We start from the raw sequence: 57,671 nt of genomic DNA, 5'->3' as shown, positions 1-57,671 counted from the left end.
ATCTTCTTTGTCCCATCGTTTTCACACGAATGGATTTACCTTTTGCTGTTTTAAAAATTTCCTCTTCATATAACTCTTCGAATTGAGCAATTTTCCCTTGTTTCCCAAGCTGAATTGCGTACGCAACATCTCTTTCCGAAATTGATACACCTTTACGGATAACAACAAGTAGCTGTTGTAAGATTTTTTCTACGAGCACTACAGCTTCATCTGCCCCAGATACACGAACAGACTCTCCTCTAGTTATAATCGATACACTAAGTTCTCGTTCAATTACTTTTAAATGAGCATCATTTACCCCAAATAGAGCGATTGCCTCGTTAGGATTTTCCAATTGTTGGTTCATTTCTACTAATTGTTCTGCCATCACTCAGTCTCCTTGAATATCGGATTCAGATATTGGTTGCGGCTCAGCAATATTTTCAATCACTGTGTAATGTAACGTGACCTTTAAGTGATCCGCCTCAATCTCTTTACTCAAAATCTTATCACTTACAATCATAGCATGTTCATCCAATTTTTTCTTTAGTTCTTTTTCTGCCATCTCTTTTGCCACTTTCATCGCTTGTTTTTCAGTATATTCTCGGTTTGCTTCTTCTTCTTCTCGTACAATATCTTTTTCGTACGCAATCGGTAATGTGAAGCCAAATAATTTCACATCATGTTTTACACTTTCAGTACGAGAGCGCTTATACTTATCATGTTGAAATCCCCATATTTTTATTTTAACACTACCAAATTCAAGAAAATATTCATTATAAGAATTACCAGTATACACTTGAAATTGTGTTTTTAACGGAACATCAACTTCAGATTTGTACCAAGTTTCCCCGTATACAATACCTTTAGCCGAAACAACTGTCGGATTCTCCTCATTACCATACATCCCCGATACGAGAAGCTGTCCCTTTTCTACATGGTCATTTTTCATAACGACCGGTTTTCCTACCTCCACAAACGTTTTCGTAATAGTTGCTTCTTTTTCGCAATTAAATTTTGCGGCCTTTGTTCCTTTCTTTTTCGGCTCGTTTTTTTCAACAATTTTAAAATGATATGTTGTCCCTCTTATTTCCAATCCTGCCCAAGTAATTGCATTAATATTGTCCGTTAAATGCCGCTGAACATTTTCTACACTAGGCATTTGAAACTGTAATTTCCCTTTTTTAATACCCATTTTATCCAATTCTTTCATCAATATATATTCCGTTTCAGGTTTTGCTCCTGTAATTTCAATTTTCCAAACCATATTTGATAATGCAATCATTCCGAAAAAAAATATTAAAAACCCAATTAAAAATCCACTATTTTTAATTAAACGCTTATTCCAAAATGGAAAACCGTAACGTCCAATAAAATATAATTTACATTCATTCTTTCTATAAATTGGTTTTATCTTTTTCACATCTCGTAATAACATGCAAAAAACTAACGTTTCATCCGCTATCTTCTTTACATCCCAAACTAATAAATTCTTACGTACACATTCGTTAACGAAGCGTTCTGCTCCTCTACCTTCAATTCGCACTTTTACATACCCAAGCCATTTTATAAACCATTTATTTTTCATCGACTACCTTCACTACCTTTCTAAAAGTAGATACAACACTTTTCACTTTAAGCATCAAATAGCTCGTACTAATCGAAGCTTTAATCGGTGAGGTTTTTCTCCTCACTAATCGGGCATATGCATAGGATGAAAGTTTAATAAGTGGAGGTTTTGTCCATACCCACTGATTATTAGCGCACACCCATCGAGCTTTTACGGGCAGTAAATGCGGGATAAAGTGAATATTAAGGTCAGATCACTAAAATAAAGAAGAAAAACTTCACAAACGGAAGTTTCCCTCACTCCTCTTTCTTTTCATTTTCTAAAAACATCACTTGTTCGATAATCCCTTCAAGCAAAAGTTCTTCCGGGAGGATTGTTTTAATAACAAAGGATTGCCCCTTAATTAATAGTTGACCTTGTTTTAATAACAACCTTACTTCTTTATCTGAAAACACTAATAAACCTCGATGATTTTCTATATAGATATGCACTTGCCCAACAAGCGTAATCCGAGGTAGATCCATTAGCACATCCACTGGCAGGTCTATTTGCTTCGTTAACCAATTCTTCATTTGTTCTAATTTTTTCATCTCAAAAGACCCCCTCTCATCCCATATGTATGAAAAAAGAGCTTGTAATATCACGTCCAAACTGAAAAAAGCATAAAAAAACGTCTCATACGAAATGAGACGCTTTTTTATGCTAATAGCTGTATAACCAGCTTATTCACAAGTGATCCGTCTGTTTTACCTTTTACTTTCGGCATAACAGCAGTCATCACTTTACCCATATCTGCTTTAGATGTAGCACCAACTTCAGAAATAACTTGCTTAATTATATCCGCTAGTTCTTCTTCTGTTAATTGCTCCGGCAAATATGCGCTTAAAATCTGAATTTCACTTTGCAGTTTATCAACAAGGTCTTCACGACCAGCTTTTTTAAATTCAAGGAGGGAGTCCTTATACTGTTTTACTTCACGAGCTAAAACTGTTAATTCCTCTTCTTCAGTAAGAGTATGTTGCAGTTTAATACCTTCATTTTGTAAAGCAGCCTTAACCATACGAATAACGGTTAATTTTTCTTTTTGTTTATTCTTCATCGCTTGTTTCATATCATCGTTTAAACGACCGAGAAGACTCATCACTTACACCCTCTCTTAGAACTTACGCTTTCTTGCCGCTTCAGATTTCTTCTTACGTTTTACACTTGGCTTTTCATAAAACTCGCGCTTTCTTGCTTCAGCAAGTGTACCAGTTTTAGAAACCGATCTTTTAAAACGGCGAAGTGCATCCTCCAAAGACTCGTTTTTACGAACGACTGTTTTTGACATTCTCTTTCCCTCCCTCCGAAACATCACACTTACATACTAACTTCAGCATGCAAAAAGAAACACTTCTTCAGCATGTCTTTTACGATTATAATACATTTTATCACTTCAGGTCAACTATTTGACAGAATAAAAGAAGACTAGATGCTCTTCCTTTTTCAAAAATCTATGTAAACAGCCATTATCGCTTCCACCTCAAAACAAATATATTTTTATCACGCAAACTTTTTCATACAAAATCTGCTAAATAACCACTTATTTTATGGGCACTCCATTACATCCATTTCAATACTTAACTTCTCCCCGAAAGAAAAAAGCATGCAAACCATTTTCGGTTGCATGCTTTTTATTATGCGCTTGCTGATTCTTTTTTCACATCATCTTCAAGAACACGAACAAATTGCGCTTCGTTATATGGATAACCAGCTTTCGTAATTTTTACTTTCACTAGCTTACCAATTAATTCTTCTGACCCTTCAAATACAATTTTCAAATAGTTATCTGTATAACCTACATATAACCCTTCACGGTCGCCATCTTTAAATTGCTCTTCCGGGATAATTTCAAGCACTTCGCCTTCGAACTGTGAAGCATACTCTTTCGCTAATTGATTAGATAGTTCAATTAAACGGTGAACACGATCGTTCTTCACATCTTCAGGAACTTGATCTTCCATACGCGCTGCAGGTGTTCCTGTACGTTTCGAGTAAGGGAATACGTGTAACTCAGAGAAGCGATTCTCTTTAATGAAATTGTACGTTTCCATAAACTCTTCTTCTGTTTCACCTGGGAAACCAACAATTACGTCAGATGTAATTGCCAGACCTGGTAACGCTTTTTTCAAACGATCTAAACGCTCTTGGAAAAATTCCATCGTATATTTACGACGCATACGTTTTAATACTGTATTAGATCCTGATTGCAACGGAATATGCAAATGACGTACAACTACTTCAGATTTATCTAACACTTCAATTACTTCATCTGAAATTTGACTCGCTTCAATAGAAGAAATACGAAGTCGTTTTAATCCGCCTACTTCTGCTTCCATATCACGAAGTAATCCAGCTAAGTTATAATCTTTAATATCTTCACCGTATCCACCGGTATGAATACCTGTTAATACAATTTCTTTATAGCCTGCGTCTACTAATTGCTGCGCTTGTTTAATAACTTCTTTTCCATCACGAGAACGCATTAAACCACGCGCCCAAGGAATGATACAGAACGTACAGAAGTTATTGCAACCTTCTTGTATTTTTAATGAAGCGCGTGTACGATCCGTGAAATATGGCACATCAAGTTCTTCGTACACACGTGTTTTCATAATGTTACGGACAGCATTAATTGGTTGACGCTCTTTACGGAATTCTTCAATGTATCCTAACATCTTTTCACGATCCTGTGTACCAACTACAATATCTACACCTGGAATCGCCATAATTTCAGCTGGAGATGTTTGTGCATAACATCCAGTTACACATATTACTGCATCTGGATTTTGACGTACAGCACGTCTAATAACTTGACGGCTCTTTTTATCTCCCGTATTCGTTACTGTACATGTGTTAATAACATATACATCAGATTTCTTTTCATATTCAGTTCTTTCATAACCACCTTGTTTAAACAATTGCCAAATCGCTTCTGTTTCATAGTGGTTTACTTTACAACCTAACGTGTGGAACGCAACAGTTGACATTGATCATCACCCCATCAATTCAAAATGATAAGAAGCAGCACTTAACGCATAAAGCGGTGCCGTTTCCGTTCTTAAAATCCTTGGTCCTAAACTACATGGTACAAATTTATGTTCTCGAAGCACTGTAATCTCTTCCTCAGCTAAGCCACCTTCTGGGCCAAATACAATCAATAGCTTTTGACCTGGTTTCATTGTCGTTAAAGCTTTCGCAAAATTAGATTTCTCGCCTTGTTTCGCTTCCTCTTCGTACGCAACAAGACAAACATCATATTCACCACTCATTGAAAGCAATTGCTTAAACGATGCTGGAGCATATACTTCTGGAACTTCACTTCTATGCGATTGTTCCGCAGCTTCTTTCACAATTTTTCTTAAACGCTCAACTTTTTTATCAGCTTTTTTCGCATCCCATTTTACGATAGAGCGAGATGCTTGAAATGGTAAAAATGCGGCTGCCCCAAGCTCAGTTCCTTTTTGGAAAATTAACTCTAGCTTGTCTCCTTTTGGCAGTCCACTTGCAATCGTCACGAACACAGGAAGTTCACTCGATGCCTCTACCCATTCTACAATAGCTGTCTCAACAAATTCACTGGTAATTTCATCAATTGAACATACCGCTGTTTTTCCGTTTACACAGCAATAAATATGATCACCAGCTGACATACGCATCACTCTCACGATATGATGTACGTCATCACCTACAATACGAATACTTGTCTCATTTACATATTTCTCTTCTACAAAATAACGTTGCATATAATCACCTTAGTAGAGTTTCGTTCCTTTCGTAAGTCAGCACTTACGAAAAGAACGAAACGTTATCATTTTTCATATAACAAACGGCAAGTCCCTCACCTTATAGTGAGAGACTCCCCTTTTCATTATAAACTAAAATCTATATTACGCATTTCGTGCAATAATTGCTACCCAATCATCCATTCGTAACACTTCTTCAATTGTAAATCCAGCTTTTTCTAACGCCTCAGAAATTACTTTTTCTTTCGCAGCAATAATACCAGATGTAATGAATAGTCCACCTGATTTTACAACTCTTGCTGCATCTTCAGGGAACAGAAGAATAATTTCAGCTAATAAATTCGCTACGATTAAATCAACAGGTCCTTCAATACCTTCTAAAAGACTATTTTGTCCAACAGACACGATATCATCTGTTTTATTTAAACGTACATTCATTTCTGCACTTTCCACTGCAACTGGATCTAAATCATATGCTTGAACAGAAGACGCACCTAATTTTGCCGCTGCAATACTAAGTACACCAGAACCTGTTCCTACATCAATGACAGTATCACCTGATTGAACTGTTTTTTCTAAAGCACGAATACACATCGTTGTTGTTGGATGAGTTCCTGTACCAAACGCCATACCCGGGTCTAATTCAATGATTTTTTCATCCGGAGAAGATGGTGTATATTCTTCCCACGTCGGCACAATTGTGAATGTATCAGAAATTTGAACTGGATGATAATACTTCTTCCAAGCAGTAGCCCAATCTTCCTCATCGACTTCATTAATTGTAATATTACCGGTACCAATTTCGATGTCGAAAGATGGTAGTGCATCAATAGATGATTTTACACCCGCAACCGTTTCGTGTAAAGAATCCGTTTGTGGGAAATATGCTTTCACTAAAACACCTTCACTTGGGTATTCATCAGGGTTAAGTGCATAAATCTCACCGTATTGTTGCTCACGCTCTTTCGTTAACTCCGCCGGGTCCTCAATTGCAACCCCGCTAGCGCCTGCTTCATGCAAAATATGAGAGACAGCTTCTACTGCTTCTTCTGTTGTATGAATACTAATTTCTGACCATTTCACAATTTACCAACTCCATTTTTTATTTCCATTATTCCCCTTTGAAAGCACGTTTAAGCTTTCCGAATAAGCTATCATCTTGATTTTCTTGACCAGCGAACTCACGCAATAATTCTTTTTGATGCGAAGTTAATTTCGTCGGCACAACAACGCGAACTACTACGTATTGATCTCCTTGACCATATCCACGTACGTTCGGAGCACCTTTTCCTTTTAAACGGAATTCTGTTCCTGTTTGTGTTCCTGCCGGAATTTTCAACTTCACTTTTCCGTGAACTGTAGGCACTTCTACTTCAGCACCAAGCGCTACTTGTGCGAATGTCAATGGCATTTCACAAATAATATGATCACCATCACGTTCGAAGAATTCATGATTTCTCACATGAACAACTACATATAAATCACCTGCTGGTCCACCATTCACACCTGCTTCACCTTTACCAGAGACGCGAATTTGTTGGCCATTATCGATACCCGCTGGAATTTTAACGTTAATTTTTTTACGTTTACGTACTTTACCTGAACCGTGACATGTCGTACATTTTTCTTTAATCATTTGACCAGTTCCTGAACAATGACCACAAGCTTGACGGTTTACAATACGACCAAACGGTGTATTTTGTTCTACACTTACCTGACCTGATCCTGAACAATGTTTACATGTTTCTTTTGAAGTTCCTGGTTTCGCTCCGCTACCTTTACAAGTATCACATGGATCTTCTACTGGAATTTCAACGTTTAACTCTTTACCAAAAATAGCTTCTTCAAAATCTAAAGTGACTTGATATTGTAAGTCAGCACCTTGGCGCGGAGCATTTGGATCACGACGTCTGCCGCCACCGCCGCCAAAGAACGAACTAAAAATATCTTCAAAACCGAAGCCACCGCCGAAGTCTCCCCCGCCGCCAAAGCCTTGATTTGCACCAGCATGACCAAACTGATCGTACTGCGCACGCTTTTGATCATCACTTAATACTTCATATGCTTCTTGTACTTCTTTAAACTTTTCAATTGCATTTTCTTCTTTACTTACGTCTGGATGGTATTTTTTAGCCAAACGACGATACGCTTTTTTAATTTCATCTTTTGAAGCGCCCTTGCTAAGTCCAAGGACCTCATAATAGTCTCGTTTATTCATAAATTTGTAACCCCCGAATCTTTCACATAAACGTAATTTTAACACCGAAAGAAAGTGCTTTGCAACAATGTTTCCTCACTTACAATATGCAAAGCCTAAAACTTAAGATCTTCTCAAGAATGCCTTAACACAAATAACCACTTTTTTTCTTATTCGTGAAAAAAGCCAAAGCCAAGGCACGCTTGACTTTGACTTTTTGTCATCTTACTTATTTATATTACTTGTCTTCTTTTACTTCTTCAAACTCAGCGTCAACTACATTGTCTTTTTTCGCGCCAGCGTCTTGTGCTCCTTGTGCACCTTCTGCTTGCCCTGCAGCCGCTTGAGCTTGCTCATATAATTTAACAGTTAATTGTTGTACGATTTCTTGAAGAGCATCTTTTTTCGCACGGATTTCATCAAGTTCGTTTTTCTCGATTGCCGCTTGTAATGCTTCTTTCGCTTCTGTTGCTTTTGCTACTTCAGCTGCATCTACTTTACCCTCTAAATCTTTTACAACTTTATCTGTTTGGAATACAAGTTGGTCAGCTTCGTTACGAAGTTCAACTTCTTCCTTACGTTTTTGGTCAGCATCAGCATTTGCTTCTGCTTCTTGTACCATACGATTTACTTCATCATCAGAAAGACCTGAAGAAGATTGGATTGTAATAGCTTGTTCTTTGCTTGTTCCTAAGTCTTTCGCACGTACGTTAACAATACCGTTCGCATCAATATCGAATGTTACTTCGATTTGTGGGATACCACGTGGTGCTGGCGGAAGGTCTGTTAATTGGAAACGACCTAGTGTTTTGTTATCAGCTGACATTGGACGCTCACCTTGCAGCACATGAATGTCTACCGCTGGTTGGTTATCAGCAGCTGTTGAGAATACTTGTGACTTACTTGTTGGAATTGTAGTGTTACGCTCGATTAATTTCGTGAACACACCACCCATAGTTTCAATACCTAAAGAAAGTGGAGTTACATCTAATAATAGTACGCCTTCTACATCACCAGTAAGTACGCCACCTTGAACTGCAGCACCTAATGCTACAACTTCATCAGGGTTTACACCTTTATATGGCTCTTTACCAGTTTCACGTTTAATTGCTTCTTGTACAGCTGGGATACGAGTAGATCCACCAACAAGGATAACTTTATCTAATTCGCTTGGAGCAAAACCAGCGTCTTTTAATGCACGGCGAGTTGGCTCTAATGTTCTTTCAACAAGACCAGCTGAAAGCTCTTCGAATTTCGCTCTTGTTAACGTTAATTCTAAGTGTAATGGACCAGCAGCTCCAGCACTAATGAATGGTAATGAAATTTGTGTTTGTGTTACACCTGAAAGATCTTTTTTCGCTTTTTCAGCTGCATCTTTCAAACGTTGAAGTGCCATTTTATCTTGGCTTAAGTCAATGTTGTTTTCTTTTTTGAATTCAGCTACTAAGTGATCGATAACAACTTGGTCAAAGTCATCTCCACCAAGACGGTTGTCACCAGCAGTTGAAATAACTTCGAATGTGCCGTCTGCTAACTCAAGGATAGATACGTCAAATGTACCGCCACCTAAGTCATATACTAAGATTTTTTGTTCTTCATCTTGTTTTTCTAAACCGTAAGCAAGTGCTGCTGCTGTTGGCTCGTTAATGATACGCTCAACTTCTAAACCAGCGATACGACCAGCATCTTTCGTTGCTTGGCGCTCTGCATCGTTGAAGTATGCAGGTACTGTAATAACAGCTTTCGTTACTGTTTCACCTAGGTATGCTTCAGCAGAAGCTTTTAGGTTTTGTAAAATGATTGCAGAAATTTCTTGAGGTGTATAATCTTTACCTTCAACTTCTACTTTATAGTCTGTACCCATATGACGTTTAACAGACATAATTGTATTTGGGTTTGTAATTGCTTGACGTTTCGCAACTTCCCCAACTTGACGCTCTTCATTTTTGAAAGCTACAACAGAAGGTGTTGTACGGTTTCCTTCTGGATTTGGGATAACCTTTGGTTCTCCACCTTCCATAACAGCTACACAAGAGTTTGTTGTACCTAAGTCAATACCGATAATTTTACTCATGGCGATTCCTCCTACTTTTATGTAAATTATTGATTTACTTTTACCATTGATGGGCGAATGACACGGTCTTTTAGTTTATAACCTTTTTGGAATTCCTCCACAACCGCGTTTGATTCAAATTCACTGTCTTCCACTTGCATAATAGCTTGGTGCTCATTAGGATCAAACTGTTTACCAACAGATTCAATCACTTCAACACCTTCTTTAGTCAACGCTTCTAGCAATTGACGATGCACCATTTCCATACCTTGTAACAAGGATTTCGTTTGCTCATCAGTTGCTTCCACTTGCATCGCTCTTTCAAAATTATCAAGAGCTGGCAAAATATCTGAAACTAAACTTTGTGCTCTATATTTTTCAGCAGCCTGTTTATCCATTTGGACACGGCGCTTATGATTTTCAAAATCAGCTTGTAGACGTAATGTGCGACCTTCCGTTTCCGTTAGTTTCGCTTGTAACTCATCTACTTTTTCTTGTAAAAGAGCAGCCTCACTTTTTTCTTCTACAGTTTTTTCACTGTTTTCTGGCGTGACAGCTTCTTCAACTTGCGCTTCTTTCACTTCTTCTACCACTTGTTCGTTACGCTCTTCCACAATTTTCACCTCCTTAAAAGGTATTAGGTATCATGTATAGCATGATTACCTAAGCATTATATATTACACACAGCAATGAAAGTTTCATCACTTGAGCGAATGTATTACTCTCATTTATTTTTTAAGTCCGTCAGTAAATTGTCTTGTAAATAACTGCAACAAACTAATTACACGAGAATATTGCATTCTCGTCGGACCTAAAATCGCAATTGTTCCTAGTTGCTCTTCTCCAATCGAATACGTTGCAGAAATTAAACTACAATCTTCCATAGCTATTGAAGAATTTTCCCTGCCAATTTTCACTTGAATACCAACTTGTTTATGACGCAAAATATCATAAAATTCAGCTTCGTTATCAATCATCGTCAGCAAGGACCTTACTTTTTGAATGTCATGGAACTCTGGTTGCGAAAGCATATTTGCTTTTCCTCCAAAGTATATCTTTTCCGATAAAGGAACTTGAAATGTACCATCTAACATTTTTATTGCACTATCGTAATTATGAACATACCCACGCAAGACTGTAACAATCTCTTTAAAGATCTTATTATGAAGTTCCGACATAGGTACACCCGATAGCTTTTCATTTAAAATATTAACCATTTTTTCTAAATCTGATAAATCAACAGATTCCGGAACGGTAATCGTTTTACTTTGTACATGCCCTGTATCCGTTACAATAATAGCGACTGCAGTTTGACGATCAAGCGGTACGATTTGTACGTTTTTAAGTTTATTTGTACTTAACTTAGGCCCAAGAACAATAGCCGTATAGTTCGTAAGCTCTGATAAAATTTGAGCAGATTGCTGTGCAACTTTTTCTGCTTCAAAAATTCTTTCAGCAAATAAATCTTTAATTTGTACAATCTCATCGTTCGGTAAGTTTTGTGGTGCTAAAAGATGGTCTACATAAAATCGGTATCCTTTCTCAGAAGGAACACGTCCAGAAGAACTATGCGTTTTTTCAATAAAACCTAATTCTTCTAAATCAGCCATTTCATTTCGAATAGTAGCTGAACTAAATGTAATTTCCTCTTTTTTAGCCAACGTTCTAGACCCGACGGGCTGCGCTGATCCAATAAAGTCATCAATAATTGTTTGTAAAATTAAGAGCTGACGTTCCGTAAGCATCTCATCATCACCTCTGTTAGCACTCTTTGTCTTCGAGTGCTAAATCTATTAATAACTTACCAAAATTGACATTCAATTGTCAACGGAAACGTCACGAAATAATGAAACTTTTTCACGTTTATGGAACATTTAATTAGTCAATCAAAAATGACTGGAACACTTCATTCCCCAATAATTTTCCTTTTCGTGTTAAACGCACATATCCATCTCTCTCTTCAAGCAATCCTTGTTCTTGATTACTTTGTAACTGCTTCGCGAAAACTTGATCCATCTCCATATTGAATTTCTTTTGGAACTCTATCTTGGAAACACCTTTTGTTTTTCGAAGCCCTAAGAACAACTCTTCTTCCATTTTTTCTTTCTCCGTCACTTCATGAACATCTAAATAAGGAAAGCCTGTTTCATCAATTTTCGTGAAATATTGCTTGAGCGGCCCTACATTTTGGATACGTTCTCCATTTACATAACTATGCGCGCCAGCTCCAAATCCATAATACTCTTCATTATTCCAGTATGTGAGATTATGTCTACTTTCATTATCACCTTTCGAGAAATTACTAATTTCATACTGTTTATAACCGTGTTTTTCCATTTCATCCATTACCATTTCGTACATTTTCGCTTCATGGTCTTCACCCGGAAGTCTCAACTTCCCTTTATTCATTAAGTTATAAAAAACAGTTTTCGGTTCTACAATTAATGAATATGCCGAGAAATGTTGTACACCAAGCGTAAAGGCAATGTCTAATGTTTCTTTTACGTCTTCTATCGTCTGTCCTGGCAAAGCATAAATTATATCTACATTAATATTTGTAAAGCCCACTTCCTGCGCTTCTCTAATTGCTAAAAATGCATCTTCCCTCGTATGCTTACGCCCAATCTTCTCAAGTAGCTCATCACGAAACGTTTGCACACCAAAACTAATTCGGTTTACTCCACCTTCTAACAATAAGTTTAACTTCTCTTTCGGTAAGTCGCCTGGATTCGCTTCAAACGTTAATTCACAATTCGGCGCAAATGGACGCAAACGACGGTTAATGATATCGAGTAGTTTTTTTTGTCTGTTCCATATTTAATGCTGTCGGCGTTCCTCCACCAACAAAAATCGTTTTCATACTATCAAACGGTACTTTTTGAACCGTGTTTATTATTTCTTTCTCTAAATACTCTAAATATTGATCTACCGGTTGGCGTTCAATAAACACTTTATTAAAATCACAATAGTGACAAATATGCTGACAAAATGGAATATGAATATATGCAGCTTGTACCAAATATAACTCCTACCTTTCTAAAAAGAAAACCTCCGCGCTCCGGAGGATTCTCTACTTCTCTAATGTATTACGAATTTGTTCCATTCGCATTTTTCCCCAATCATACATCATTTCAACGATTGGTAAAAGTGACATACCTAGTTCTGTCATATAGTACTCAACACGCGGAGGAATTTCCGGATATACTGTTCGATCAACAATCCCGTCCTCCATTAACTCTTTTAATTGGTTCGACAATACTTTATGAGAAATACTCGGGAATAGTCGTTGCAATTCACTAAAACGATGCGGACCTTCCACACCTAAGTGCCACAATATCACAACTTTCCACTTCCCACTAATAATAGAAAGCGTCAATTCCTTTTCACAATTAAAATTCCCTTTTTCTATTTTATCTTGAATATCTTTTCGAATATTTTCGGACATTAATAGTCTCCTAACTCTAGATCAATCACTAAAAAGCTCTCTCATCATTGTAAATGAGAGAGGCTAAGATGTCTAAAAAGTAATTATACAGAAAAAAAGAAGCCGCATAAACGACTCCTTTTTTATTTTAATTATTAGTTGTCATCCATTTTCAGTACAGCCATGAATGCTTCTTGCGGTACTTCTACAGAACCAACAGACTTCATACGTTTTTTACCTTCTTTTTGCTTATCAAGAAGTTTACGTTTACGAGAAATGTCACCACCGTAACATTTTGCAAGTACGTTTTTACGCATCGCCTTAATTGTAGAACGCGCTACAACTTTGTTTCCGATAGTCGCCTGAATTGGCACTTCAAACTGTTGTCTTGGAATTAATTCTTTTAATTTCTCTACAATTACTTTACCACGGTCATACGCTGAATCACGGTGCACGATGAATGATAAAGCATCCACTTGTTCATTATTTAAAAGAATATCCATTTTCACAAGTTTAGATGGTTTATAACCAATTAACTCGTAGTCAAATGATGCATATCCTTTCGTATTTGATTTCAATTGATCGAAGAAATCATATACGATTTCTGATAACGGGATGTCATATGTCAATGTAACACGTGTTTCATCTAAATATTGCATATCAATAAACGTTCCACGTTTACCTTGGCAAATTTCCATTACAGCTCCAACATAGTCATTCGGAACCATAATTGCAGCCTTCACAAACGGCTCTTCTACACGATCGATAGACTGTGGATCTGGCATATTAGATGGATTATCAACAATAACATCTTCACCGTTTGTTAAATAAACTTTATAAATAACGCTTGGCGCTGTTGTAATTAAGTCAATCTTAAATTCACGTTCAATACGTTCTTGAATAATTTCCATGTGAAGAAGTCCTAAGAAACCACAACGGAAACCAAAACCTAGAGCTTGAGATGTTTCAGGCTCAAACTCAAGAGCAGAATCATTCAATTCTAGTTTTTCTAATGCATCACGTAAGTCGTTATAACGAGCAGAATCAATCGGATATAAACCACAGAATACCATTGGGTTTAACTTACGATATCCTGCTAACGCCTCTGTAGCTGGACGTTTCGCATGTGTAATCGTATCACCAACGCGTGTATCACCAACATTTTTAATAGATGCTGCTAAGAAACCTACATCACCTACTGTTAACTCGTCACGTTGCGTTGTTTTCGGTGTAAACACACCTACTTCTGTTACTTCAAATTCTTTTCCAGTTGCCATCATACGTACTTTATCGCCAACTTTTACCGTTCCATTTACAACACGGATATATGCAATTACACCACGATACGGATCATATAAAGAGTCGAAAATCATACATTGTAACGGCTCTTCTGAATCACCTGTTGGAGCTGGTACTTTTTCAACGATTTGTTCTAAAATGTCCTCAATACCAATGCCAGCTTTCGCCGAAGCAAGTACAGCTTCCGATGCATCTAAACCAATTACATCTTCTACCTCTTGACGTACGCGTTCTGGGTCCGCACTTGGTAAATCGATTTTATTAATAACTGGTAAAATTTCTAAATTGTTATCAAGCGCTAAATATACGTTTGCTAACGTTTGCGCTTCAATGCCTTGCGCTGCATCCACAACAAGAATCGCACCTTCACAAGCCGCTAAACTACGAGATACTTCGTACGTAAAATCGACATGTCCTGGTGTATCGATCAAGTGAAGAATATACTCTTCACCGTCTTTCGCTTTATACGTTAATTGTACTGCATTTAATTTAATTGTAATACCGCGCTCACGCTCTAACTCCATAGAGTCAAGTAATTGCGCCTTCATTTCGCGCTGTGTTAACGCGTTTGTTTTCTCCAAAATACGGTCTGCCAACGTTGATTTCCCGTGGTCAATGTGAGCAATGATGGAGAAGTTACGAATTTTCGACTGTCTTTTTGCTCTTTCTTCTTTATTCATCTATGTTCTCAACTCCTAATAGTCTCGCCAATATACACTAGCACTGATTATATCAATAGAGCAGCAAAGATTCAATGAAAACTCGTGCTGCTTACAAGACAAATCATTCTATCTATATCTTATGCGAACAAACCATAAGAGACAAACTTTTTTCAAATTTAAAAACGGTTGTCTTTCAAATCTATCAGACAACCGTCCTTCCCACTCTCCTTAACTAAAAATCCCTTTTAGCTTCCCAACAACTATATCCGTTCCAAACTTAGTTATATCGTAAGTAACACTCGCTATCGCCATACCAATACCTTCTACGACGTTGAAACTCCTTAAGTTTTCTAGCTGTTTTTGTTTTTCAACAGCTGAAAATGCCTCGCCCAAAATTTCCGATTCAGCTCCTGCACCTTCTGTTCCTGTCATATGAGCAATTTGTTCATATGACAGCTGACGGTATCCCTTCATACTTTTCAAACCATGATTAGCGAGTCCTACTCCAGCTATCATCATAAGTAAACATACGACTGTACCGCACATACACAAGAGCGCAAATCGACTCCAACTATTGTCATCTCTATCCATCAATGTGTATATGCCCCTGTATTATCCTGATCAATTTGATGATGCAGCGCTGCATTTAAACCACTTGCTATTACATTTGCCATATCCTCGATAAACGTATCTACTTCTTTTGGGGTCACCATTAAATTATGACCAAGAGGAGATAACACTTCATAAATTAATTTTCTCTTTTCTTCTTCTTCTAACGTACCAATAGCACCTAAAAACATATTCCGGCTCTTTTCGTCAGGCATATCTTCTTCTGTTAATTTTTTCTTTTCTCCAAATGTAAAACCTGCTGGCAATAAAGAGCGTGATGGTTTGTTTCCTTCTTTCATTTCCCGTCCAAAATGTTTCAAAATGAAATCAATTGTATCGCTTGTAATCGATACAGCATCGACCACCGTCGGAACACCTATTGCGATAACAGGGATACCTAACGTTCCTTTACTTAGTTCCTTACGTTTATTTCCAACACCAGACCCAGGATGAATTCCTGTATCAGAAATTTGTATCGTGCTATTTACTCGTTCAATAGAGCGCGCAGCTAATGCATCAATTGCGATGACAAAGTCTGGTTTCGTTTTCTCAATAATCCCATAAATAACATCACTCGTTTCGATTCCTGTAATCCCCATTACTCCTGGACGGATTGCACTAACAGGTCTAAATCCCTCTTCTACACTTTCAGGCTGTAATTGAAATAAATGTCTCGTTACCAGTACGTTTTCTACGACTATTGGTCCGAGCGCATCTGGCGTTACATTCCAATTCCCAAGACCAACAATTAAACAACTCGCTTCTTTTGAAACTCCAACATCCTCTAGAAAATAAGAAAATTCCTTCGCAAAAATACGCTCTACTTTTTGTTGAAGTTCTGTATCTTGTTGACGTATACCTTGCACTTCAAGAGTTAAATAATTTCCAGGTTTTTTCCCCATCGATTCAGATGCAATTTCATCAATAGTTACTTTTGTAATTGTAACTCCCTCTTCTTCCCTCTCTTTTACAATAACTCCTTGTACCTCATTTTGTTCTTCTTGGCGCTCTTGCAGCATTTGGTGCGCCTCTACAGCAAGGTCAGTTCTAACATTATATTTACTTAAATCTAATGGTTCTTTCATCGTATCTCCTCCGTAATTCATAGTAAATATCGTTAGATTTCCCAAAGTTATATAAGGTCATTCTTTCCTTTACGTGAAATTTCATTGATATACTATTGCAATTCTCTTCACCGTTTGATAGAATATCACTTGTTCTATGTAAGAATCGAGTCATTCGATTGCACCAGGGAGGTGAAAAGTATGGCAAACATCAAATCTGCTATCAAACGCGCTAAACTTAGCGAAGAGCGTCGTGCACATAACGCTTCTATCAAGTCTGACATGCGTTCTGCTGTTAAAACTGTAGAAGCTTTAGTTACTAATAACGATCTTGAAAATGCTAAAGAAGCTTTCAAAACTGCTTCTAAAAAACTTGACAAAGCAGCTCGTAAAGGTCTTATCCACCAAAACGCTGCAGCTCGTCAAAAATCTCGCTTAGCGAAACAAGTAAACGCGTAAGGCGTTTAAAAAACGATCCATTCGGATCGTTTTTTTATATACAAAAAAGCTCATGTAACAAGTACATGAACTTTTTTGTATCATTACAGATGATTTAACCGCATTAAGAAAAACTCGAGCACAAGTTTCTTATCCATTTTTCCAGTCTTCATACTGTAATCAGCTTCCGCTAATTCTAAAATAACTCTTTTTAATTCTTCAAAAGAGAAAAATTTCGTTTGATTCATCGCCAACTTTACACGATACGGATGCACACCAATATGGGAAGCAATTTGATTTTGTCCATAACCGCGCTGTTGTAACTCTTTTACTTGATTCAGCAAACGGAATTGACTTACTAACAATGCGAGTAACTTAATTGGTTCTTCCTGTTGTGTGAATAATCCATCCAAAATTTGCATCGCACCTGCGATATCTTTTTTCACCACTTTTTCTGTCAAAGCAAACACATTTTGCTCAACGGATTTTGGTACAAGTTCCGCCACAAGTTTCGATGTAATTTCCCCGCCCATACCGACGTATAACGTTAGCTTGTCCATTTCCTTCGCTAACATTGTGACATTACTTCCCACAAGCTCTAATAACAAACTAACAGCCGTGTTATCAATATATACATGTGCCTCTTCCGCACGAGAAACAACCCACTTCTGGACATCTTGCACTTGCATCGCATTCGCTTCTACTACATCCGCTGTTTTCTTTAATAGTTTCGTAATTTTTTTTCGTTCATCTAATTTTTCATAAGGCGCAACGAAAACAAGAATAGAAAAAGGAGAAGGTTCTCCGATATATTCTTCTAAAATTTTTATATTTTGTTCTAATTTTTCTTTTTGTGCCGTTAAAAATAATGGTGATTTTATTAATATAACTTTACGATCTCCAAAGAATGGAAGGGTACGTGCATCCTCAACCACGTCTTCTAAATACGCTTCTTCCAAATCATATGTCACAACATTAAACTCTCGATCTTCCTCTTCGAGTGCTTCCGTTGTAATCAGTTTTATCGTTTCATTTATAAAATACGCTTCCGTTCCATACAGTAAATACAACGGAGCAAACTGTTTCTTTTTAATTTTCTTATGTATATCACTCATACTTTTTCCTACTCCCTAACTTGGCAATATATATTTATACTAATGCCCTAGCTTTTGTTTTACAAGTACAAAGGAACAGGCTTTATAACCCGTCCCTTTATTTATATAAAACGCCACACAATAAGCCCCGGGTTTCTTATTGGTGTGCGGTAATCACCTTCCCTTTATTATTTACAATAGTAATCCAAGTATAAGTGCCAACTGTTAACATGCTTGGAAACGAAAAACTCTTGTTACTTAGCTAACAAAAAAGAGTATATATGCTCTTTTTCTCTCCATTTATAAATTGTAGATTTTTTTCTGACAATATTTTATACTAAAGTGGAATGTTGGGGAGGGATTCTAAATGAATAATTTTGAACAAAACGTTCAAAGCAAACGCAATGACGCTATTGATTCAGGGGTAGGATTTATCGTCTCATTTGGTTTTTTCGCAACACTTTTCATTATTGCAACTGTTATTAAATTTATCGGTTCTTAAAGGCTGCTGCTTAATGGCAGTCTTCTTTTTTATCTATTATGTGTTTCATCATATGTGATTTTACTGCGAAAGGTTCCTTTTTCCCCTTTAAAAACATAAGAAATAGCACCTTGCTTATCCGTACGCCATATTTCAATACCATTCTTCTTAAAACTCTCTATAACTTCCTTATGTGGGTGCCCATACCTATTACGCTCTCCAGCAGAAATAATCGCTATACTAGGCTGTACAAGGCTCAAAAAAGGGTCGGTAGATGACGTTTTACTCCCATGATGCGCAACCTTCAAAATGTTAGCCCTCAACTCCGGATATGTTGATACTACAAGCCGTTCACCTTCTTCTTCTAAGTCACCCGTGAATAACCATGTTAACCCTCCTAATTTCGCCCATATTACAACCGAGGAATCATTTTCTCCTTTTTCTTTTCCTTTTGGAGCTAATACAAAAAATTCCGCTTCATTTACTCTCCATCCCTCACCCTCTCCTACTACACTTACCTTCACTCTCTTTGCTAACGCTGTTTTCTTTAACGCTTTTTCTAATACAGCATCTTGGTCCTTTCTCCCAAATACAACTTCTTTTATAGTAATAAATGATAATAAATCCTGCGCAGCGCCTATATGATCCGCATCTCCATGCGTTACAATTAATTTATCAATTGTTTTAATACCTTCCTTTTGTAAAAAAGGAATAAGAATATCATGTCCAACAGAAAATTCATGCTTTTTTTCTTGCCACGCTTCCTTCTTGATATGAAGCGCTCCACCTGTATCAATAAGATAGACCCCTTTATCGTACGGGAGACGAATTAATATCGCATCTCCCTGTCCAACATCAAGAAATGTAATACTCCCACTTTCGCGAAAATATGGTGATACATAATGACACGTACAAATAAAAAGAAATACGCCTACAACCATGAAAAAAATCCTTTGGGATATTCTCTTTTCCCAAAACACCAATATGCTAATAATGCTAAAACAATATATAATCACAAGAATTAAGGGTGTTTGACCGAAAGTAAGGCGGATAAACGGGAAATTTTCACAGTAGCTTAAAAAATTATTAGAAACGGTTAAACATATCGATAATACATATGCAATTCCTTTCGCAAGAAATGGAATGATCGGCATACATAGAAGGATAACAATGCTACAGGGTAATACAAAAATAGATAGAAACGGAACATACAAAAGATTGAGGAAAATACTATAAGGAGAAAAATAACCAAAATGATATAGCAAAATTGGGGTGCTAACGAGCTGTGAAACAACAGAAATATAAATCCCATTTCGGATTGCTCTGTTACTACGCGCTAGTAATATCGGAGCAGATAACAGTAAGGCAAAGCTACCTACAAATGAAAACTGGAATCCAATATTGAAGATAAGATACGGATCGTATATAAGCATACATATAGCCGTTATACTTAATGCATCTAAGCTAGATAAGCGAACAGAACATATGAAAGCTACTAGCAACAATACTCCTGTTATAGAAGCCCTTACGACAGACGGTGATGCACCTGCTATGATCATATACAAAGGAATACAAACTATAAGACATACTGTTGCTCTCTCCTTCGTTACACCACTTCTTAGTAAAACAAAATACATTATAACTATCAGCAATACGATATGCGAACCTGAAATTGCCAACAAATGTATAAGACCGAATTGTTGATATTGTTCTTCTACTTCAAACGACATTTGTTGTCGATCTCCAAATAATAATGCGTTCATAAAAGCACCTGACTGTTCCGGAAATATTTCTGTAACTTTCGAGATTGCTTGTTGCCTAAAAAAGAAAATCCACTGCACGAGAGACAACGATGTTTTATGACATTCAGAAATATCTATCACATTGAATATAAAATGTATTTTTTGCTGGTATAAATAATCACGATAATCAAAAGCATGAAAATTCCTGGCAGTTTGCGGTTCTTGCTTCTCCCCTTTAAATGTACATGCTATTCCTGCAAATAATTGACGCAATTGCTCCTTTTCTGATGCAGATTGAATTTTATAGTTCAACTGCACTATATCCTCATTTTGATCTTTTATTTGAAAAGAAAGGCGATCCCCATTAATAAAAGGCGTATTTTGTATAACACCTCGTGTAACTTCGTAGGACCCTCCTAGAGGCTTATTTTGACTTTGAACATACGCGGTATACATAGCGCCGCTAAAACACGCTAACATACAAATAATGAAGGTTATATGAGAGGTACGATACAAATAAAATAAAACATAACCAACGAAACAACAAGCAGTCAACAAATACGACGAGGAAAAGGCAATTGCAATCCCCATTATAAACGAGATTGCAACATAGCCCGATTGTCCCTGCAACTCATATCCACTCCTTATAGCATCATTTTTGCTTTAGTGAATACATGCTGTAATTCTTCCATTGACAAACTATCTTTTTCGAAAGATGAGAATAGTTCTTTTAACTGCAAATGACGCTCTTGCTCCTCTAGCGAGGCAATATCGTATTCTAGCGGAACGTGTTTCACTGTCACATTCGCTTGTTCAAACAACTCTATGGCATACGGATGGTTTTTATAATCCTGTGCATAATAAACTGCTGTAATACCACTTTGAATAATCGCCTTGCAACATTGCAAACAAGGGAAATGCGTAACGTATATTTCCGATTCCTCTGTTTTCACACCAAACTTCGCACATTGCAATAAAGCATTCATTTCAGCATGAATTGTACGAACACAATGATTATCAATGACGTAGCAACCATCGTCTATACAATGCACACCACCTTTAATTGAACCATTATATCCGCCAGCAATAATTCGTTTATCACGAACGATTGTCGCTCCTACCGCAAGCCTTGTACATGTACTACGCAAAGATAATAAATGGCTTTGCGTCATAAAATATTGATCCCATGAAATTCGTTCCATATCTTCACCTACTTTTTTGTCTACTTGTAGTGTAGCGAAAAAAGAAAAACTTCGTCAATCTTTTACGGAATAATTATTTGATCTTTTATTTTCTCAAGTGACTTCGTTCCAATCCCGTCAATCTCCAATAAATCTTCTATTTTCTGAAACGGTCCGTGTTCTTCTCGATATTTCAAAATACTTTCCGCTTTCCGGGAACCAATACCTGTTATTTTTTCAAGTTGTTCTTTAGAAGCTGTATTTATTTGTACTTTCCCCTCTTTTTTTGAAGAAGCAGCCCCCTCTTGCACTGGTTCATTTTTGTTAGGAATATAAAGAAGCATTTGATCTTGTACAACTTGTGCCAAATTCACTTTCTTTATCTCTGCATCCGGTAAAAAACCACCTGCTTTTTCAACCGCATCCTTCACCCGCTCCCCTTCCTTCATTTCATACACTCCCTCTTTAAAAACAGCTCCTTTTACATCAATTACAATGTTTTTTTTCTGCTCCTTTGTGCCCAACTCTTTCGGTTTCCCTTTCTTCTCGACCTCTTTCATTTGGACATCTGTTGTCATAATTGTTTGCTCTGCATGCTGGTTCGTTTTCCAGAAAAGAAGAAAAATTGCAGTTCCAATAATAACCACTAACCCCAACCATTTCTTTGGAAAATCCCACATCATTTTACACCTCTAATCATAAATTCATAACATCATTCATATTGTTTAGGAGAAAGCCGTTACGAAGGAGGGATGAAACATTGAACATAGGAATTATAGGGACAGGGAACATGGGGAATATACTAATCGATGCTTTTTTAGAAACCCGTGCTGTCAAACCTTCGTGCCTTACTATTATTAATCGGACGCCTGCCAAAGCATATCATATAAAGGAAAAATACCCTTCTGTTCATATAGCCAAAACAATCCAAGAGGTAATCGAACACTCCCAGCTTATTTTCATTTGCGTAAAACCGATAGATATATACCCTATCCTACAAAAATACGCTGAACATTTTTCAGATGAAAAGTGCTTAGTTTCTATTACAAGCCCAATATCTCCATCACAATTAGAAACGCTTATACCTTGCCATATCGCACGAATCATTCCAAGTATTACAAACCGCGCTTTATCTGGCGCATCACTATTTACATTTGGAAATAACTGCTCTGAAGAATGGAAACAAGAACTACTTCATCTATTCAAAAACATTTCTACTCCCCTTGTTATAGAAGAAGATATAACGCGCGTTTCATCTGATATAGCAAGCTGTGGCCCTGCTTTTTTTAGTTATTTATTACAATGTTTTATTAACGCTGCTGTAGATAAAACAAACATTACACATGAAGAAGCGACTACTTTAGTAAGTGAAATGGTCATTGGAATGGGGAAATTACTTGAAAAAGAAATTTTCACATTACCCACTTTACAAGAAAAGGTATGTGTCAAGGGCGGTGTTACAGGAGAAGGTATTCGCATTTTAGAAGAGCACGTTGGGGATATGTTTCATAAATTAATCGAACGGACACATGAGAAATTTGATGAAGATTTAAAGTGCGTTGAGCAGCAATTCAATAAACACACATAATAAATACGCCATCGTAATTCCAAATCCTTTAATTAATACTTATCTTTTTCATACTACATTTTCACTAAAACTAGCATTTTTACACTTTACACATATCATCTTTTTATTTTTCTAGAACTAAAACTACATCTTTTCTATAAAACAAAGCAACCTTAGCGGTTGCTTTTGTTTTATCTATTTTTCTTCGCCATGAAGAAAATACGCTCTGTTTGTTCTGTAACTTCAAGTCGCTCAAAGTCACCAGTCACGCGAAGCACTGTAAAACCAGCTTCTTCAAGCCATTTCGTTAGCTCTTCAACCTGATATGCACGTTGCACGTGACATTCGTCAAAACGATGATACACATCTTCTTCTGGATCTTGAACAAAGAATGTTAAATCATGTTCCACACTATCTGATTCTTCTCCAGGGAAGCAGTTCCAAATAAGTGATATTTCTTCGCCATTCACAGTGTACGTTTCATTTTGAAATACATGATGTATTTTATATAAAGAGTGTACATCGAATAAAAACAAGCCATCTTGACGTAAATGGTGGAAAACTCTTCTAAATGTTTCTTGTACTCCATCTTCTTGCAATACATAATTTAATGAGTCACAAAAGATTGTCACACAATCAAATTCACCAGGAACATCAAGCTCTCTCATGTCCTGTTGGTAAAAAGGAATAAAGTAACCTTCTCCCCCCAATTTCTGCTGTGCAACAGTTAACATTTCTTCAGATAGATCTACACCAATTAAATCATAACCTTTTCGCACAAGCGGAAGTGTTACGTTACCCGTTCCACATGCTACGTCAAGAATTTTTGCCTCTTTCATAGATGCCTGTTGCAAACTTTCCTCTGTGAATTCCACCCATTTATCATAAGGGACATCATTCATCAGTTCGTCATACAGCAAAGCAAATTGTTCGTATTTCATTGATCTAGCTCATCTGCAATATCTTCACGCGGCACATCGCCCCATAGACGCTCTAAATTATAGTGATTACGCTCGTCTTTATGGAATACATGAGCAACCACATCACCAAGGTCTACTAAAACCCAACGCGCTTCATCAAAGCCTTCCATACGTTGTACGTTAATTTCGAACTCATGTGCCTTCGCTTTAATTTCACGTGCAATTGCTTGCACTTGCTTGTCTGAATTTCCGTGACAAATAATAAAATAGTCTGCAATCGGTGAAATACCTTGCATATTTAGTACAACCATATCTTCTGCTCTCTTATCATCAGCTGCTTTTGCCGCTAATACTAATAACTCTTTATCTTTCATTTATTAATTTCCTCCTTGATAACTGCGTTGTATGTTTGGAATGTTAATGGATAAATCGTTTGATCTTTTTCCATTAAAAATTGAATTGTTCGCTTTAAAGCAAACAGTAAAGCTTGATTTATATCTTTATATGCGAGTTCCCTCGCCTCTTCCACACCAGGAAACTTACGTCCTGGTTCAATGTAATCTGCTACATAAATAACTTTATCTAACATTGTCATTTTTTCATGACCACTTGTATGATATGTAATAGCTTGTAGAATTTCAGAATCAGTAATGCCTACTTCTTTTTCTACTAAGTATGCCCCAACAGGTGCATGCCATAACTCTTTGTTATAGTGAAGTAGATCCTTCGGCAAATCTTCTCTCTTGATAATATCTTCCATTTCTGGAATCGCTCTACATTTTGCATAATCATGAAATATAGCAGCTGTCTCTGCCTTTTTCTCATCTACACCATATAACCGAGCAAGTTCAATCGCTGTTTTCATTACACCAATCGTGTGTATATAACGTTTTTCATGCATTTGTTGTTGGACAATACTAAGTGCTTCCTCACGATTCATACAACCCATTCCTCTCGATATATACCTGTACTTTTTCAGGGAGTAAATATTTGCACGTTTTCTTCGTCATATATCTCTCACGTAACAGAGAAGAAGAAACTGCAAACTCCGGAATTTCCACTTTTACGATATCATAAGGCGTATTTAATGTATAACCTGGCCTTGCAACTCCAACGAAAGTCACAAGCTTAAGTAACTTTTCAATGTTATACCACTTCGGCAAATACTCAACCATGTCTCCGCCAATAATAAAGTGAAACTGCACATCCGGATACTTCTCCGTTAATTGTACCATAGTGTCGTACGTATAAGATGGGCCTTCTCTGTCTAGCTCTTCTAAACAAATTGAAAAGCATGCTTCTTCCTCAGTCGCTATTTGCAGCATGTTTAATCGACTTTTCACACTCGTAATGTTACGCCCTTGCTTGTGTGGTGGAATTTGATTCGGCAAAAACCATACCTCTTCCAACCCTAAAGCATGATACACTTCATTTGCAATTAACAAATGCCCATTATGAGGTGGATCAAACGTGCCACCAATAATGCCAATTTTTCTCAAAAGAAACGCTCCTTCCTTTTACATACAGCAACTCTCCCCATAAATATTCGAAGAGAGTCTACTGTTAATATAAAAGTTCAATTGGTTTCACTTTCTACATATCAAGCGTCCACTACGAAATAACTCACGTATACCTTTTATCGTGGAAGCTTAATCTGCTTATTTTCTCTTGATTCTTTGTATAAAACAATTGTGCTCCCGATTACTTGAACGATTTCAGCTCGTGCACCTTGTGCAAGCTCTTCTGCAACTTCACGACGATCAAATTCACAGTTTTGTAATACGCTCACTTTAAATAGTTCACGAACTTCTAACGCTTCTCCAATTTGTTTCACCATATTTTCATTTACGCCACCTTTTCCTACTTGAAAAATCGGTGTTAAATGATGTGCCTTTGCACGTAAAAATCTTTTTTGCTTTCCTGTTAACATATAATTAGCCTCCAAGCTCTCTCATTACTAATTGTTTCATTCTATCAATATTCGGCACGCACCCTGTCCACATTTCAAATGCAAGTGCGCCTTGATAAACGAACATATCGATTCCATTTTGAATTATTGCACCTTGTTCTTTCGCATCGCCTAAAATTTTCGTCTCAAATGGATTATAAATAATATCAGAAACAATCGTTCCTTGTTTCAACGAACGAATTTCTAGCGGTGCATATTCAACATGCGGATGCATGCCTATCGTTGTTGTTTGAATGATAATATCATATTCCCCTTGGACTTCCGCTGCGCGTTCTAGCGATAGAGCATGTGAACTAACATTTCCCATGCATCCAGCAATAAGACTTTCCGCCTTATCTACAGTACGATTAGCAATATCAATTGCTTTCACACCTACATCTGCAAGCGAAAAGTAAATAGCTCGACTAGCACCACCTGCACCGATTAATAAAATACGTTTCTCTTGAAGTGGATCTTCACTAATTGACTGAAGGGCACGAACAAAACCAATTCCATCCGTATTATACCCAATCAATTTTCCATCTCGATGGACTACCGTATTTACTGCACCGATTTGCTCTGCTAGCGGGGCAACTTCATCTAGATACTCCATAATTGCAACTTTGTGAGGAGTCGTTACATTAAATCCTGAAATGCCTAATGCTTTTAAACCTTTTACTGCTTCCCCTAACGCCTCTTCTTCTACAAGAAACGCATGATAATGGGCATCCATATTCAAGTGTTCAAATGCATCGTTATGCATAACGGGTGATAATGAATGTCCAATTGGATTTCCGATTACACCATATAATTGTTTCATAAATCCCTCTCCATATTAAATTAAAGATTTACGTAATGAAACACTTACTCCTTTTGGTACATGAGCAACAATTTTCGCTCCTGATTCATTTACAGTAACCCAGCCCAATCCAGAGAATACAACGTCCGTTTTCGGCTCACGAATATTAAATTCATATTTCACAAACTCAGGCATATTTTCTAATTCTTCTGGTGTCGGTGGATTCAATAATTCCCCAGCATGTCTCTCGTACAATTCATCAGCCTTTTCAAGCTTTGTGCGATGGATTGTTAAACGGTTTGAGAAATGACAAGTGAATGCACGACGGCCTCCACTTACATAATCAAATCGTGCTAATCCGCCAAAGAATAATGTTTGTTCCTCATTTAATTGGAATACCATTGGCTTAATCTCTGTAGTTGGTGTAATAAGCTTTAAACTTTGTTTCCCAACATAATGTGCCATTTGATGATGGTTAATAATACCTGGCGTATCAAATAAAGAAGATTCTTCGTCTAATGGAATATCAATTAAATCAAGTGTTGTTCCTGGGAAATGTGATGTTGTAATTACATTCTCAGTCTCATCACTAAACTCTTTAATCATACGGTTAATAAATGTTGATTTACCAACATTCGTACAGCCAACAACATAAACATCTTTGCCTTCACGGTAATACTCAATTGCATCCGCAAGTTCAGTGATTCCTTGCCCTTTAGCTGCACTGATCAAAAAGACATCTTCTGGTTTTAAACCAAGTTGCTTTGCACTATAGCGCATCCAATGTTTTACTTTATCATGCTTAACTGACTTTGGAATTAAGTCAGCCTTATTCCCAACAAGTAATACTTTATTATTCCCTACAAAACGATGTAAGCCTGGTAACCAGCTACCATTGAAATCGAAAATATCTACGATTTTGACCACTAGTGCGTCCGATTGTCCAATTCCGTTCAAAATACGAAGGAAATCATCATCCGTTAAAGATACATCTTGAATTTCGTTATAATGTTTCAAACGAAAACAACGTTGGCAAATTACTTGTTCTTTTTCTAAAGATGATGCAGGAGCGTATCCTACTTCATTTTTATTTTCTGTTTGAATTTCTACACCGCAACCAATACATTTAATTGTTTCAGTCAAACTTTATTCCTCCCAATTAATTAAGCCTTTTTTCTTCATGTTTCTCATAATTCTTCGTTCAATTTTTCGATTAAAGCGTGTTACCAATCCGTCTGTTTGCGCTACTGGTACAACTAAAATTGTATGAAGTCCCACACGATTCCCACCGAGCACATCCGTTAGTAACTGATCTCCAATTACTACAACTTCATCTGGTTGTAAATGCATCTCGTGTATTGCGCGCTTAAAGGCACGAACAAACGGTTTACGCGCACTATGAATAAACGGAATACCTAATGGGTCAGCGAAGTCTTTAACGCGTTGCTCGTTATTATTTGAAACGACCGTTACTTGAATATCATTTTCTTTCATTTTCAAAAACCACTCTTCAAGCTGTGGTGTTGCGTTTGGACGATCCCATTCAATTAAAGTGTTATCTAAATCAGTAATAACTCCTTTAATTCCACGCTTTTTCAAATCTTCTGGTTGAACATGATATACATTTTTCACATATTCATTTGGTAAAAATAACTTCAATTTCTTTCACCTCTTTGAGGATTTTTCATAAAATTTTTCGACAACATTTTTCGATAGATAACCTGTGGATAAACTTGTACACACTTTCCACATTAATTTTTCAGTTAATTTGGAATTTACTAACATTCTATACACATTTTATCCACTGCGGTATGTGGATAACCTCTTGTTTGTGACTGTCATATTTTTTTGGTACATTAAATGCAACAACGAATCAATCCTTATATTATTAGGAGGTGACTCACCTTGAAAACAAAACATATGGAACAGTTATCTACTGAGTTACTCACTGAGTCTTATTATAAAGCAAAAGAACTAAAATTAAATCCCGACTTCATTTTACTTATAAAACAAGAAATTATTCGACGCTCGTTAGAGGACAAGCTCGTCAAATCTTCTTGAGTACATATAGATTGCTGATTGACCTGTAAAAAGAGCCATCCTGCGATGGCTCTCGAATAAACAAGTACTCCCATCTAGGGGATTTCTTCATTAAGCATCTTTGTCCATATTTCTTAATTAGAGCTTCATAAGTATATTATAAAATCTTTTCTTTACTTATGAGATAATCGTGTTGCAATTTTTTCACCCAGACGCAGCTCTTGTCCACTTGTCAATTCCTGCACTGCTTCAATCATATCTTTTTCAAATAATAAAACAACTGTTGAACCAAATGTAAAGTATGCCATCTCTTCACCTTTTTGAACAGTACTTCTTTCATGAAGGAGCTCAATACTATTAACAAACATGGCACCTACTTTTACAAGCGCCATATGTTCACCTTCACTATTTACTTCTGTAACAGAGCGATAATTTTTTGACAATGGTTCTTTCCCATACTCCATACCCGCTGCATTTACTGGATATGATTTTCTGCCAAGTACAAATCTTTCAGTGACAGAGCCAGAGAGCGGACTATGAATACGATGATAATGACTTGGACTCAAATAAATTACCATGTATGTACCGCCTGCATATCGCTTTGCACGCTCTTCATTACCTAGCATATCCACAATTGAATAACGCTTTCCTTTTATATCGAATGTTTTTGTATCCTCAATAGGACCTTGATCAGCAAAAACACCGTCAACAGGACTAACGATACTCGATGCATCTGCATCAATACTACGCTTTCCTTCTTTTAGCCTACGCGTAAATAAATCATGCAATGTTTGATATTCCTTCAAACCCTTTTCCATCTCATCTTGATTAATTTGAAACACTTTCGCATACGATGGAATAATGATAGAGCTCAAACGAGATTGTGCAAATTTACGTAATATATAAGAAGTAAAACGACCATTTGTAAGTTCGATCATAAGTCGATATAATGTACGTCGCAAATTACGAAACCTCCTAACCAGTCTATAACTTTAGTTTCTCCTTCTTTTCTCTCTATATCATATGTAAAATTGGTTCTTATTCCCACATATAGCATGGAGCCGTCTCGTTATACATGAAGAAAAACTAAGTATAATTTTTATTCTTAAATTGTTTAGCACCTTCTAATATTACAGATAGAACCCGCCATTTTCAACAGTGAACATGTATTTCTTCTTAGAGCAGCTCGTTTTCTTTCCTTTTTACAGAAGAAAAAGCAGCCGCTTTTGAAATACGGTTGCCTTTCCTATACTCTATTCTTTTGCTTTCTTCTCTTTCTCAGCCCGCACAAATTCATGGAACATTTTCATTAAAGCACGCTTTTCAATTCGCGATACGTAGCTTCTTGAGATACCGAGTGCCTTCGCAATCTCCCTCTGTGTTTTCTCTTTATCAAGCCCTAATCCAAAACGCTTCACAATTACTTCTTTCTCTCGTTCGTCTAAAATATCGATATACTCTTTAATCTTTTCTAACTCCATACTAAGCTGAATCATATCAATTACATCTTCAGATTCTGACTTTAATATATCAATAAGCGATATTTCATTGCCCTCTTTATCTTGCCCGATTGGATCATGAAGTGAAACATCTTTTTTCGTCTTCTTCAGCACACGTAGATGCATCAAAATTTCATTTTCGATACAGCGTGCTGCATATGTCGCAAGCTTAGTTCCTTTCCCTGCAGAATAACTCTCGATCGCTTTAATGAGCCCAATTGTACCAATTGAAATTAAATCTTCTGCATCTTCACCGGTGTTTTCAAATTTCTTAACGATATGAGCTACAAGCCGTAAATTATGTTCAATTAAAAGATTTCTCGCTTGAGCATCACCTTGCTCCATTAACTCTAAGTACTTTCTCTCATCATCTGATGATAACGGCTGCGGGAACGCATTGTTCTTCACATAAGAAACAAATACAAACACTTCTCGAACCATATATCCAATTGCGGCGAATAGACTCAAACCTTTCACCTCCGCCAAAATAGTGGTCTTTATTATGTGTATGTGGGCGTGAGGTTGTTTGTGTCTGTACGATGTTTTTAAGCTTAATATTTGTCTCACAAAGCCTCAATACGTATACTTAAACAACAGATAGGAGGGTAAAATGTGAAATTATTTATTACCTTCTTGTACCTGAGTAGCTTGTAAGAGATGAACTCCTTGTACGCTCTTGCAAGCTGCTTGTACTACAAGGAGGGATTACATATATGAAATTTGAAAGAACACGTGCTTATACAAGACACCAACGTCAGCGTACGATGCGCCGAAAGATGATTATCGCAAAACACGCATGGGGACATACTCCTGAAACAGCTGGTATTTTTGCAAAAGGAAAAATTCACTGCTCCTGTGGAATGTGCACAATAAAATGGAGAACAGAAGGACCACCCGCTAGTGTACAAAAGTGGTTATACAAAATTGATACATACGAAGAATAAATCGTTCTTTCTAAAAAAGGTCTTCTCTCGAAGACCTTTTTCTCTATTTAAAAGCTTATTTGCTCCAAATTTTCTCCCCAGTACGCGCATCAATATAACGAATTTCTCGACTACAATCGAAAGGTTCTTTATGATTTTCATCCGTCGTTTGTTTATACAGCAGCTTGTATTTCGTTTCCTCTGCAGCATTATCTAAAGACCATTCTAGTCTAACTCGGATGGCCCCTCTGTATATTTCTAACGCTTTTTCTTTTGCTACTGTTGGTGTTGTTTCATATGTGAGCAATTCTTTTATAAAGTTGCTAGATTCCCCTGAATAATGCATCACCGCACCATTTTCTGTATTGATGTTGATCATGATATATTTTCCCGCTACACAAATGTCATTTACATATATCGAAAAGGAAAACCTCTCTATCCCCTCCTCCACTTCATAATCATCCCAAAGCTGAACATACTTTGTTGCATTTGGAATAATTTCTTCTAAAAATTGAAGTGCTTTTTCTAAACATTTCTCTCTTGATAATATTGATTTCCTGTCTTTCTCGTTCGTCCACATTAAACTGGAGATCAATTGATTTGTTTTTTTATCTACAGTAATTACAACGAATTTATCATGCTTCAACATAGGAAAATGCTTTTTATAGAACTCATCTATTGAATATGGATCCTTCTCTTCTATTTCTTTTTGCACTTCTTCTTTCAGTACAAATTTCATTTGGACTTCATACTCATCTTCTTTTTCATCTACTTTTATAAACTTTTCTAAGTCCCAATCTAATAAATCGAAGACATCTTTTTTCCGGGTACTTTTTACCTTTTTTTCAACAGATACTGTAGGAGCTAATTTATAGTGTTCTGGTTCAAATAAATCTTCTCCCGTACTTGCATCAATAAACGCATGGCTAGGTTCTGGCTCATATACAAGATGGTACCCTTTTACTTCTTCTCCACTTTCATTTTTACATGAAGAGAATGTCAAATCTACAAACACAAGTCTCATATCTTGTCTAGCTTTTAAATTCTCTAAAACGATGTTCTCCTCAACAATTTCATTTGGCCATAGCGGTTTTTCTTGTATAGCTTTTTGTCCATTATAATAAAAGTGTACAACTTCTCCTGAGGAATGAACGTACGCAATACAGCCTGTATTCGTCAACGGATACCCATTGACTTCTTGCATATAATTGATTTTTTTCAAACCACGCCAGTCGTCCTTAACAGTTACATATGTATAAAACTCTAATCCTTCTTTTATATATTTTTTCAAGAATGTATTCGCAATCTCTTTCGCCTTATTGTCATCCATCATTTCATTAGTAGTCGAAAAGTATCCTTCATCATCTATCTTTAGCTCAATCAATTCCCCTGTATACCTATTGAGTACAACTTCTATCTTTTTTTCCCCATCGTCTTTATTCTCCCACCATAATACGTGAAGCGGCTCATTTACATTGCTCTTATCATCTACTACAAGCTTATAATCATCAGTGATTTCGATAATATGTGCTACTTTTCCTCTTCCTTCTCTTTCTTTTATATCCATCATTCCATCTCCTTATATAAGTTAAATTAATCATAACACCTTTCCAAAAAAAGGATTCAAATGAAAAAGACAAAAAACTGAAACAATTAGTTCATACGAATTTCACATGAATCTATTACTATAGGAATTGTACATAGTGAACTTACTAACAACTGCGTTTATTAATATATAAAATTTCATTTGAAAGGAGTTGAAAATATGAAAACTAAATATCGCTTTATGATTTCATCATTTGCTGCTTGCGCCTACATGATTTGGTGTTTAGTATAATAACAACTTCACTTGTAAATAAGAAAAGGTGTGTATAGAAATGGAATATAACCAATCAACAGTTAACTACTGGAAAGCTTTTGTATTACCTTATACATTCGCTTTAGAAGAGTTAAAAACTAAATTTGAAATTATGAACCGGGAAGCTCAATTTTTAGAAGACTACAACCCGTTTGAACATATAAAAACAAGACTTAAACAACCCGAAAGTATCATTAGGAAGCTTGAGCGTAAAAACTTATCACCAACAGTTGAAAATGCTCAAACACAATTACAAGATATTATTGGCATCCGTATTACATGTTGCTTTGTAGAAGATATTTACCATTTAAAAGAGGTTATTGAAAATCGTGGAGACATGGAAATTGTAGAAGTAAAAGATTATATTGCTAATCCAAAAGGAAATGGCTATAAAAGTTTGCATATGATTATTAAATATCCATTGTCACTAAATTCTGGTACGAAAGATGTCTTTGCAGAAATTCAATTACGTACACTTGCGATGGACTTTTGGGCAAGTTTAGAACATAAACTGTACTATAAATATGAAGGAAATATACCTGATTATTTGAGAGATGAACTACATGATGCGGCTATGAAAGCTGAAGATCTCGATAATAAAATGGCGACAATCCGTCAAGATATTGATGATATTGAAGCATGTTCAAATCAAATTTTATTACCACTTTAAAAAGGTTCTCTCTACGAGAACCTTTTTTATTTCTTTTCTATCGTACGAACCTCTTCAATTTTCCAGCCTGCCTCTTCTTTTCCAAGTGCATACTGTACTTTCTTCTGCAAAGTAACTCCCCCGTCTACTTCTTTTTCCTCTGTTTCAACGATAACAAGTCCCTCTTTAAGAGCTTTCATATTCATATGCTCTAATTCAATTTTCTTATTTCCCTTTTGAAACGCTGCTTCCTTTTGTGTTTTTAAGTCTTCAGCACTAGGCATCTTCTTTGAAAATAACTCCATATGTTCAGCAAGATTTTTTTCATTCGTCGTCCGTACAAATGCCTCAATAACATCTTGAATGGATTTCTTTTCTTCTTTCGTTATATGTACCTTTTCCTCAGTTTTTTTAGCAGATTTTTGTTCTATATTATTCTCTTGAGATTGACATCCAACTAGCAATAATACAAATACTAAAAGGAATCTTACTTTCCCTAAAAAAATCCTCATCTTTCCATCTCCTAAAAAGAAAAGTGAGGCATTTCGCCTCACTTTCATTTATAATTAGCGTCTTCCTTTATTCGGATCGCCGCCGCCAACAATGTCAAAGACACGTTTAGCTATATTTGTATTCTCTTGAACACCAGAGAATAAGTATTTACCTGGGCCAAATGCATACACGTTCACGTCTTCACCTGTATGTCCACCCGTTGTCCAGCCTGTAACCGAACGCTTATTGAAGATATCTTCAATTGCATTATCAATCTTTGTTACATCTTTTGATGGAGCTATATCATTTACAGCTTTAATTTCTTCTGGTGTTAACTGTAAATCAATATACTTTTTCAATGTTTCTTCTACATTTGCACCTTTTGCAATCTCATTTGCCATAAAGTCTGGTGTACGTTTCGCAGCTTTAATCGGTTCTACTTTAAAGTTATACTCACCATTCGCACCTAAAGATAAACCGCCAGTAGAATGATCCGCAGTTGCAACAACTAATGTGTTCTTATCTTTTTTCGCAAACTCAATTGCTGCTTTAAATGCTTTTTCGAAGTCTTCCATTTCACTCATTGCACCGACAATATCATTATCATGTCCAGCCCAATCAATTTGACTACCTTCGACCATTAAGAAGAAACCATCTTTATTTTTGTTCAAGCGCTCAATCGCTGCATTTGTCATCTCTTCTAATGACGGTGTTTTATCATTACGGTCAATCATTTTATCTAAACCACCTGGTGCAAATAAACCAAGAACTTGATCACTTTTATCATTTAATAATTGATTACGATCTGTTACATAACTATAACCGGACTTCTTAAACTCTTCTGTAAGATTGCGGTCTTTTCTAACAAAGTTATTGACGCCACCGCCAAGCATAACATCTATTTTATGCTTACCTTTAATTTTCTCATCAAAGTAATCATTTGCAATTGCATCCATATTTTTACGACTAATATCATGTGCACCGAAAGCGGCTGGCGTTGCATGCGTAATTTCAGAAGTCGCAACGAGTCCCGTTGATTTCCCTCTTTCTTTCGCTTGCTCAAGCACTGTTTTCACTTCAGCTTTATCATTATCAACTGCAATTGCTGCATTATATGTTTTTATACCTGCTGACATCGCAGTTGCTGCCGATGCAGAGTCTGTAATATTTTCATGTTCATCTTCTGGATATGTTTTTTGTGTTCCTACAAGATGCTTATCAAATTCTGTAGATTCCATCTCAAATGTTTTTGGATTATCTTTCATATAACGATGAGCTGTCATATATGAAGGCCCCATACCATCCCCAATTAATACAATGACATTTTTAATTTTTGCATTGTTTCCGTTCTCATCTGCATTAACCTCACTAGAACGCGTAAAATTCCATGTCGCTACCGAAGTAACTGCTAACGACGCCACAACTGCAAATGGCCATGCTTTTTTTACAAACTTTTTCACTGTCTTGTCCCCCTAATTAGGTTATTCATTTCCCACTATTCAATCTAATAGAAGACTATTAAGATAAAAGTAGTTATATGTAAATTTTTTGTTAACTTATGTAAATATCAGTTATAATTTGTATAACTTTGTCCTTTCATATCAAGCATAATGCCCTTTACAAACTAAATATAAACAAATTGGATTTCTTTTAACGTAAATGTATTACTTTACATTTTGTTACATTCCGTTCTCTACTTTTTTTCTAATTTGAATAGAAATGTGGTGAATCTTTATGGAAACAGTAAAACTAGACAAATCTACCATTCCAGATTTACTCTCTCTTTGCGAATCTATCGGATGGTTACAACATGAAGCCTTTATGAAAGAACAATTCCATATGTATCTTTCAATTGGTACAATTTTTGGCTATGTACATAAAAATAAACTTATTGCAGCTGGAGGGGTATTTCCATTTGATCGTGGATTTTCTTCTATCGGTATGTTAATCGTACATCCTGATTTTCAAAGACAAGGAATCGGCCGTATTTTGCTAAACAACAGTTTAACTCTAACTCATTCATCGCTTCCTATTCTGCTCATTGCAACAAAAGCTGGTGAACCTTTATATCAATCATATGGATTTCAATCAATAACAACAATTCATCGTTTCGAAAAACAAGCGAATCACATAATTACAAAGTCTGTTCCCATAAAACAAATTCAGAAAAATGATCTTCCTTCTCTTGTTTTTCTTGATCAAACTGCGACTGGTGCTCACCGTTCTAAGCTTTATTCATCGCTACTATCGAGAGCAACCTACTCATTTAAAATAGAACGGGATAATCAAATCGATGCTTTTGCTTTATGCATACAAAAGGGAGATGTGCTATGTATTACTCCACTTATTTCAAAAACAGAAGAAGACTCTATTCACTTATTAGAAATAATTTGTAAATCGTGGAATGGGACAATACGCATTGATGTCCCGCATTCACAATTCATATTCCGCCAATTTCTTCAAACAGCAAATTTCCATGAAGTACTTCTTTCACCTCTTATGATAAAGAATGGTAATCAACTTCCTGGAAATCGTAATATGCTATTTGCTATGATAGATGCAGCGTTATGTTAGAAAGGGGACAACTAATTGAAGCGACTTAGCTATTTTATGGCGAGCTGTCTGACTCTTACATTACTAGTAGGATGTAGTGCAGCAGAAAAGCCCGTAGAACAAGTAAAAAATACAATTACCGCGAAATTAACTACAGAAGAAAAAATGGTTAAAATAGATGGACAAACTATTTACTTTAAGCAAATTGGCAGCAAGAAACCACCTTTACTTATGATCCATGGATTTGGTGGATCATCAGATGGATTTCAAAAGATTTACTCAGATTTAGCAAAAGATCATACGATTATTTCTGTTGACGCCTTAGGATTCGGACGTTCCTCTAAGCCGATGGATTTTTATTATTCTTTCCCAACTCATGCAAATTTGTATTATAAGCTAATGAAAAAACTAGGTTATGATACATTCGCAATACTTGGTCACTCCATGGGCGGAGAAATTTCTCTTAATTTAACATACTTATATCCTGATGCGGTTACCCATCTTATTTTAACTGACGCTACAGGCGGGCCTCACTCATTAGTGAATAAGCAGGGATCTCCTAAACCACAATTATCGACTGATTTAAGTACAGTTTCTTCTATTGCAGACTATGATGAGAGCAAAGTTAACTTCAAGCGTAATGATGAAGAACATTATAATAAAATGAAGTTGTGGCCTAGACGTCTTCAAATTAATGCAAATGAAATTAAGCAGCCAACTTTAATTATATGGGGAAGAAATGATAGTAGCGTTTCTTGGAAAGAAGGAGAAACTTATCATCAATTCTTAAAAAATAGTACTTTCCATATTATCGAAAAAGGTTATCACGCACCATTTCGTCAAGAGCCACAAGAATTTGTAGGGTATGTAAAAGATTTCTTCGAGAAAAATCCTATAAGTGCTGAAAAATAAACGGGTATCTCATGTTGAGATACCCGTTTTCATATATTAAGCAGCTTGCTTTTGGCGTTTTGGCGTTTTTGATCCTAGTACTTTTGGAATAATGAAGCCATCAACTCCAATTTTCCCAGCATTCATACCAGAAACAAGAACGAACATCGATAAAATAACCATCTCAGGGTTCACACCAATTGACCCACTAAACATATAGGAAAAGTTCATTACAAGACCGAAAAAGACCGCTGTTTTTGTTAAACAGCCTACAATTAAACCAATTCCGACTAAAATTTCTCCCCACGTCACAAGTGTATTAAATAAATCAACGTTTGGAATTGCAAAATCTTGTAAGAATGATGCCCACCAAGATTGAACAGCTGGTTGTGCTCCTTTAGATTTTTCAATTGCACCTTGTAAATAACCAGTTGCATCGAATCCTTTTCCTTGTAGTTTACCGATTCCAGCCATTACCCATGTGTAACCAAGATACACTCGAACTATCGCTAATACAAAAGAAACTGCTTTGTTTTCTCTTAAAAATTGAATAATCATATCTTCCTCCTAAAGTTGTAATTAAGTCAGTTACAGATAATATAATAACATTAGTTACTTATTTTTAAAATGTTAATTACGAATAATTTGTGACATACATAAAAAACATTAAATACTAACGTATATATAGTAACTTTTATTACCTGTAAAAACTTGAACATATCATACCACAAGTGATAATCATTTTCATTGAAGAAAATGTAAAAAAAATGTGAGTTAAATGTGAAACACATTCATTCGAATATAGAACAAATGCGTTTCATATTTTTTATATACTCGAAATGTACATGTCTCCTCATCGATTAATCTCGCTTCTCGAACAGCTTCTCCTAACGTGTTGTCATGGTTAATAAGCCTGTAAAATAAGTGTATTGTAAACATAAGTCCTAAATTTCCACCTACATAATCTATCGATCTAACATACGATTTTGCATTATCATGTAAAATCGATTCTACTAGCTTCAGCTCCCCAAACTTATACCAATCATTTACAATATGTGTAATATGCAATTTTGCATATTACTTAATTTCCGCTACGCCAAAGTATACCCTCTGCTCGTTTAAGTCGTATACATTTTCTCCTAAGTCTTCCATTACAAATCCCTTACCCTATAAGTCAATTTCATACATACCCGTTTCTTTCAAAAAATCTGCTCTAGTTAAAGCAACTTTCTGTAAATATTGCCTATACGCTGTAATTGTTCCATCATGTGAAACGATACAAATTTTTTCTGCTTTTAACTGATCGCACCAATGCAGAAATTCATCTACTATTTGCTGAAATTCCTTCTCTGAGATGATATTGATTCCCTCATTCCATAACAATTCATTTGTACTTTCTTCTAATGAAAAATGTGGAAATAAATTTTCAATTATCTTTCGATCTAACAATTGATCGCATGGCAATGTTTTGGCGGATTCCCGATAAGGAAAAATACGCGGGGATACATATGGATGAACAATTTTTTGACAAGCAACTTCCGCACTCCATATTGTCGCAGTTTGTAAAGTTCGAAGTGTAGGACTAACGATTAATATATCCTTTTCTTGTAATGGTACACCGCACTGAAGCAATTTTGCCTGCTTCTTTCCCACACCCGTCAATGACGGATTCACCGCTTGTAAACTTAATGATAAATTTTTCGTATGCTCACCTTCACCATGCCGAACAAAGACAAGTTTCATTCTCCTCTTCCTCTCACTAGAAAATGGTCTCACATATTTCTTCCCTATTTTTTTCTTTACTCCTGCTATTTTAAAAAGCAGAATGTAAAAAGTATTTGACATCATTATTTGGAAAACATTACAATTATATATGTAAAATACTTTTTACAATAAGGGGAGGAATACAAATATGAAATGGATTATCATCTTTATCGGAATAATCATATGGGGATACATAAATGGCTTTTTTATTAGTGATAAAACTGCTAATCCTTGGATTACAGATGATGAACGTAAAACGAAAATTAAACAAAAAGCAATTATCGCAAGCTGGTCCGGTGTTTTCATATTTTGTATCATGAACCTCTTAAACAAATGGTTAGGTTTAGGAACGAGCGATACATCACCTTACTTACCAGATCCTGTCGTAACTATTTTAAAAGAAAATATAGAGTTACAAATTTTACTTATGTTAGTCATTACGTATGGACTATTTTACTTATACTACCGAAGAAAATTAAGCGCTTAACTTTTATATCATGATTATCCTCCTAAATGGTTATAGTAACTAGGACGTAATAAAAAAAGGAGCGATATAAAAATGAGTAACTCAAATGACTTTTTAGATACATTACATGAAAAACAAGCAAAAGATGAACAAAATAGAAAGCGCCAAGGGAACGGAAACCCTGCGAAAAAAAAGCCAAATAAAACACATAAATAACATTGAAAAACCTGCCTAAAAATTATATTTTAGGCAGGTTTTTTTACTCGCCTTTAACCGAAACGACATCTTCCCAATTCCATTTCTCATAATACCACTCTGGTACATCTATATTTTCAATCCACTTCTTTTCATGTTTTCCATCGTTATGAGCAAGCCATACATCAGCTTTCTTACGATTTGAACGGATCCATAACAATTGGTTGCTCGTCTTAATAAAAATAGGATTATAATCGCCTTGGCTATTAAATGGCTTTGTAATTTGACGTTGTTCATCGCTTATACTATTTACTTCATATAAAGATGGTAGTGGTCTTTTTTCTGGCGGAGTTTCTATCCCTGCTTCTTTTGCTCGTGAAACGATAATTACATTATCGTTCTTCCATGTGAAATCCCAATCAACATAGCCTTTTGGAGTAAATGTGTTCTGCTGTAATGCCGGCAGTTCTTTTACTTTTAAATGTTTATTCTCTAATGCAACTCTCCCGCTTCCTTCAATATAGGCTAATATATTTTTTGATGGCGCCCATTTGAACCATTGTGTGTTTAATAACATTTGATCTACTGTTTCAAAACGACTGCCGTCTGATCGAATTAAGCAAAGTGTATTACTATCCGCTGACAAAGAAGCTGTTGGTACTGCCAAAAACGAAATCCACTTTTGATCTGGCGACCACTTAAATCCACTTCCAACTAATGATAAAAAGTCATCATGCTCATTCGGTAGTGCATATAAATGTTTCATCTTATGAGGATTCATATTTGCATCCTTTTGTATTTCATATAACTGAGCACCTGTCCATCCTGTTGGAAGCAAGTACGCTTCTGATGATACAAGAAACTTCTTACCATCAGGATACCATGCATAGTCACCTACACCATTGGCTACATTTTCAAAATCTGCTTTCTTTTTTTCAGCATTAAATATATTTAATGTACGTGCAAATACAAAGGCAATTATATTCTCTGTTGGTGACCATTGATAATTCGATGCTTCTGATTGAGATGGTGTAACTTTCTTTCCATCTTTCAACCGATACAGTTCGAAATGATTTCGCTTCTTTCCTTTTGCATATGCAAGCCATTCTCCATTATGTGACCATTTCGGCCCTGTTATGTACTCTCCTTTTGTAATTTGTTTTTCTTTCTCACCAACTTTAATCCATAGATTATGATTACGAATAAAGGCAACTTTCACTTCATTGTTTTCTGCGCCTTTAATCGAACTGGAACAGAAAAAAAGGAACAAAATCATGATTACACTTACTATAAATCTTTTCATATAGCACCCCCATTTTCCATCTTTAGCATTCCTCATATTCTGCTTACTATATGCAAATTTTACCCATTCGACATAATCCCAAAAAATTTCCCAAGAAATTTTCAATTCAAAGAGGATTGGTGTGAATTATGTCGAAAATATAGTTTAGCCAACATTCGTTTTTATATTTAATGATAAAAATGTAAGATGATTTTTCGGAATATTAGCACTTTTTATTAGGGGGAGTTTCAATGAAAAAAACTACATCTACACTATTAAGTATGGCGCTCGTCTTTTCGAGTTTTGGAGCTTTAAGCGCCCATGCTGAATCACTGCAAAAGGAGAAGCAATTTAGTCCACAATTAAAAGCGAATATTGAACAATGGGGAGAAAACAAAATCGCGCAAAATGTTGAAACAAAAACATCAAAAGAAATTTCAGTCATTGTAGAATTGCAGCATGCTCCACTCGCTTCACAAAGTAACATTCAGCATGCTCCGGATCTAAAAAATAGCAATGTGCAATCATACCATGCACAACTAAAAAAGGCACAAGAGGATACAACAAAAAAAATTAAAGAAAAAGCACCGAAGGCAACGATAAAAGAAACATATAGTACATTATTTTCTGGTTTTTCTATTTCTATCCCAGGAGATCAAGTTGCTGCTTTAGCTTCTTTACCTGAAGTAAAAGCAATTTATCCAAACTTAACATATAAGTTACATGAAACATCAAAAAGCCCAGCGGATCAAGAAACACCAAATGTTGGAGGTCCTACAGTTGGTGCACCTGAGGCTTGGAATTTAAAAGATCCAACTGGCAAACCCCTTGATGGAAAAGGGATGAAAGTCGCTATTATCGATTCCGGTGTAGACTATACCCATCCTGATTTACAAGCAAATTATATCGGTGGCTATGATACAGTCGATGAAGATAATGATCCGATGGATGGAAACGTCCACGGTACCCATGTTGCTGGAATTATTGCTGGTAACGGAAAAATAAAGGGGATTGCTCCGAATGCTTCTATACTCGCTTACCGTGTCATGAATGATGCTGGTATTGGTACGACCGATGATATTATTCAAGGTATTGAGCGCGCGATTCAAGATGGTGCCGATGTTTTAAATCTATCTCTTGGTCAAGATTTGAATGTACCTGATCAACCTGTAACAATGACGCTAGAACGTGCAGCAAAGCTTGGTGTTACTGCGGTCGTCTCAAATGGAAATGATGGGCCAAAACCTTGGTCTGTTGACGCTCCTGGTAACGCAAGTAGTGTCATCTCTGTTGGAGCATCTACAGTTTCTATCCCATTTCCAACATTCCAAGTAGCTGGTTCCAATAAATCTTACCAAGGATTACCGTTATCAAAATCAGATTTCCAAGTAGGAAACGATGCTCAGCTTGTCTATGTCGGCTACGGTAATCCAAGTGATTATGCTAAACAAGATGTAAAAGGTAAGTTCGCCCTTGTCTTACAAGGAACTTCAAGCACGTTAGTAAAAGCAGAACAAGCGAAACAAGCTGGCGCTCTCGGCGTGCTACTAATTTCTAACGAAAAAGAAATTAATATTATGCCAGAATATTTTGGACGTGAAGATGTAGCTCTTCCGGTTATGCAACTATCAAACACAAATGGTGAAGAATTGAAAAATTTAATTACAAAACAAAAGAAAAATATAAAGATTGGACAACCAAACCAAACAGAACTTATTGGTAACTTTAGTTCAAGGGGACCATCACAAGGAAGTTGGCTTATAAAGCCAGATGTTGTTGCACCTGGCGTACAAATTACAAGTACAGTACCAAGAGGTGACTATGAATCTCACAATGGGACAAGTATGGCTGCGCCGCAAGTAACGGGAGCTGTTGCCCTGCTGCGTCAAATGCATCCTGATTGGACGACAGAACAATTGAAATCTGCTCTTGCCAACACTGCAAAAACATTAAAGGATGTCAATGAAAATACATATCCTGTCATGGCACAAGGATCTGGTTTAATTAACATTCCAAAAGCAGCAAAAGCAGATGCATTAGTGAAACCAAACAATGTAAGTTTCGGTCTTATTAAACCTAATAGCGGTAAAGTGAAGTTAACACAAAATATTACGTTACAAAATCTTTCTAACAAAAGAAAAACTTTTCAACTCGCATTGAATTACTAGATACAAAAACAAAAGTCCAGACTTCTTTCCCTTCTTCTATTAGTATGAAACCTAATAGTAATATCGAAAAGCCTTTTACTATTACTGTTGATAGCTCCTTACCACAAGGTGTATATACAGGTAATCTATATGTAAAAGAGCAAGGGAAGACTGAAGAAATGCGTATTCCATTTACATTTAGCATTGATCCGAAAGAATACAAACGTATTGACGGCCTTGAAATCGTTAATTCTACTTTCAGTCCAAATAATGACAAAATACTAGATGACAACCTTATCAATTACTATTTAGTTACACCAGTTGAAGATGTAACGTTTCATGCTAATTTAGTTACGAAAGACCGAGTAACATATCAAGGAATCATTCATCAAGGTAAGAATGAAACAACAGGTTATAAATCTTTCAAATGGAATGGTACGAAAACTGACGGATCTCCTCTACCTGATGGCTTATACCAAATCGAAGCTGTTGCTTCTAACTCTGGTGGAGAAACGAAACAGACAGGAGCTGTGTTTGTCGATCGCACTGCACCGAAATTATCGTCTGAAGTAGATCAAGAAAACCTCGTAATTAGAGGTAAAGTAGATGATATACTTTTAGATTGGATGACAGAATCCGGATGGGTTGCTCCAGGACATCCCGTAACGATACAGTATGAAATTAATGGAAATGGCGCATGGGAAAGTGCATACCTAAATCCTTGGGGGAAAAACTATGAAATTTATTTCGATCGTAGTCAATTACAAGAAGGAAAGAATACCATTCATATTGTAGCAACTGATGCAGCCGGAAATACATCTAATTTAAACGTCGATTTAGAAGTGAAATAATAAAATTATTGTTGACAAGCTTTTAAATATAGTTTTATAATACAAAACATAGTTTAGTTGAACAAATTATATATCGGCTTTGAAGGAATACTAGTAGCGACTTATATCCCTGTCTCAGAGAACTGATGGTTGGTGCGAATCAGTACATATACAAGCGTGAATTACAATTCTGGAGCTTCTTTCCCGTAATGCTTTTTATGCATGAAGAGAAAGACGGATCTTTCCGTTATCTTAAAGTAAGTGGTAAACAATTAATTGTTTACAAATAGGGTGGTACCGCGATTTTCATCGTCCCTATCGGATTTTCCGATAGGGGCTTTTTTGTGTCCTTCCCTTTTAAATAACTTCATATATACGCGTTGAAAGAATCGCAGTAGTATCTTGTATCCCTGTTTCAGAGAGCTAATGGTCGGTGGAAATTAGCACATATATAAGTACGAATTACAATTCTGGAGCTTCTTTTTCGTAGTGCTTTTATGCATGAAGGAAAAGACGGAATTTTTCCGTTATCATTAGTTGAGATGTAAGTATATTTTCACTTACAAATAGGGTGGTACCGCGATTTTTTCGCCCCTATCGGATTTTGCGATAGGGGCTTTTTCTATTTCTCACAGAAACAAATGTTAAATAATTCCGAATCTTATGATAAAATTTTATAAGCGCTTACAATTTTGAGAGGGGGTGGTACAAGCTATACGAAACCGATATTTAATTTTATAGAAAAAAAGGAGGATGTCTAAATGACAAAGAAAACAGAAATTCCATCGCATTTAAAACCATTCGTATCCACACAGCATTATGATCAATACACACCGGTGAATCACGCTGTATGGCGTTACATTATGAGACAAAATCATAGTTTCTTAAAAGATGTTGCTCATCCAGCCTATGTGAATGGACTACAATCATCTGGTATTAATATAGATGCAATCCCAAAGGTAGAAGAAATGAATGAATGTTTAGCACCAAGCGGCTGGGGAGCTGTAACGATTGACGGACTTATTCCTGGCGTAGCATTCTTCGATTTTCAGGGGCACGGATTACTACCAATCGCAACAGATATTCGTAAAGTAGAAAATATCGAGTATACACCAGCTCCTGATATCGTTCATGAAGCAGCAGGACACGCACCGATTTTACTTGATCGTACATATGCAAAATATGTGAAACGCTTTGGGCAAATTGGAGCGAAAGCTTTCTCCACTAAAGAAGAACATGAAGCTTTTGAAGCTGTTCGTACATTAACGATCGTAAAAGAAAGCCCGACTTCTACACCTGAAGAAGTTGCAGCTGCTGAAAATGCTGTAATTGAAAAACAAAACTTAGTTTCTGGTTTATCAGAAGCAGAACAAATTTCACGTCTATTCTGGTGGACAGTGGAATACGGCTTAATTGGAAATATTGACGATCCAAAAATCTACGGTGCTGGCCTTCTTTCCTCTGTCGGCGAAAGCAAACATTGCTTAACAGATGCTGTAGAAAAAGTTCCTTTCTCAATTGAAGCTTGCACAGGGACAACTTATGATGTGACAAAAATGCAACCACAGCTATTTGTTTGTCAATCATTTGAAGAGTTAACTGAGGCGCTTGAGACGTTCTCTGAAACGATGGCATTCAAAACAGGTGGCACAGAAGGATTAGAAAAAGCAATTCACTCCGAAAACCATGCAACAGCTGAGCTAAATAGTGGATTACAAATTACAGGCACATTCAACGAAACAATTGAAAACGATGCAGGTGAAGTTATTTACATGCGCACAACTTCGCCAACGGCATTAGCACTTCATAATAAACAATTAGCGAATCATTCTACATCTGTACACAGTGACGGCTTTGGAACACCAATTGGATTACTCACTGAAAATATTGCATTAGAAAATTGTACAGACGAACAACTACAATCATTAGGAATTACAATTGGAAATATTACAGAGTTTACTTTTGCAAGTGGTATTCATGTAAAAGGAACAGTAACAGCTATTGTAAAAAACGATAAGAAAATTGCTCTTATCTCCTTTATCGATTGCACAGTTACTTATAACGACCGCTTATTATTTGATGCTTCATGGGGCGCATTTGATATGGCTGTTGGCTCAAAAATCACTTCAGTATTCCCAGGAGCAGCAGATGCAGCATCGTTTTTCCCAACTAATGAAGAAACAGAAGAAACTCCAACACCTCTTACATTAACTGAGCTGGATCGTATGTATCAAACGGTTCGTGATATTCGAGGTGAAGGTACTTTACACGACGCGTATGTCGAGCAATTAGTAGCAATTCAAGAGGTATTAAATAAATTTCATGCGAAAGAATGGCTGCTTCGCCTTGAAATATTAGAACTACTTTTAGAACATAACAAAGGGCATGAAACATCAGCAGCATTATTAAAGCAACTTTCTACTTTCACAACTGACGAAGCTGTAACACGCCTTATTAACAATGGTCTTGCGCTACTACAGGTAAAGGATGTGAAAAATGATGCTACGATTAACTGAAGAAGAAGTTCAAGAAGAATTATTTAATGTAGATAAATGGATGGTAAAAGATGAAAAATGGATTGAAAGAAAATATATGTTTTCCGACTACTTAAAAGGAGTCGAATTTGTCTCTGAAGCCGCCAAACTATCAGAAGAACATAATCACCATCCATTTATCCTTATCCAGTATAAAGCAGTTATTATTACTTTGTCATCTTGGAATGCAAAAGGTTTAACGAAACTAGATTTTGAACTTGCGAAGCAATTTGATGAACTATTTTTACAAAATGAAAAAGCAATTATAAGAAAGTAAAAAAGAGAAGCCTTTTTTAGGCTTCTCCTTTTATTTTGAAATGGATACAATGTCCAAACGGATCCTCGGCCTGTAATACTCCATCTTTATACGTAGCAACCACGCCAATATATTTTAAACTTTCACATACTTGCTCTTTTTGCTTTTCATCTGCTAGTATAATGGTGAAATATTTCAAGCCGACGGAATTTGGCATTTGTGGTGGTATATCTTCACCTTGCCATGTATTTAAACCGATATGATGATGATAACCACCTGCTGATACGAACAATGCTCCATTTCGAGCTGGGATTGTTACATCAAAACCAATACCATCAACATAGAAACGTTTCGCTTCTTCTAAGTCAGCTACATGTAAATGAATATGGCCCATCACAGTACCAGCCGGGAATCCATTCCATGTACTTCCTTGCTGTAATAATCCTTCGCCGTCTAACGGGTTACTAACAAATGGTAGCTCTCCATTTTCATCATGCCAAACTTTTTTTTGGCGATCATGATAAATTTCAATCCCATTTCCATCTGGATCAGCTAAATAAAGAGCTTCACTAAAGTAATGGTCAGCCCCACCATGTAATGGGTGTACTCTCTCAACAAAATGACGAAGAATATTTGCTAAGTCTTGTCTGTTTGGTAATAAAATTGCATAGTGATATAAACCAGTTCGACCTCTTTGCTTCGGAAGAGCGTCTTCCTTTTCTTCTATGATGAGAAGTGGCTCATTTTCCTCATTACCAAACGTAACGATTGTACTTGTTTCTTCCAATACCTTCATACGCAATACTTCTGTATAAAACTCTAGCGATTTCTTTAAATTTGATACATATAAATGAACAACCCCAAGTGTTGTTTCGGGATGAAGTTGAAAGCCCATTTTGTTATACCCCCATTTTAATTAATTCTTCTTTAACATTTTCTCTTTTAAGAAATTATCTACAAAACCATCAGCTTTCGCAACAAATAAGTATGCACCCATCGCTAATAATGCAAGTTCTAACTCAAACCCAGGATTTTTCCCGTCTCCTAACAAGCCAGCTGACCATTTTACTTTCACAATCGCTCCAACCATAACAAATGCAAATAATAAGCCAATATATCTTACACCTAAGCCTAGAATTAACAATAGACCTCCAACTAATTCAACTGTTGCTACACCGTATGCAAGTCCTCCCGGTAAACCAATGCTTGTAAACCACCCTGCAATATTGTCAATTCCTGATTGGAATTTTGTTAAACCGTGCATAAAGAACGTTACCCCTAACACGATACGAATAATTAAGTTGCCAATATGTTGATTCATTTTTTTCTCTCCTTTATATTTTTCTTATATAAAACTTTTATTTACATTACAAAACATACACTAATTATTTTTATTCGTCAATTCATTTTTCATGAGAAAAAATATTTTTTTTTTGCTATGATACAAATAGTTGTTTACAAAAAGGAGCTTGATTTTTATGAATATTGGTTCTGCAATACGTGAAATTCGTCAACGTAGAGGCATAACAATCGCACAAATTTGTGAGGGAACAGGTCTTTCTAAAGGCTTTATGAGTCAGGTTGAAAATAATAAAACATCACCATCAATCTCAACTTTAGAAACGATCTCCAATTTTTTAAATGTTCCTCTTCCCTATTTATTGTTAGAACAAAAAGATCGTTTAAAAATTGTAAAAAAAGAAAACGTAAATACAGTGTTTATGGAAAAGATGAACAAAGAATTGAACATGTTGCAGAGCAAGGTGGCCTTCGCCTAAATCTCGTAGAAATTCCTGCTGGGTTTCCAAAAGAAAACTCACCCAATGCTCATGAAGGTGAAGAGTGTCATCTTGTATTACGCGGAAAACTAGAAATTCAACATGGTGAAGATATTGCAATTGTAGAAGAAGGCGATTCCTTCTCCTGGAATGCATGCGTTCCTCATATTGTTCGTAATATAGGTGAAGAGTCTGCGTTATTACTTATCTCTAGTCATGCTGAAAATCGAAAACGAGTTTACTAATTGATAAAAAAAGAAGCCTGTTTCGTAACAGGCTTCTTTTTTATCCCCTTATAATTCCATAACTTGTCCCAACTAGTACGGTCTTTTCATGTTGATTACGATATACTGACTCAATTGAAACTTTTTTATATCCTTCCATTTGTTCAATATTTGTTAAAGTTAATTCACAAGTAATCGTATCCCCTGTAAAAACTGGCCTAATAAATTCGCTTACTAATTCCCTTGCTATGTAATGTAACTCTTCTCCTACTTTCGTCCCAATACTAGCCGTCAATAAACCATGAACCATTAACCTTCCATTCTCATCATATTCCATATGATGCCTACCTTTATCACCTGTAATATTGGCAAATTCGAAAACTTCTTCCTCGGTAAATCTTCTTTCATATTTAAATACATCCCCAACTTTTACATTCATTTTTATCCCCCGTTTAATAAACTGAATTTTCTCTTATTTTATCATAAAATGAGTCTCAATTCAGTTTATATTATTAAAATAGCAATCCTTTTTCTTCACTACCTTATAAGTTTATCGGTGCCCATCCTTTTTTGCTACTTGATACCCGTAGTACGCACATGTCCCATTTCTTGATAACTCTCTTACTTCAAAACCACAACTTCTATAAAAATCAAAATTGTTAGCGGCTGTATGTGCAAACCAATCACCATGAGGAAGCTTTTGCAAACAAAGAGCTACTAGTTTCTTACCTAATCCTTTCCCTCTATACTCATACTTCACAACTAAATTTACTATATTAGCAACCATGATTTGATCAGAAATTACTCTAACCATCGCGACCATCTCTTCTTCATCCCAAATTGTGAAAGCCCATGTTGAATTTTCAAATGCTATCGAAAATTTTTCAATTTGCCAAGAAGGGATATTATCATTACTCCAACCAGCATCTTCAAATAATGTTTTAATTGCATATGCTGGCACTCCATTCGTTCCTTCACGAATAATTAGTCCATTATGATAAATATACATGTAATCCCTCCTTTTATTTTTATATACCATTCTTCAAAAAGTATATTTCACCTTTAAAAAAGTGAACTTTTTCATCCAACTCTCTTAATAGAATAAACTAAGACATCAATCCCATGAAATGCAGTTGTTTTTTCATAGCTAAGTCCTGTTTTTCTAGCTACAAATATTGAAGCTGGGTGGTTCGGATTAATAAGTGAAATTAATTTATTCATTTGTAACGCTTGGAAACCGTAGTCTCGAAATGCTGCTGCTGATTCTTTCGCATACCCTTTCCCCCAATACTGAGGAAGTAGCCAATAACCAATTTCGATTTCCTCTTTTCCATCTACCTTCTGCTTAACAAGTCCTGCATGACCAATTCGTATCCCAGTTTCCTTTTCAATCATTACAAATAAACCGAGACCATTTTTATAACTTGGAAGCACCCACTCCTCCAAACTTTTTTTACATTGCATATATGTTTTTAACGTCCCATTTCCAATATAGCGCATTACTTTCTCGTTCCCCCATAACGAAGCGTAGAACTGTAAATCATCCATTGTATATTTGCGAAATTGTAGGCGATCTGTATGGAACATTTTTAAACTCCTTCCCAGCATTCTGTTCTTTATTACACGATCATATTTTGTATGTATAGTAAGTGTTACTCTCTATTATAAATGAACCAACATTAAAATATAGAATATTCACTCTTTACAAACGTAAAAAAAGCAGTAGACAAATATTGTCTACTGCATCCATATCATAACTAGCAAAAAGAAAACTACAATTGAGGGGGGTGTAGGATTTTCAAATATACTAGATACTTATCCCGTTCTAACGGGCGGTAAACTTTCCAATTATATTAAAGTGAAAAGTTTACCGCACATAAGAACTTTTACGGTTATTAAGAGAGCACCGTTAAGTACTCAAATACACGCTGTGCTTTTTCTCCACCCATTCGAGCATGTTGAAGAAGGGAAATACCATGTGGGCCAGATGCACGTAATGCTTCTGGTTGTGCCACTAAAATAGCTTGTACAACTTCTAACTCTCCAAGCATAGCTGCTACGAAAATATCCATCCGAGCACCCTTTTCTAGTAAATAAAGAGCAATATCTTTACGACCTACATGTGCTGCTGCTCCTAAAGCACTTTCCCAATCTGAACCGCCCCAATTATAAGAAGCATGAAGTAAGCTAGGTGATTCGAACAAAAGCTCCTGTACCCTTTCTAGATCTCCATGAGCTGCCATAACAAATTCCCTTACTAATTCAGTGGTAATACGTTCTTCTGTTTGCATCGCTCTTCTCCTTTTTTAGAAATTCGTTTCGGTGTAAAAAATGGCTTGTCGCTTCCTTGAAAAATATCTACTTCTATGCCAAATACATGTTGAAACATTTGTTGACATAATACTTCTTCTGGTACACCGTCATACTGAATCTTGCCTTGCTTTAATACGAGTAAACGATCACTATATTGAGCCGCTTGGTTAATGTCATGTAAAACCATTATAATTGTCATACCAAACTCCTCGTTTAATCGTTTCACAAGTTCCATTACTTCCAACTGGTGAACGATATCCAAAAAGGTTGTTGGTTCATCTAATAGTAAGACATTTGTACGTTGTGCTAGCGTCATCGCAATCCAAGCACGTTGTCTTTCTCCTCCTGACAAAGACTGTAAAAGACGATATTCATACCCTTCAAGATTTGTAACAGACAATGCCCAATCAACAATTTCTTCATCTTCTTTATTCAAGCGACTACTCCATGATTTATGAGGACCTCTTCCGAACTGTATTAACTCTTGCACTGTTAAATCTAATTGATGATCATGCATTTGTGGTAACATCGCTAATTGCTTCGCTACATCCGCACTCTTCATCGTATGAATATTTTCCCCATCTAAAATGATATCTCCTTCACTTTGTTTAAGTAGCCTTGCTATTAAACGAAGCAAAGTAGATTTCCCCGACCCATTCGGACCAATTAAACTAACGATTTCTCCAGCTTTAATATGTACATTCATATTTTGGATTTGAAATCTTTCGGAATGTGCGTAAAACACTTTGTTAACGGAAATCACGTCGTTTTCCTCCTCTATGAATTAAATATAAGAAGAACGGACCACCTAAGAAGGACAATAATATACCAACAGGCAATTCGATTGGATCGAACCAACTTCGAGCTATCGCATCCGCGAAAACAAGTAATATCCCTCCGCCAAGGCATGATAACGGCAGTAAATATTTATAATCATTTCCAACTAATAAACGTAACATATGTGGTACAACAAGACCGACAAATCCAATAAGTCCGGAAACACTAACCGCAATTCCAGCTAATAATGTACTTACTACTATTAAATAAAACCGACTTCTCTCCACGTTACGCCCTAATAATTTCGCCATTTCATCTCCTAGCATTAATACTCGAATATGCTTAATGCCAAAGAAAGCCAATATAATAGCGAATATTGCATAATAAATAATCATATTTAAATGCGCCCAACTTACACCACCAATGCCACCAGCTAACCACGGTAACACAGATTGTACTTTATCACTATGTAGTAACATTAATGCTGACGTTGCTGCACCAATTAATGCATTGATTGATACACCTACTAAGACGATTCTTGAAGGTGGTGCCCCTTTTTGCCATGATAAAGCATAAATAACCATCGCTGTTATGAACGCTCCTAAAAACGCCCCTAGTGGTAAAAAAGCCATATGTTGTGGGAATAAAATCATAATTATTATTGCTACAAGGCCTGCTCCTGATGAAACTCCGATAATTCCGGGGTCTGCAAGAGGGTTTCTCATAACCCCTTGCAGTAATGCTCCCGAGGCTGCTAAACATGTTCCTACAATAAACCCAACGAGCACTCTAGGTATACGAAGATCCCATACAATTCGATGAACTATCGAACCTTCATCTTGTATCCCTGTTAAAATGTCTCCTAAAGAAAAGGATAAACTTCCTGCGAAAAGACCATAAAAAAGACCTAGAATCGTTAATACAACTAAAGTAACTGCTGTTACCCATCTTTTTTTCGCAAAAGGATGTTCCTTTTCTCTTACTGCTTCACTACTCTCCATACTCATCATTTCCTTACATCTTGTATACTTTTATACATAAAGTCCATTGCTTCTGTTACTTTTGTTCCAGGATTTGATCCAAATAAATCTGGTGGCAAAATAACAACACGATTTTGTTTGACTGCATCTAAATTTTTCCACGCTTCATTTTTCATCATTTCGCCTTCAAATGCTTTTTTCACACTATTTGGATCTCCATGTGTAATTAAATAAATTACATCTGGGTTCGCCTCAATAATGCGTTCTACACTTAGCTGTGCATATTGCGGATATTCTTTCATTTCTGGAAAACCAGCTGCAATATTTTTGCCGCCCGTTTTTTCTAAAATATCACCTGACAGAGATGTTGGTAATGCTGCTAAATAAGTGCCTGGTGCTCCATATACTAGCAATGCTTTAACGTCACTCTTTTTCTCATATTTCTTCATTTGATCATTAATTTTTTGATTAAGTTCTTTTGCTTTATCTTCTTTCTTCATCACTGTTCCATACATTTCAATACTCTTTTGAATATCTTTTACAGAATTAGCTGAAGAAATGATTACTTTTGTTCCTTGTCCTTCGACCGTTGGAATATTTTTTTGAAATCCATTATTTGCAACAAGTACGTCTGGTTTTAAGCTAGCAATTTGTTCAAAGTTTGGCTGATGTGCATTTCCAATTACTTGCGTTTTTTGCAAATCTTCTGGAAGGGGAATTTTTGCATCTGGACGACCGACGATTTTCCCTCCTAAAGCATCGATAACATTCATATCACCCATACTTAACGTTGCAAAACTTTCAGGAACTTTATTGAACGTTACCTTTCTGTTTGAGAGATCGGTAATTTCGATTTTGTCTGTTCCTTTTTCTGTTTTTGTTGCAGATGCTTTTTCGTTTTCCTTTGCACTGCAACCTATTAACAAGAAAAAAATAGATAAGATCGCTGTGAACAGCGTAATAGATTTTTTCATTCTTCCACCTCTAATTGATAATGATAATCATTGACTACTACTCTACTTTAATTGATAAGGATTATCATTGTCAATATGAAACGCATACATTTTCTACAAAAAACAAAAAACGCTACAAAAAGATTTCTTCTTTTCGTAGCGCCCTATTTAACAATTTTCTTCATATTCGCTCTCCTCTAATTGATCACGCATCGTTCTAACACGCTTAAAGAAGAAAAAAGCAAGAACTAAAAATACAATAATACTTCCCATCATAACAAAAGACTGTACCATACTTTTTATTCCACTTGGAATTAATAAACCGATCATTAAAAATGTACTTATAGCTAAAAGTACTTGTGCAAACCGGGTATAATCTGCTATTTTTTCTTGTAATTCTTTCATCTGCTTATCACTCCCATCCTCACTTTATCACATTCTATCAAGCTTAAAGACAAGTAAATAGAACCAATCTGGGAGATGTTTTCCAAAGTAAAAAAGAGCCGCTTACTCGCGGCTCTTTTTTATCTATTATACGCCTTTATATGCTTCCATATAGATTTCTTTCAGCTCTGAAATGAGCGGTAATTTTGGATTAGCTGTTGTACATTGATCTTCAAAAGCTCTTTCTGCTAATAATCCAACAACCCCTTCAAATTGGTCTTTAGTAACCCCTTGTCCTGCAATACTCATATTTATATTTAAGCTTTTTCCAAGCTCAATAATTGCTTGGACGAGTGATTCCACACCTTCCGCTGTTGAGCTTGCTGGAAGCCCGAGCATTCTCGCAATATGTGCATAGCGTTCATCAGCCACAAAGTGCTCATATTTTGGGAACAATGCGTGTTTTCTTGGCTTAATAGCATTATAGCGAACTACGTGCGGCATAAGAATTGCATTTGCACGCCCATGCGGAATATGGAATTCTGGTCCAATTTTATGCGCTAAACTGTGATTAATACCTAGGAAAGCATTTGCAAATGCCATCCCTGCGATTGCGGAAGCATTATGCATTTTTTCTCGTGCTTCTTCATCATTTCCATCTTTATATGCTCTCGGTAAATATTTAAATACGAGATCAATTGCTTTTAATGCTAAACCATCAGTATAGTCATTTGCCAGAACAGACACATACGCTTCAATTGCATGTGTTAATACGTCCATACCAGTATCTGCCGTCACATGAGGTGGTACTGTCATTACAAATTGCGGATCAACAATCGCTACATCTGGTGTTAATTCATAATCCGCAAGCGGGTATTTAATATTATTTTTCTTATCTGTAATAACTGCAAATGGCGTCACTTCTGATCCCGTCCCCGATGTTGTTGGAATGGCAACAAATTGCGCTTTATTCCCCAGATTCGGATACTTACATGTACGTTTTCTTATATCTAAAAACTTCTGTTTAATTCCATAGAATGTTGTTTCTGGATGCTCGTAGAATAGCCACATCCCTTTTGCTGCATCCATAGCTGAACCGCCACCAAGCGCGATAATTACATCTGGTTTAAAGCTTTTCATCATGTCCGCACCTTTAAATACAGTTTCATCTGATGGATCTGGCTCAACTTCAAAGAAAACTTCGACTTTCACATCATTTGCATGCTTACGTAAATAGTGCGTAACTGTATCTACATAACCGTGCTCAACCATCCCTGGATCCGTTACAATAAATGCGCGGGAAATGTTAGGCATGTTTGCTAAATATGCTGTCGCATGTTTTTCAAAATAAATTTTGGGTGGTAATTTGAACCACTGCATATTCTTTTTTCTATTTGCCAACCTTTTTATATTTAATAAATGAGTCGCCGTTACGTTTTGGGAAACTGAGTTTTTCCCGTAGGAGCCACAACCAAGCGTAAGTGATGGAATAAATCCATTATATATATCACCAATTCCACCTTGTGATGAAGGTGCATTTACAATGAGACGGCAGGCTTTCATACGTAACCCAAATTGTTTTTGTACTTCTTTATTTGTAGAATGGATAACCGCTGAATGCCCTAGGCCACCAAGCTCTAACATTTCTTCGCAATATGTAAATCCTTCTTCTAATGAATTTGCTTTTACACAAGCTAACACTGGGCTCAGTTTCTCACGAGATAGTGGATATGCTGCCCCGATACCTTTAATTTCAGCTACAAGCATTTTTGTATGTTCAGGTACAGTAATTCCTACTAATTCAGCAATATACTGTGCTGATTTCCCAACAATATCACTATTTACTGCACATGTATTTTCATTAATAACAAGCTTTTCTAATTTTTTTCTCTCTTCTTCTGTTACAAAGTAACAATTATTTGCAATCATTTCTGTTTTAACATCATCATAGATTTCCTTGTCTACAATGATAGCTTGTTCCGATGCACAAATCATACCGTTATCAAATGTTTTCGATAAAATCAAATCATTAACAGCGCGTTTTACATGTGCCGACTTCTCTATATAACATGGTACATTACCAGGGCCTACACCTAGCGCGGGTTTGCCAGTAGAATAAGCTGATTTCACCATACCAGCTCCTCCAGTCGCTAGAACGAGCGCAACACCTTCATGGTTCATTAATTGTTTTGTTGCTTCCACAGAAGGTCTTTCAATCCATTGAATACAGTGCTTTGGTGCACCGGCCTTCACTGCTGCATCATATACTGTTTTCGCCGCTGCAATGGAACAGTTTTGTGCAGAAGGATGAAATGCGAAAATAATTGGATTTCTCGTTTTTATCGCGATTAACGCTTTAAACATTGTTGTCGACGTTGGGTTAGTTACTGGCGTTACCCCAGCTACTACACCGACAGGTTCTGCAATTTCTATTACTTCTTCATGAGGATCTTCATAAATAATTCCTACCGTTTTATCTTTCTTTATACTATGCCAAATATATTCAGTGGCAAAAATATTTTTAATGCATTTATCTTCATATACACCACGGCCCGTTTCTTCAACAGCCAACTTCGCAAGCGGCATATGTTGATCGACACCCGCAAGCGCCATTTCATGAACAATGTTGTCAATTTGCTCTTGTGTAAAACTTTCTAATGCTTGTAAAGCTTGTTGACCGTTCTTCACTAACGTATCAATCATCTCTTTTACCTCTTGCATTTCATTTACAACTTTCTCTTTGACCACCATGTAAATTCCTCCTATTCTACTACCTTGGACTAAATAAGACCCTATAGGCCGTAATAAGTCCCGATTATCGCAAAAAAATAGAGTTGCTTTCCTACATGAACCTCATCGTTTGTGAAATATTTCACAAGTTTGTTCGTGAGTAACATTTCATGAACTTAATATACATGAAATTATTTCATTTGTGTATGTCTATTTTGTGAAATGTTTCACAAAATAATGTAATAAAAAGTGCACTGCTACTACTTAGTACTACGTGTCGACGTTACTTTACGTTACGTTAACGTACGTTACGTTACGTCGTTACGTACGTACTTACGTTA

Annotated in this window: 59 protein-coding genes, 4 pseudogenes and 2 other annotated features (1 of these 65 running past the window's edge); of the genes and pseudogenes, 14 read left to right on the top strand and 49 right to left on the bottom strand. The window is 36.3% G+C overall.

Annotation, left to right across the window (positions count from 1 at the left end; genetic code table 11):
- From CDB3_RS02495 to gpr, 17 genes and pseudogenes are all read right to left on the bottom strand, one after another.
- Positions 1-367, bottom strand: the start of a protein-coding gene (locus CDB3_RS02495) for a PhoH family protein (protein ID WP_000840505.1). Its footprint begins 593 nt before the window's first position; the window shows 367 of its 960 coding nt (coding positions 1-367); the start codon lies at positions 365-367; the stop codon falls past the left edge of the window.
- A 3-nt stretch (positions 368-370) separates the two neighbouring features.
- Positions 371-1,567 carry a sporulation protein YqfD gene (gene yqfD / locus CDB3_RS02490; protein ID WP_128853377.1) on the bottom strand — a complete coding sequence of 399 codons (1,197 nt, stop codon included), beginning with the start codon at positions 1,565-1,567 and terminating at the stop codon, positions 371-373.
- A 278-nt stretch (positions 1,568-1,845) separates the two neighbouring features.
- Positions 1,846-2,139 carry a sporulation protein YqfC gene (gene yqfC, locus CDB3_RS02485; RefSeq protein WP_000732268.1) on the bottom strand — a complete coding sequence of 98 codons (294 nt, stop codon included), beginning with the start codon at positions 2,137-2,139 and terminating at the stop codon, positions 1,846-1,848.
- Positions 2,140-2,246: 107 nt separating this feature from the next.
- Positions 2,247-2,690, bottom strand: a complete 444-nt coding sequence (locus CDB3_RS02480) for a GatB/YqeY domain-containing protein (protein ID WP_000054578.1) — start codon at positions 2,688-2,690, stop codon at positions 2,247-2,249.
- Positions 2,691-2,705: 15 nt separating this feature from the next.
- Positions 2,706-2,879 (bottom strand): 30S ribosomal protein S21, encoded by a 174-nt coding sequence (rpsU, locus tag CDB3_RS02475; RefSeq protein WP_000048061.1) that lies wholly within the window; start codon positions 2,877-2,879, stop codon positions 2,706-2,708.
- A gap of 346 nt (positions 2,880-3,225) precedes the next feature.
- Positions 3,226-4,578, bottom strand: coding sequence for a tRNA (N(6)-L-threonylcarbamoyladenosine(37)-C(2))-methylthiotransferase MtaB (mtaB, locus tag CDB3_RS02470; RefSeq protein ID WP_128853376.1), 1,353 nt, complete (start codon positions 4,576-4,578; stop codon positions 3,226-3,228).
- A 6-nt stretch (positions 4,579-4,584) separates the two neighbouring features.
- The gene (locus CDB3_RS02465) at positions 4,585-5,334 is read right to left on the bottom strand and encodes a 16S rRNA (uracil(1498)-N(3))-methyltransferase (RefSeq protein ID WP_128853375.1); all 750 of its coding nucleotides are present in this window, start codon (positions 5,332-5,334) and stop codon (positions 4,585-4,587) included.
- A gap of 144 nt (positions 5,335-5,478) precedes the next feature.
- A complete protein-coding gene (gene prmA, locus CDB3_RS02460) occupies positions 5,479-6,417 on the bottom strand; it encodes a 50S ribosomal protein L11 methyltransferase (protein ID WP_097830652.1) in 939 nt (312 codons plus the stop codon).
- Between the two features lie 28 nt (positions 6,418-6,445).
- Positions 6,446-7,552, bottom strand: a complete 1,107-nt coding sequence (gene dnaJ, locus CDB3_RS02455; RefSeq protein WP_128853374.1) for a molecular chaperone DnaJ — start codon at positions 7,550-7,552, stop codon at positions 6,446-6,448.
- Between the two features lie 217 nt (positions 7,553-7,769).
- Positions 7,770-9,605, bottom strand: a complete 1,836-nt coding sequence (gene dnaK / locus CDB3_RS02450; RefSeq protein WP_128853373.1) for a chaperone protein DnaK — start codon at positions 9,603-9,605, stop codon at positions 7,770-7,772.
- Positions 9,606-9,631: 26 nt separating this feature from the next.
- Positions 9,632-10,198 (bottom strand): nucleotide exchange factor GrpE, encoded by a 567-nt coding sequence (gene grpE, locus CDB3_RS02445; protein WP_002122597.1) that lies wholly within the window; start codon positions 10,196-10,198, stop codon positions 9,632-9,634.
- 114 nt (positions 10,199-10,312) lie between these two features.
- Positions 10,313-11,329 (bottom strand): heat-inducible transcriptional repressor HrcA, encoded by a 1,017-nt coding sequence (gene hrcA / locus CDB3_RS02440; protein WP_097830650.1) that lies wholly within the window; start codon positions 11,327-11,329, stop codon positions 10,313-10,315.
- Positions 11,330-11,462: 133 nt separating this feature from the next.
- Positions 11,463-12,603 (bottom strand): annotated as a pseudogene (hemW, locus tag CDB3_RS02435) (radical SAM family heme chaperone HemW).
- Positions 12,604-12,654: 51 nt separating this feature from the next.
- Positions 12,655-13,029 (bottom strand): winged helix-turn-helix transcriptional regulator, encoded by a 375-nt coding sequence (locus tag CDB3_RS02430; protein ID WP_001293537.1) that lies wholly within the window; start codon positions 13,027-13,029, stop codon positions 12,655-12,657.
- Positions 13,030-13,163: 134 nt separating this feature from the next.
- Positions 13,164-14,987 (bottom strand): elongation factor 4, encoded by a 1,824-nt coding sequence (gene lepA, locus CDB3_RS02425; RefSeq protein ID WP_128853372.1) that lies wholly within the window; start codon positions 14,985-14,987, stop codon positions 13,164-13,166.
- Between the two features lie 210 nt (positions 14,988-15,197).
- Complete coding sequence (locus CDB3_RS02420) at positions 15,198-15,560, bottom strand: YqxA family protein (RefSeq protein ID WP_128853466.1); 363 nt, start codon at positions 15,558-15,560, stop codon at positions 15,198-15,200.
- A complete protein-coding gene (gene gpr, locus CDB3_RS02415; protein WP_128853371.1) occupies positions 15,560-16,663 on the bottom strand; it encodes a GPR endopeptidase in 1,104 nt (367 codons plus the stop codon). The genes CDB3_RS02420 and gpr overlap by 1 nt, the downstream gene beginning before the upstream one ends.
- 180 nt (positions 16,664-16,843) lie before the next feature.
- Here gpr and rpsT point away from each other — a divergent pair, with 180 nt between their 5' ends.
- Entirely contained in the window at positions 16,844-17,101 is a 258-nt protein-coding gene (gene rpsT / locus CDB3_RS02410) for a 30S ribosomal protein S20 (protein ID WP_001274011.1), read from the top strand.
- Positions 17,102-17,184: 83 nt separating this feature from the next.
- Here the strand turns inward: rpsT and holA are convergent, their stop codons facing one another.
- A complete protein-coding gene (gene holA / locus CDB3_RS02405; protein WP_128853370.1) occupies positions 17,185-18,195 on the bottom strand; it encodes a DNA polymerase III subunit delta in 1,011 nt (336 codons plus the stop codon).
- Between the two features lie 346 nt (positions 18,196-18,541).
- On the opposite strand from holA, the gene CDB3_RS02400 reads away from it, so the two are divergent.
- Positions 18,542-18,676 (top strand): YqzM family protein, encoded by a 135-nt coding sequence (locus tag CDB3_RS02400; protein WP_001058627.1) that lies wholly within the window; start codon positions 18,542-18,544, stop codon positions 18,674-18,676.
- A 29-nt stretch (positions 18,677-18,705) separates the two neighbouring features.
- On the opposite strand, the gene CDB3_RS02395 is transcribed toward CDB3_RS02400, so the two are convergent.
- The 3 genes from CDB3_RS02395 to CDB3_RS02385 all read right to left on the bottom strand — a co-directional run bounded on the left by CDB3_RS02395 (position 18,706) and on the right by CDB3_RS02385 (position 22,261).
- Positions 18,706-21,027 (bottom strand): DNA internalization-related competence protein ComEC/Rec2, encoded by a 2,322-nt coding sequence (locus CDB3_RS02395; protein WP_128853369.1) that lies wholly within the window; start codon positions 21,025-21,027, stop codon positions 18,706-18,708.
- A 14-nt stretch (positions 21,028-21,041) separates the two neighbouring features.
- A complete protein-coding gene (locus CDB3_RS02390; protein WP_000439790.1) occupies positions 21,042-21,599 on the bottom strand; it encodes a ComE operon protein 2 in 558 nt (185 codons plus the stop codon).
- Between the two features lie 62 nt (positions 21,600-21,661).
- The gene (locus tag CDB3_RS02385) at positions 21,662-22,261 is read right to left on the bottom strand and encodes a helix-hairpin-helix domain-containing protein (RefSeq protein ID WP_097830642.1); all 600 of its coding nucleotides are present in this window, start codon (positions 22,259-22,261) and stop codon (positions 21,662-21,664) included.
- A 77-nt stretch (positions 22,262-22,338) separates the two neighbouring features.
- Between CDB3_RS02385 and comER the strand changes: the two genes are divergently transcribed.
- Positions 22,339-23,166, top strand: a complete 828-nt coding sequence (gene comER / locus CDB3_RS02380; RefSeq protein ID WP_128853368.1) for a late competence protein ComER — start codon at positions 22,339-22,341, stop codon at positions 23,164-23,166.
- A gap of 170 nt (positions 23,167-23,336) precedes the next feature.
- On the opposite strand, the gene CDB3_RS02375 is transcribed toward comER, so the two are convergent.
- The 8 genes from CDB3_RS02375 to CDB3_RS02340 form a co-directional block, all read right to left on the bottom strand.
- On the bottom strand, positions 23,337-24,086 hold the full coding sequence (locus CDB3_RS02375; protein WP_071747387.1) for a class I SAM-dependent methyltransferase: 750 nt from the start codon (positions 24,084-24,086) through the stop codon (positions 23,337-23,339).
- Entirely contained in the window at positions 24,083-24,439 is a 357-nt protein-coding gene (gene rsfS / locus CDB3_RS02370; protein WP_000653209.1) for a ribosome silencing factor, read from the bottom strand. The genes CDB3_RS02375 and rsfS overlap by 4 nt, the downstream gene beginning before the upstream one ends.
- A complete protein-coding gene (yqeK, locus tag CDB3_RS02365) occupies positions 24,436-25,005 on the bottom strand; it encodes a bis(5'-nucleosyl)-tetraphosphatase (symmetrical) YqeK (protein WP_128853367.1) in 570 nt (189 codons plus the stop codon). The genes rsfS and yqeK overlap by 4 nt, the downstream gene beginning before the upstream one ends.
- Positions 24,995-25,564 carry a nicotinate-nucleotide adenylyltransferase gene (locus tag CDB3_RS02360; RefSeq protein ID WP_097830637.1) on the bottom strand — a complete coding sequence of 190 codons (570 nt, stop codon included), beginning with the start codon at positions 25,562-25,564 and terminating at the stop codon, positions 24,995-24,997. The genes yqeK and CDB3_RS02360 overlap by 11 nt, the downstream gene beginning before the upstream one ends.
- Positions 25,565-25,701: 137 nt before the next feature.
- Positions 25,702-25,995, bottom strand: coding sequence for a ribosome assembly RNA-binding protein YhbY (yhbY, locus tag CDB3_RS02355; protein ID WP_000955223.1), 294 nt, complete (start codon positions 25,993-25,995; stop codon positions 25,702-25,704).
- Positions 25,996-25,999: 4 nt separating this feature from the next.
- Positions 26,000-26,833: a shikimate dehydrogenase gene (aroE, locus tag CDB3_RS02350; RefSeq protein WP_128853366.1), complete on the bottom strand. Its 834-nt coding sequence runs from the start codon at positions 26,831-26,833 to the stop codon at positions 26,000-26,002.
- Positions 26,834-26,848: 15 nt separating this feature from the next.
- Positions 26,849-27,955 carry a ribosome biogenesis GTPase YqeH gene (gene yqeH / locus CDB3_RS02345; protein ID WP_000140802.1) on the bottom strand — a complete coding sequence of 369 codons (1,107 nt, stop codon included), beginning with the start codon at positions 27,953-27,955 and terminating at the stop codon, positions 26,849-26,851.
- 3 nt (positions 27,956-27,958) lie between these two features.
- Entirely contained in the window at positions 27,959-28,471 is a 513-nt protein-coding gene (locus CDB3_RS02340; RefSeq protein ID WP_002145684.1) for a YqeG family HAD IIIA-type phosphatase, read from the bottom strand.
- A 246-nt stretch (positions 28,472-28,717) separates the two neighbouring features.
- Between CDB3_RS02340 and sda the strand changes: the two genes are divergently transcribed.
- Positions 28,718-28,873, top strand: a complete 156-nt coding sequence (sda, locus tag CDB3_RS02335; RefSeq protein WP_000850094.1) for a sporulation histidine kinase inhibitor Sda — start codon at positions 28,718-28,720, stop codon at positions 28,871-28,873.
- Between the two features lie 152 nt (positions 28,874-29,025).
- On the opposite strand, the gene CDB3_RS02330 is transcribed toward sda, so the two are convergent.
- Together CDB3_RS02330 and sigK are read right to left on the bottom strand one after the other, a co-directional pair.
- Positions 29,026-29,814 (bottom strand): phosphatidylserine decarboxylase, encoded by a 789-nt coding sequence (locus CDB3_RS02330; protein ID WP_071747392.1) that lies wholly within the window; start codon positions 29,812-29,814, stop codon positions 29,026-29,028.
- A gap of 291 nt (positions 29,815-30,105) precedes the next feature.
- Entirely contained in the window at positions 30,106-30,819 is a 714-nt protein-coding gene (sigK, locus tag CDB3_RS02325; RefSeq protein ID WP_000051382.1) for an RNA polymerase sporulation sigma factor SigK, read from the bottom strand.
- A 245-nt stretch (positions 30,820-31,064) separates the two neighbouring features.
- On the opposite strand from sigK, the gene CDB3_RS02320 reads away from it, so the two are divergent.
- On the top strand, positions 31,065-31,295 hold the full coding sequence (locus tag CDB3_RS02320) for a hypothetical protein (protein ID WP_097830634.1): 231 nt from the start codon (positions 31,065-31,067) through the stop codon (positions 31,293-31,295).
- A gap of 55 nt (positions 31,296-31,350) precedes the next feature.
- On the opposite strand, the gene CDB3_RS02315 is transcribed toward CDB3_RS02320, so the two are convergent.
- On the bottom strand, positions 31,351-32,844 hold the full coding sequence (locus CDB3_RS02315; protein WP_128853365.1) for a YcdB/YcdC domain-containing protein: 1,494 nt from the start codon (positions 32,842-32,844) through the stop codon (positions 31,351-31,353).
- A 307-nt stretch (positions 32,845-33,151) separates the two neighbouring features.
- On the opposite strand from CDB3_RS02315, the gene CDB3_RS02310 reads away from it, so the two are divergent.
- Positions 33,152-33,802 carry a GTP pyrophosphokinase gene (locus CDB3_RS02310; RefSeq protein WP_000456231.1) on the top strand — a complete coding sequence of 217 codons (651 nt, stop codon included), beginning with the start codon at positions 33,152-33,154 and terminating at the stop codon, positions 33,800-33,802.
- 26 nt (positions 33,803-33,828) lie between these two features.
- Here the strand turns inward: CDB3_RS02310 and CDB3_RS02305 are convergent, their stop codons facing one another.
- Together CDB3_RS02305 and CDB3_RS02300 are read right to left on the bottom strand one after the other, a co-directional pair.
- Complete coding sequence (locus CDB3_RS02305; RefSeq protein ID WP_128853364.1) at positions 33,829-34,293, bottom strand: hypothetical protein; 465 nt, start codon at positions 34,291-34,293, stop codon at positions 33,829-33,831.
- 54 nt (positions 34,294-34,347) lie between these two features.
- Positions 34,348-35,733, bottom strand: coding sequence for an alkaline phosphatase (locus tag CDB3_RS02300; RefSeq protein ID WP_097830631.1), 1,386 nt, complete (start codon positions 35,731-35,733; stop codon positions 34,348-34,350).
- A 274-nt stretch (positions 35,734-36,007) separates the two neighbouring features.
- On the opposite strand from CDB3_RS02300, the gene CDB3_RS02295 reads away from it, so the two are divergent.
- A complete protein-coding gene (locus CDB3_RS02295; RefSeq protein ID WP_128853363.1) occupies positions 36,008-36,847 on the top strand; it encodes a GNAT family N-acetyltransferase in 840 nt (279 codons plus the stop codon).
- A gap of 15 nt (positions 36,848-36,862) precedes the next feature.
- Positions 36,863-37,738 (top strand): alpha/beta fold hydrolase, encoded by an 876-nt coding sequence (locus CDB3_RS02290; protein WP_128853362.1) that lies wholly within the window; start codon positions 36,863-36,865, stop codon positions 37,736-37,738.
- A gap of 36 nt (positions 37,739-37,774) precedes the next feature.
- Here the strand turns inward: CDB3_RS02290 and CDB3_RS02285 are convergent, their stop codons facing one another.
- From CDB3_RS02285 to CDB3_RS02275, 3 genes and pseudogenes are all read right to left on the bottom strand, one after another.
- The gene (locus CDB3_RS02285; RefSeq protein WP_097830628.1) at positions 37,775-38,275 is read right to left on the bottom strand and encodes a DoxX family protein; all 501 of its coding nucleotides are present in this window, start codon (positions 38,273-38,275) and stop codon (positions 37,775-37,777) included.
- Between the two features lie 216 nt (positions 38,276-38,491).
- Positions 38,492-38,875 (bottom strand): annotated as a pseudogene (locus tag CDB3_RS02280) (hypothetical protein); the annotation flags it as partial.
- 9 nt (positions 38,876-38,884) lie between these two features.
- A complete protein-coding gene (locus CDB3_RS02275; protein WP_128853360.1) occupies positions 38,885-39,460 on the bottom strand; it encodes a histidine phosphatase family protein in 576 nt (191 codons plus the stop codon).
- A gap of 169 nt (positions 39,461-39,629) precedes the next feature.
- On the opposite strand from CDB3_RS02275, the gene CDB3_RS02270 reads away from it, so the two are divergent.
- Both CDB3_RS02270 and CDB3_RS02265 read left to right on the top strand, forming a co-directional pair.
- Complete coding sequence (locus CDB3_RS02270; protein ID WP_128853359.1) at positions 39,630-39,968, top strand: phosphoglycerate mutase; 339 nt, start codon at positions 39,630-39,632, stop codon at positions 39,966-39,968.
- A 72-nt stretch (positions 39,969-40,040) separates the two neighbouring features.
- Positions 40,041-40,163, top strand: a complete 123-nt coding sequence (locus CDB3_RS02265) for a DUF4023 domain-containing protein (protein WP_000071861.1) — start codon at positions 40,041-40,043, stop codon at positions 40,161-40,163.
- Between the two features lie 43 nt (positions 40,164-40,206).
- On the opposite strand, the gene CDB3_RS02260 is transcribed toward CDB3_RS02265, so the two are convergent.
- Positions 40,207-41,445: a TolB family protein gene (locus tag CDB3_RS02260; protein WP_128853358.1), complete on the bottom strand. Its 1,239-nt coding sequence runs from the start codon at positions 41,443-41,445 to the stop codon at positions 40,207-40,209.
- A gap of 230 nt (positions 41,446-41,675) precedes the next feature.
- Here CDB3_RS02260 and CDB3_RS02255 point away from each other — a divergent pair.
- The 3 genes and pseudogenes from CDB3_RS02255 (at position 41,676) to CDB3_RS02245 (ending at position 47,212) form a co-directional block, all read left to right on the top strand.
- Positions 41,676-44,422, top strand: a pseudogene (locus tag CDB3_RS02255) (S8 family serine peptidase).
- 70 nt (positions 44,423-44,492) lie between these two features.
- Positions 44,493-44,721: a binding site (T-box leader), on the top strand.
- Positions 44,722-44,772: 51 nt separating this feature from the next.
- Positions 44,773-45,000, top strand: a binding site (T-box leader).
- 162 nt (positions 45,001-45,162) lie between these two features.
- Positions 45,163-46,917, top strand: coding sequence for an aromatic amino acid hydroxylase (locus tag CDB3_RS02250; protein ID WP_128853357.1), 1,755 nt, complete (start codon positions 45,163-45,165; stop codon positions 46,915-46,917).
- Positions 46,898-47,212, top strand: coding sequence for a 4a-hydroxytetrahydrobiopterin dehydratase (locus CDB3_RS02245; RefSeq protein WP_128853356.1), 315 nt, complete (start codon positions 46,898-46,900; stop codon positions 47,210-47,212). The genes CDB3_RS02250 and CDB3_RS02245 overlap by 20 nt, the downstream gene beginning before the upstream one ends.
- A gap of 16 nt (positions 47,213-47,228) precedes the next feature.
- Here the strand turns inward: CDB3_RS02245 and CDB3_RS02240 are convergent, their stop codons facing one another.
- Together CDB3_RS02240 and CDB3_RS02235 are read right to left on the bottom strand one after the other, a co-directional pair.
- Positions 47,229-48,086, bottom strand: coding sequence for a VOC family protein (locus tag CDB3_RS02240; RefSeq protein WP_128853355.1), 858 nt, complete (start codon positions 48,084-48,086; stop codon positions 47,229-47,231).
- Between the two features lie 21 nt (positions 48,087-48,107).
- Positions 48,108-48,512, bottom strand: coding sequence for a DoxX family protein (locus CDB3_RS02235; protein ID WP_128853354.1), 405 nt, complete (start codon positions 48,510-48,512; stop codon positions 48,108-48,110).
- Between the two features lie 157 nt (positions 48,513-48,669).
- Here CDB3_RS02235 and CDB3_RS02230 point away from each other — a divergent pair.
- Positions 48,670-49,214 (top strand): annotated as a pseudogene (locus tag CDB3_RS02230) (helix-turn-helix domain-containing protein).
- 40 nt (positions 49,215-49,254) lie between these two features.
- Here CDB3_RS02230 and CDB3_RS02225 read toward each other — a convergent pair.
- From CDB3_RS02225 to adhE, 9 genes are all read right to left on the bottom strand, one after another.
- Complete coding sequence (locus CDB3_RS02225) at positions 49,255-49,632, bottom strand: hotdog family protein (RefSeq protein ID WP_071747409.1); 378 nt, start codon at positions 49,630-49,632, stop codon at positions 49,255-49,257.
- Between the two features lie 111 nt (positions 49,633-49,743).
- Positions 49,744-50,202 (bottom strand): GNAT family N-acetyltransferase, encoded by a 459-nt coding sequence (locus tag CDB3_RS02220; protein ID WP_097830617.1) that lies wholly within the window; start codon positions 50,200-50,202, stop codon positions 49,744-49,746.
- A 71-nt stretch (positions 50,203-50,273) separates the two neighbouring features.
- Positions 50,274-50,801: a GNAT family N-acetyltransferase gene (locus tag CDB3_RS02215; RefSeq protein ID WP_128853353.1), complete on the bottom strand. Its 528-nt coding sequence runs from the start codon at positions 50,799-50,801 to the stop codon at positions 50,274-50,276.
- Positions 50,802-51,088: 287 nt separating this feature from the next.
- Complete coding sequence (locus CDB3_RS02210) at positions 51,089-51,484, bottom strand: ankyrin repeat domain-containing protein (RefSeq protein ID WP_097830615.1); 396 nt, start codon at positions 51,482-51,484, stop codon at positions 51,089-51,091.
- A complete protein-coding gene (locus CDB3_RS02205; protein WP_128853352.1) occupies positions 51,451-52,269 on the bottom strand; it encodes an ABC transporter ATP-binding protein in 819 nt (272 codons plus the stop codon). Before CDB3_RS02205 ends, CDB3_RS02210 begins: the two co-directional genes overlap by 34 nt.
- Positions 52,256-53,284 (bottom strand): FecCD family ABC transporter permease, encoded by a 1,029-nt coding sequence (locus CDB3_RS02200; protein WP_128853465.1) that lies wholly within the window; start codon positions 53,282-53,284, stop codon positions 52,256-52,258. The genes CDB3_RS02205 and CDB3_RS02200 overlap by 14 nt, the downstream gene beginning before the upstream one ends.
- Before the next feature lie 5 nt (positions 53,285-53,289).
- Positions 53,290-54,237 carry an ABC transporter substrate-binding protein gene (locus CDB3_RS02195; protein WP_128853351.1) on the bottom strand — a complete coding sequence of 316 codons (948 nt, stop codon included), beginning with the start codon at positions 54,235-54,237 and terminating at the stop codon, positions 53,290-53,292.
- 147 nt (positions 54,238-54,384) lie between these two features.
- The gene (locus tag CDB3_RS02185; protein WP_002034123.1) at positions 54,385-54,621 is read right to left on the bottom strand and encodes a YrhC family protein; all 237 of its coding nucleotides are present in this window, start codon (positions 54,619-54,621) and stop codon (positions 54,385-54,387) included.
- A 126-nt stretch (positions 54,622-54,747) separates the two neighbouring features.
- Positions 54,748-57,351 carry a bifunctional acetaldehyde-CoA/alcohol dehydrogenase gene (gene adhE / locus CDB3_RS02180; protein ID WP_128853350.1) on the bottom strand — a complete coding sequence of 868 codons (2,604 nt, stop codon included), beginning with the start codon at positions 57,349-57,351 and terminating at the stop codon, positions 54,748-54,750.
- Positions 57,352-57,671: the final 320 nt, after the last annotated feature.

Origin of the sequence: Bacillus sp. CDB3 (assembly GCF_002081505.1) — a bacterium.
Taxonomy (GTDB): Bacteria; Bacillota; Bacilli; order Bacillales; family Bacillaceae_G; genus Bacillus_A; species Bacillus_A cereus_AT.
Note: the sequence above shows the minus strand (reverse complement) of the source record. Positions and strands in the feature narration are given on the sequence as shown.

Excerpts from the sequence above, each read along its gene's own strand:
- yqfD (WP_128853377.1), bottom strand. The coding sequence starts at position 1,567 with ATGAAAAATAAATGGTTTATAAAATGGCTTGGGTATGTAAAAGTGCGA.
- yqfC (WP_000732268.1), bottom strand. The coding sequence starts at position 2,139 with ATGAAAAAATTAGAACAAATGAAGAATTGGTTAACGAAGCAAATAGAC.
- CDB3_RS02480 (WP_000054578.1), bottom strand. The coding sequence starts at position 2,690 with ATGAGTCTTCTCGGTCGTTTAAACGATGATATGAAACAAGCGATGAAG.
- rpsU (WP_000048061.1), bottom strand. The coding sequence starts at position 2,879 with ATGTCAAAAACAGTCGTTCGTAAAAACGAGTCTTTGGAGGATGCACTT.
- mtaB (WP_128853376.1), bottom strand. The coding sequence starts at position 4,578 with ATGTCAACTGTTGCGTTCCACACGTTAGGTTGTAAAGTAAACCACTAT.
- CDB3_RS02465 (WP_128853375.1), bottom strand. The coding sequence starts at position 5,334 with ATGCAACGTTATTTTGTAGAAGAGAAATATGTAAATGAGACAAGTATT.
- dnaJ (WP_128853374.1), bottom strand. The coding sequence starts at position 7,552 with ATGAATAAACGAGACTATTATGAGGTCCTTGGACTTAGCAAGGGCGCT.
- dnaK (WP_128853373.1), bottom strand. The coding sequence starts at position 9,605 with ATGAGTAAAATTATCGGTATTGACTTAGGTACAACAAACTCTTGTGTA.
- hrcA (WP_097830650.1), bottom strand. The coding sequence starts at position 11,329 with ATGCTTACGGAACGTCAGCTCTTAATTTTACAAACAATTATTGATGAC.
- CDB3_RS02430 (WP_001293537.1), bottom strand. The coding sequence starts at position 13,029 with ATGTCCGAAAATATTCGAAAAGATATTCAAGATAAAATAGAAAAAGGG.
- lepA (WP_128853372.1), bottom strand. The coding sequence starts at position 14,987 with ATGAATAAAGAAGAAAGAGCAAAAAGACAGTCGAAAATTCGTAACTTC.
- CDB3_RS02420 (WP_128853466.1), bottom strand. The coding sequence starts at position 15,560 with ATGGATAGAGATGACAATAGTTGGAGTCGATTTGCGCTCTTGTGTATG.
- gpr (WP_128853371.1), bottom strand. The coding sequence starts at position 16,663 with ATGAAAGAACCATTAGATTTAAGTAAATATAATGTTAGAACTGACCTT.
- rpsT (WP_001274011.1), top strand. The coding sequence starts at position 16,844 with ATGGCAAACATCAAATCTGCTATCAAACGCGCTAAACTTAGCGAAGAG.
- holA (WP_128853370.1), bottom strand. The coding sequence starts at position 18,195 with ATGAGTGATATACATAAGAAAATTAAAAAGAAACAGTTTGCTCCGTTG.
- CDB3_RS02400 (WP_001058627.1), top strand. The coding sequence starts at position 18,542 with ATGAATAATTTTGAACAAAACGTTCAAAGCAAACGCAATGACGCTATT.
- CDB3_RS02390 (WP_000439790.1), bottom strand. The coding sequence starts at position 21,599 with ATGGAACGAATTTCATGGGATCAATATTTTATGACGCAAAGCCATTTA.
- CDB3_RS02385 (WP_097830642.1), bottom strand. The coding sequence starts at position 22,261 with ATGATGTGGGATTTTCCAAAGAAATGGTTGGGGTTAGTGGTTATTATT.
- CDB3_RS02375 (WP_071747387.1), bottom strand. The coding sequence starts at position 24,086 with ATGAAATACGAACAATTTGCTTTGCTGTATGACGAACTGATGAATGAT.
- rsfS (WP_000653209.1), bottom strand. The coding sequence starts at position 24,439 with ATGAAAGATAAAGAGTTATTAGTATTAGCGGCAAAAGCAGCTGATGAT.
- yqeK (WP_128853367.1), bottom strand. The coding sequence starts at position 25,005 with ATGAATCGTGAGGAAGCACTTAGTATTGTCCAACAACAAATGCATGAA.
- yhbY (WP_000955223.1), bottom strand. The coding sequence starts at position 25,995 with ATGTTAACAGGAAAGCAAAAAAGATTTTTACGTGCAAAGGCACATCAT.
- aroE (WP_128853366.1), bottom strand. The coding sequence starts at position 26,833 with ATGAAACAATTATATGGTGTAATCGGAAATCCAATTGGACATTCATTA.
- CDB3_RS02320 (WP_097830634.1), top strand. The coding sequence starts at position 31,065 with ATGAAATTTGAAAGAACACGTGCTTATACAAGACACCAACGTCAGCGT.
- CDB3_RS02315 (WP_128853365.1), bottom strand. The coding sequence starts at position 32,844 with ATGATGGATATAAAAGAAAGAGAAGGAAGAGGAAAAGTAGCACATATT.
- CDB3_RS02310 (WP_000456231.1), top strand. The coding sequence starts at position 33,152 with ATGGAATATAACCAATCAACAGTTAACTACTGGAAAGCTTTTGTATTA.
- CDB3_RS02305 (WP_128853364.1), bottom strand. The coding sequence starts at position 34,293 with ATGAGGATTTTTTTAGGGAAAGTAAGATTCCTTTTAGTATTTGTATTA.
- CDB3_RS02295 (WP_128853363.1), top strand. The coding sequence starts at position 36,008 with ATGGAAACAGTAAAACTAGACAAATCTACCATTCCAGATTTACTCTCT.
- CDB3_RS02285 (WP_097830628.1), bottom strand. The coding sequence starts at position 38,275 with ATGATTATTCAATTTTTAAGAGAAAACAAAGCAGTTTCTTTTGTATTA.
- CDB3_RS02275 (WP_128853360.1), bottom strand. The coding sequence starts at position 39,460 with ATGAAACTTGTCTTTGTTCGGCATGGTGAAGGTGAGCATACGAAAAAT.
- CDB3_RS02270 (WP_128853359.1), top strand. The coding sequence starts at position 39,630 with ATGAAATGGATTATCATCTTTATCGGAATAATCATATGGGGATACATA.
- CDB3_RS02265 (WP_000071861.1), top strand. The coding sequence starts at position 40,041 with ATGAGTAACTCAAATGACTTTTTAGATACATTACATGAAAAACAAGCA.
- CDB3_RS02260 (WP_128853358.1), bottom strand. The coding sequence starts at position 41,445 with ATGAAAAGATTTATAGTAAGTGTAATCATGATTTTGTTCCTTTTTTTC.
- CDB3_RS02250 (WP_128853357.1), top strand. The coding sequence starts at position 45,163 with ATGACAAAGAAAACAGAAATTCCATCGCATTTAAAACCATTCGTATCC.
- CDB3_RS02245 (WP_128853356.1), top strand. The coding sequence starts at position 46,898 with ATGATGCTACGATTAACTGAAGAAGAAGTTCAAGAAGAATTATTTAAT.
- CDB3_RS02240 (WP_128853355.1), bottom strand. The coding sequence starts at position 48,086 with ATGGGCTTTCAACTTCATCCCGAAACAACACTTGGGGTTGTTCATTTA.
- CDB3_RS02235 (WP_128853354.1), bottom strand. The coding sequence starts at position 48,512 with ATGAATCAACATATTGGCAACTTAATTATTCGTATCGTGTTAGGGGTA.
- CDB3_RS02225 (WP_071747409.1), bottom strand. The coding sequence starts at position 49,632 with ATGAATGTAAAAGTTGGGGATGTATTTAAATATGAAAGAAGATTTACC.
- CDB3_RS02220 (WP_097830617.1), bottom strand. The coding sequence starts at position 50,202 with ATGTATATTTATCATAATGGACTAATTATTCGTGAAGGAACGAATGGA.
- CDB3_RS02215 (WP_128853353.1), bottom strand. The coding sequence starts at position 50,801 with ATGCTGGGAAGGAGTTTAAAAATGTTCCATACAGATCGCCTACAATTT.
- CDB3_RS02210 (WP_097830615.1), bottom strand. The coding sequence starts at position 51,484 with ATGCAAACAGAAGAACGTATTACCACTGAATTAGTAAGGGAATTTGTT.
- CDB3_RS02200 (WP_128853465.1), bottom strand. The coding sequence starts at position 53,284 with ATGGAGAGTAGTGAAGCAGTAAGAGAAAAGGAACATCCTTTTGCGAAA.
- CDB3_RS02195 (WP_128853351.1), bottom strand. The coding sequence starts at position 54,237 with ATGAAAAAATCTATTACGCTGTTCACAGCGATCTTATCTATTTTTTTC.
- CDB3_RS02185 (WP_002034123.1), bottom strand. The coding sequence starts at position 54,621 with ATGAAAGAATTACAAGAAAAAATAGCAGATTATACCCGGTTTGCACAA.
- adhE (WP_128853350.1), bottom strand. The coding sequence starts at position 57,351 with ATGGTGGTCAAAGAGAAAGTTGTAAATGAAATGCAAGAGGTAAAAGAG.